The sequence below is a fragment of the Sphaerotilus uruguayifluvii genome, from assembly GCF_013294065.1.
Lineage (GTDB): Bacteria > Pseudomonadota > Gammaproteobacteria > Burkholderiales > Burkholderiaceae_C > Sphaerotilus > Sphaerotilus uruguayifluvii.
Genome location: NZ_JABSNM010000018.1, coordinates 1 through 56,352, shown reverse-complemented (window position 1 = coordinate 56,352; position 56,352 = coordinate 1). Strand labels below are relative to the sequence as shown.

The window sequence follows — 56,352 nt, the reverse complement described above, 5'->3', positions numbered from 1 at the left end:
GCCATCGAGCCGGGCTGCCCCAGGCCGGTGCCGGCGAGATAGGCGCGCACCGCGTCGGCCAGCGTCGCGTGCTCGGCGCAGGGCAGGGTGCGGATCTGGTCGATCGCGGCGCCATCATGCGCGATCCAGCCGAAGCGGGCGTTGGTGCCGCCGATGTCGGCCACGAGGCGGGGATAGGGCGAACGGGAGCTCATCTGCGGGGCGTTCAATCGGGAATGAAGAGGAGGGGCGGACAGGTGCAGGCCGGAAACGGCAGCGGCGCGCCATCCTAGCGCGCCGCAGGTTTCGTGCCCAGAACAAGCCGGCACCGGGGCCGGCCTGTCCGGGCGGGGCGGATCAGCGGCCCAGGCGCTTTTCGGTCTCGCCGTCGAAGAGGTGGACCGCGTCGGTCGACCAGCTCAGGTTCACCCGGTCGCCGACCTGCTCGTCGACATGGCCGGGCACGCGCACCACCACCGGGCCGGCGGCGGTCTTGACCGACACGTAGGTCTCCGGGCCGGTGGGCTCCAGCATGGTGATCTCGCCGGCCAGGCCGCTGGAGGCGAAGCTGATCTTCTCCGGGCGCAGGCCGTAGATCACCTTGCGGCCGGCCGGGGCCGCCGCCTGATGCTCGGCATGGGTCGCCAGCAGCGTGCCATTCACCGACACGCCGCCGGCGGCGACCGTGCCGCGCAGCATGTTCATCGCCGGCGAGCCGATGAACTCGGCCACGAAGACGGTGGCCGGGCGGGCGTAGATGTCGTCGGGCGTGCCGAACTGCTGCACCACGCCGCCCTGCATCACCGCGATGCGGTCGCCCAGCGTCATCGCCTCGACCTGATCGTGGGTGACGTAGACGGTGGTCGTCTTGGTGCGCTGGTGCAGCTGCTTGATCTCGGCGCGCATCTCCACGCGCAGCTTGGCGTCGAGGTTGGACAGCGGCTCGTCGAAGAGGAACAGCGCCGGGTCGCGCGCCAGGGCGCGGCCCATGGCCACGCGCTGGCGCTGGCCGCCCGAGAGCGCGCCGGGCTTGCGCTCGAGCAGGTGCTCGATCTGCAGCATCTTGGCCACGCGGGCCACGGCCTTGTCGCGCTCGGCCTTCGGCACCTTGCGCATCTCCAGGCCGAAGGCGATGTTCTCGGCCACGTTCATGTTCGGGTAGAGCGCGTAGCTCTGGAACACCATGGCGATGTCGCGGTCCTTGGGCAGCGCGTTCGTGACGTCGCGCTCGCCGATGTGGATGGTGCCGCTGGTGGGGCTGTCGAGGCCGGCGATCATCGACAGCAGCGTCGACTTGCCGCAGCCCGACGGGCCCACCAGGATCAGGAACTCGCCCTTCTCGATCTCGAGATCGATGCCCTTGAGGATGTGGATGTCGCCGCTGTAGGTCTTGCGGACGTTGCGGATGGAAAGTGCGCCCATGATGAGATCCTGAATCCTTCTTAACCCTTGACGGCGCCGGCGGTCAGCCCGCGCACGAAGTACTTGCCTGCGACGACGTAGACGAAGAGCGTCGGCAGCGCGGCGATCATCGCGGCGGCCATGTCCACGTTGTATTCCTTGACCGAGCTGGAGGTGTTGGCCAGGTTGTTCAGGCCCACCGTGATCGGCTTGGAATCGGCGCCGGAGAAGACCACGCCGAACAGGAAGTCGTTCCAGATGTTGGTGAACTGCCAGATCAGCGTCACGACCAGGATGGGCGTCGACAGCGGCAGCACGATGCGCACGAAGATGCGGAAGAAGCCGGCGCCGTCGAGCATCGCCGCCTTGATCAGCTCGTCGGGCAGACCGATGTAGTAGTTGCGGAAGAACAGCGTGGTCGAGGCCAGGCCCATCAGCACGTGCACCGTGATCAGGCCCCAGATCGAGTCCGACAGGCCGATCCAGCCCAGGATCTGCGACATCGGCAGCAGCACCACCTGCAGCGGCATGAACACGCCGAACAGCATGAAGGAGAACAGCAGCTCGCTGCCCTTGAAGCGCCACTTGGTCAGCACGTAGCCGTTGAGCGCGCCCAGCGTGGTCGAGACCGCCACGGCCGGGATGATCATGGCCATCGAGTTCCAGAAGTAGGGCTTCAGGCCGTTGCAGTCGGTGCCGGTGCAGGCGCTCGACCAGGCCTTGCCCCAGGCCGTGAAGTCCAGCGCGGCCGGCAGGGCCAGCAGGCTGCCGCCGCGGATCTCGCTCATGTCCTTCAGCGAGGTCACGAGCATCACGTAGAACGGCAGCAGGAAGAACAGCGCGAAGACGCCGAGCAGGCCGAAGATGATGAAGCGGTGGACGTTTTTCATGAGGGGACTCTCCGCCGGCGCCGGGTCAGCGACGCTGCGAGCGCAGCTCGCTGTACAGGTAGGGCACGACGATGGCGGCGACGGTGGCCAGCATCACGGTGGCCGAGGCCGCGCCCAGACCGATCTGGCCGCGGGTGAAGGCGTGGGTGTACATGAAGGTCGCCGGCACGTCGGTGGCGAAGCCGGGGCCGCCGGCGGTCAGCGCCATCACCAGGTCGAAGCTCTTGATCGCGATGTGCGCCAGCACCATCAGCGTCGAGAAGAAGACCGGGCGCATGCTCGGCACGATGATGCGCCAGTAGATCTGCGGCAGCGTCGCGCCGTCGATCTGCGCGGCCTTGATGATCGAGTCGTCGATGCCGCGCAGGCCGGCCAGGAAGAGGGCCATCACGAAGCCCGAGCTCTGCCAGACGCCGGCGATCACGACCGTGTAGATCGCCATGTCGGGGTCGACCAGCCAGCCGAAGCGGAAGTTCTCGAAGCCCCACTGGTTCATCAGGTGCTCCAGGCCCAGGCCGGGATTGAGGATCCACTTCCAGGCGGTGCCGGTGACGATGAAGCTCAGCGCCATCGGGTAGAGGTAGATCGTGCGCAGCAGGCCTTCGGCACGGATCTTCTGGTCGAGCAGGATCGCCAGCAGCAGGCCCAGCGCCATGCCGATGCCGATGAACAGCACCGAGAACAGCCCCAAATTCTTCAGCGCCACCATCCAGCGCTCCGACTCGAACAGCGTCACGTACTGCTGCAGGCCGACGAAGTCGTAGTTCGGCAGCAGACGCGAGGCCGAGACGGACAGGTAGCCGTTCCAGGCGATCAGGCCGTAGATGAACAGGAACGAGAGGACGAAGCTGGGGGCGAGCACGAGGCGCGGCAGCCAGCGGTCCAGCCGGGCGGCGGTGGAGGAGGACATGGTGGTGGCGAGCTGGGGGAATGGGGCCCGCCCGCGGCGGGGCAGGCCCTGAAAGGGCCATGGCCGCCGCGGCGGCCATGGCAGGTCGGCGAGCCGGGCGGCTCAGGCCGGGATCACTTCGCCATCGCGGCCGAGGCGATCTTGGCCTTGGCTTCGGCGACCGACATCTTGTCGCTGTTCCAGAACTGGCTGACCGCGTCCTGGATCGCGCCGGCCGCCGCCGACGGCACGGCCATGCCGTGCGCGACCGAGGGCACCAGCGAGGCCGACTTGGCGGTGTCGACGAAGTCCTTGCTCGAGAGCTTGGCGCAGTCGTCGAACTTGGCCAGGTCCATGTTCAGGCGCACGGGAATGGAGCCCTTGTTCAGGTTGAACACTTCCTGGAAGTCGGTCGACATGATCGCGGCGGCCAGATCCTTCTGCGCCTTGACGTTGGCCTCGTTCTTCAGCTTGAACATCGCGAAGGAGTCGACGTTGAAGGTGAAGGCCTTGGCGGTGCCGGGGGCGGCGGCGCAGGTGAAGTCCTTGCCCGGGACCTTGCCGGCGGCGATGAACTCGCCCTTGGCCCAGTCGCCCATCAGCTGCATGCCGGCCTCGCCCTTGATGACCATCGCGGTCGCCAGGTTCCAGTCGCGGCCGGCGGCATTCTTGTCGGTGTAGCCCTTGACCTTGCGGAAGGTCTCCAGGACCTTGTCCATGGTGGCGCTCTTCAGCGTGCCCTGGTCGAGCTGCACCAGGGCCTTCTTGTAGAAGTCGGTGCCGCCGACGCCGAGGGCCACGCTCTCGAAGGTGGTGAAGTCCTGCCAGGGCTGGCCGCCGTGCGCCACCGGGATGATGCCGGCCTTCTTCAGCGCCTCGGCCGAGACGAAGAACTCGTCCCAGGTGGTCGGCACCTTGGCGCCGGCCTTCTTGAAGACTTCCGGGTTGGCCCACAGCCAGTTCACGCGGTGCACGTTGACCGGCGCAGCGATGTAGCTGCCCTTGTACTTCATGACGTTGGCCACGACCGGGGGCAGCACGCTGTCCCACTTCTCGGCCTTGGCGACGTCGTCGATGTTGGCCAGCACGCCCTCGGCGGCCCATTCCTGCAGCGACGGGCCCTTGATCTGGGCCGCGGCCGGCGCATTGCCCGAGACCACGCGCGACTTCAGCACCGTCATGGCCGAATCGCCGCCGCCGCCGGCGACCGCGAAGTCCTTCCAGGTGTGGCCCTTGGCCTGCAGCGTCGCCTTCAGCGCCGACGCGGCCTTGGCCTCGCCGCCCGAGGTCCACCAGTGCAGCACCTCGACCTCGCCGGCCTGCGCCAGGCCCGCCACGGTCAGGCCGGCCACGGTGGCCAGCAGGGTGCGCGCGAAGCGCGTCGTCTTCTCCATCTTCTTCATGTCTGCTCCAGTCCAGGGGTGGGTGGGTGTCTCGCGCAGGGTACGGATGCGTCCCCGCTGACAGGCATGAAGATTAATGATGCTTTAAAGGATTAACATTAGGTGAAATCCCTGATATCTGCCGTTCAGGTCCCGGCGGGCGGGGCGCCTGCCGGATCGGTCAGCGGCAGCAGCACCGACATGCGGGTGCCGTGCGGGTTCAGCCGGGCCACCTGCACCCGGCCGTGGTGGCGCTCGACGATCTCGCGCACGATCGCCAGGCCCAGGCCGCAGCCGCGGCCCTCGTTGGTGCCGCGGAAGAAGCGCTCGAAGATCGCGCCGTGCAGCGCCTCCGGGATGCCCGGGCCGGTGTCGTCGACCTCGACGATCGCGCGCCGGCGTGCGCCGTCCTCGCGCACCCGCACGGTGATCTCGGCGCCGCGGCCGGCATAGCGGATCGCGTTGTCGATCAGGTTGGCGATGGCCTCGCGGATCAGCAGCGCGTTGCCGTCGAGCACCAGCGGCGGCGGCTCGTCGCCGTCCTCCGGCTCGTCCATGCCGAGGTCCCGCCCGTCGGCCAGCGCGCGCGGCACCAGCTCGGCGGTCAGCTCCTGCACCAGCCGGCGCAGGTCGAAGCGGCTGCGCCCGATGCGCGCCACCGATTCGGGCTCGGCGCGCGCCAGCGTCATCAGCTGGTTGATCAGGTGGGCGCTGCGGGTGGCGCTCTCGTGCACGCGCTGCAGCCGCGCCTGCAGCGCCGGGTCGCTCGTCTCCTTGAGCGCGAGTTCGGTCTGGCCCTTCAGGCCGGCCAGCGGCGTGCGCAGCTGGTGCGCGGCGTCGCCGATGAAGCGCTGCTGCGCCGCCACCGAGTCGCGCACCGCCGCCAGCAGCGTGTTGACCGCCGCGGCCAGGTCGCGCACTTCCTCCGGCGCGGATTCCAGCTCGATCGGCGCGAGGTCGTCGGGGCCGCGGCCGCTGACGGCCTCGCGCAGCCGCGCCAGCGGCGCCAGCCCGGTGCGCACGCCCGCCCACACCAGCGCCGACATCGCCAGCACCAGCAGCGACAGCGGCAGCGCGGTGTCGACCAGCAGGTCGCGCGCCAGCGCCTCGCGGCTGACGCGGCTCTTGGCGACCTGCACCATCATGCGCTGCCCCTGTCCGGGCTCGCCGTAGTTCAGCAGGATGGCGGCCACGCGCACCGTGACCTCGCCGTCGGGCGTCTCGATGCGGGCGTCGTAGAACGAGGGCCGCTCGGGCACCAGGGCCTCGATGTCGGCCGGCGGCGTCAGCTTGTGGTTGCCGAGGATGAACTCGCCCGGCGGGCTGCTGACCATGTAGTAGACCCGGTCGTCCGGGTCGGACTCGATGATGTCGCGCGCCGCGCGCGGGAAGTCGATCAGCAGGCCGCTGTCGACCGGCTTGACCTGGCGCGCCAGCGCGCGCGAGGACAGGTACAGGCCGTGGTCGATCGCGCGGTCGGCATAGCGCACCGCGACATGGTGGGTGACCAGCGCCGCGGCCAGCCACAGCACCAGCTGCGGCAGCAGCAGCCAGGCGAGCAGGTGACGGCGCAGCGAGCGGCTGCCGGGCGAGACGACCGGCAGCCGGTTGAGCAGGGACTGCGGCAAGACGGGCATGGCGACCGCGAGTGTCGCCGCACGGGGGATGGCGTGTCAGTCCTGGGTTTCGAGCAGATAGCCCAGGCCGCGCACGGTGCGGATGCCCACGCCCGAGCCCTCGAGCTTGCGGCGCAGGCGGTGGATGTAGACCTCCAGCGAGCTGGGGCCGCCGCTCTCGGAGACCTCGGTTGACCAGGCCTGGGCGATCTGCTCCTTGGTGATCACCTTGCGGCGCTGGCTCAGCAGCAGGTCGAGCAGCAGCCACTCGCGCGGCGACAGCTCGACCGGCTGGCCGGCGATGGTCGTGCGCCGCGCGTCGCGGTCGAACTGCAGCTGGCCGACGCTGACCGCGTCCGTGCCGGCCGGTGCGGACGGCTGGGCCGCCGAACCCTGGCTGCGGCGCAGCACCGCGCGGATGCGCGCCTCCAGCTCGGGAAAGTCGAAGGGCTTGGTCAGGTAGTCGTCGGCGCCGGCGTTCAGGCCGGCGACGCGGTTGTGCAGTCCGTCGAGCGCGGTCAGGATCAGCAGCGGCAGCCCCGGCTTGGCCGCGCGCACCCGCTGCACCACCGTCAGCCCGTCGACCAGCGGCAGGCCGATGTCGATGATGCCGACGTCGAAGGCCTGCTTCGTCAGCAGGTATTCGGCCACCGCGCCGTTGTCGGCGACCTCGACCTCGAAGCCGGCCGACTTCAGGTTGGTGCCGAGCGCGTCGGCGAGGATGGCGTCGTCTTCGGCCAGCAGGGCGCGCATGCAGGGCTCTCCGGGATCAGGCTTCGGGCGTGCTGCCCATCATCACCTGGCTGAAGCCGCCGTCGACGTAGCTGATCTCGGCCGTCATGCCCGCGGCCAGATCCGACAGCATGAAGGCGGCGACATTGCCCACGTCCTCGATGGTGACGGTGCGGCGCAGCGGCGCGTTGCCGGCGAACTGGTTGAGCAGCTTGCCGAAGTCCTTGATGCCGCTGGCGGCCAGCGTCTTGATCGGGCCGGCCGAGATGCCGTTGACCCGGATGCCCTTCGGGCCCAGGTTGGCGGCCAGGTAGCGCACGCTGGCTTCCAGCGAGGCCTTGGCCAGGCCCATCGTGTTGTAGTTCGGCACGAAGCGCACCGCGCCCAGGTAGCTCAGCGTCAGCAGCGAGCTGCCCGGACGCAGGTGCGGGAAGGCCGCCTTGGCCATCGCCGGGAAGCTGTAGGCCGAGATGTCGTGCGCGATGCGGAAGCTCTCGCGCGACAGGCCGTCGAGGAAGTCGCCGGCGATGGCCTCGCGCGGCGCGAAGCCGATCGAGTGCACGAAGCCGTCGAAGCCCTCCGGCCAGGCCTGCGCCAGGTCGGCGAAGACGCGCTCGATCTGCTCGTCGCTGCTGACGTCGCACTCGAACACCAGCTTCGAGCCGAACTCGGCGGCGAATTCGGTGATGCGGTCCTTGAAGCGCTCGCCGACGTAGCTGAACGCCAGTTCGGCGCCTTCGCGGTGGCAGGCCTTGGCAATGCCGTAGGCGATCGAGCGATTCGACAGCAGACCGGTGATCAGGAGGCGCTTGCCTGCGAGGAAACCCATGGAATCTCCGTTGTGGGGCGAGTTGGTTCGTGTGCGTGAAATCCGTCGCGCCGGGGCGCACGGCGCCGGGGTCGCGGCGCGCGCGCTCCCGGAAAGGGCGTGCATTGTCTCACGCCCGCATGGCCTGCCGGGCCTGCGTTCGGGGCGGGGCGGGTGGTTGCCCGCGAGGCGCGGCTCGGGTATCATCCAGTTTTCGCTAAAACGCTGAATGGGCGGATGAAATTCCAGCCCATTTTTTTTGCTTGAACCGCCGCAAGGCACCGGAAGGAGTGCGGCAGCCGGCTGGCGTGGCTCGAGGACAGGCCTCCCGATCTGGACGATCCGCTGAAGGATTCGACGGGCGGGGTGGTGCTCCTGGGGTTGCGCGGCTCCGAGGCTGCCGTTTGTACTGCATAGATGAACTGGCAGCAGGCTGTCGAACGAACCGTCACCGGGATGGGCTACGAGCTCGTGGAATGCGAGCGTGGCCCGCGTGGATTGCTGAGTGTCTACATCGACCGGACTCCGGGAGCCGTCTACCCGACCGGTCCGGGCGAGTTCGTTCTGGTCGAGGACTGCGAGCAGGTCACGCGACAGCTCCAGCGCGTGCTGGAGGTCGAGGGCTGCGACTATGCCCGCCTGGAAGTCTCCTCTCCGGGGCTGGACCGGCCGCTCAGGCGCATGGTCGACTACCAGCGCTTCGAGGGCGCCGAGATCGACGTCACGCTGCGTCAGGTCTTCCAGGGGCGCAAGAAATACCGCGGCATCCTGCGTCTGGCAGGGGAAGGTCCCGAGGCCTCGCTGGAACTGATCTTCCGCGAGGGCAAGGACGAGCAGGTGCTGGGCTTCACGCTCGACGAGGTCCGCGAGGCCCGGCTGGTGCCGGTCGTGGACTTCAAGGGGCGCGCCCGCAAGGATGTTCCCGCGGCGGCGGGCGAAGCGGCACAAGAATCCGGAGGTCACGAAGAATGAACCGCGAACTGTTGATGCTGGTCGATGCGATCTCGCGCGAGAAGAACGTCGATCGCGAGGTCGTGTTCGGCGCCGTCGAGTCGGCGCTGGCCTCGGCCACCAAGAAACTCTACGAGGGCGAGGTCGACATCCGTGTCGCCATCGACCGCGAGACCGGCGCCTACGAGACCTTCCGGCGCTGGAACGTCGTGCCCGACGAGGCCGGCCTGCAGCAGCCCGAGGCCGAGATCCTGCACTTCGAGGCCAAGGAGCAGATCGACGACATCGAGGTCGGCGACTTCCTCGAGGAGTCGGTCGAGTCGGTGCCGATCGGCCGCATCGGTGCGCAGGCCGCCAAGCAGGTCATCCTGCAGAAGATCCGCGACGCCGAGCGCGAGCAGCTGCTCAACGACTTCCTGTCGCGCGGCGACAAGATCTTCACCGGCACGGTCAAGCGCCTCGACAAGGGCGACCTGATCGTCGAGAGCGGCCGCGTCGAGGGCCGCCTGAAGCGCGGCGAGCTGATCCCGAAGGAAAACCTGCGCTCGGGCGACCGCGTGCGGGCGATGATGGTCGAGATCGACCCGACGCTGCGCGGTCCGCAGATCCTGCTGTCGCGCTCGGCGCCGTCGTTCATGATCGAGCTCTTCCGCCAGGAAGTGCCCGAGATCGAGCAGGGGCTGCTGGAGATCAAGAGCTGCGCCCGTGATCCGGGCAGCCGCGCCAAGATCGCCGTCGTCTCGTACGACAAGCGCGTCGACCCGATCGGCACCTGCGTGGGCGTGCGCGGCTCGCGCGTCAACGCCGTCACCAACGAGCTCGCCGGCGAGCGCGTCGACATCGTGCTGTGGTCGGAGGATCCGGCGCAGTTCGTCATCGGCGCGCTGGCGCCGGCCAACGTGCAGTCCATCGTCGTCGACGAGGAGAAGCACGCGATGGACGTCGTCGTCGACGAGGAGAACCTCGCGATCGCGATCGGTCGCGGCGGCCAGAACGTGCGCCTGGCCTCCGAGCTGACCGGCTGGCGCATCAACATCATGACCGCCGAGGAATCGGCGGCCAAGCAGGCCGAGGAGAGCGACGCGATCCGCAGCCTGTTCGTCGAGAAGCTCGACGTCGACGAGGAAGTCGCCGACATCCTGATCGCCGAAGGTTTCGCCAGCCTCGAGGAAGTGGCCTACGTGCCGCTGCAGGAGATGCTGGAGATCGAATCCTTCGACGAGGAGACGGTGCAGGAACTGCGTGCCCGCGCCAAGAACGCGCTGCTGACGATGGAGATCGCCAAGGAGGAGCGTGTCGAGGAGGTGTCGCAGGACCTGCGCGACATGGAAGGACTCAACGCCGAGCTGATCGCCAGCCTGGCCGAGGGCGGCATCCACACCCGCGACGATCTCGCCGATCTCGCGGTGGACGAGCTGACCGAGATGACCGGCGTCGACGAGGCCCAGGCCAAGGCGCTGATCATGAAGGCCCGCGAGCACTGGTTCAGCGCCTGAGCCCGGCCCCGAGATCCTTCCCCGACCTGACCGACACCGACGCACGACCGAACACGACGCCCGTCCCAAGGAAACAAACACATGGCTGTGACCACCGTTGCCCAGTTCGCCGCCGAACTCAAGAGTTCGGTGACGAAGCTGCTCGAGCAACTTCAACACGCCGGCGTGAGCAAGGGAAGCGACCGCGACCCCCTCACCGAGGCCGACAAGGAACGACTGCTGGACTACCTCCGCCGCACGCATGGCACCACCGGTGCCGACCGCAAGAAGATCACGCTGACGAAGAAGTCCAGCAGCGAGATCAAGCAGGCCGATGCGTCCGGCAAGGCCCGCACGATCCAGGTCGAGGTCCGCAAGAAGCGCACCTTCGTCAAGCGTGAGGATGTCGTGGCCGGGGGCGGTGTCGCGTCGGAAGCGGTCGAGCTGGGCGACGACGAGCAGCAGCGTCTGGCCGCGGAGGAAGCGGCCCGCCACGAGGCCGAGGAGGCCCGTCTGCAGCAGGAGGCGGCTGCAGCCGCCGCTGCGGCGGCTGCCGAGGAGGCGCGCCGCCGCGAGCAGGCCGAGGCCGAGGAGCGTGCCCGCCGCGAGGCGGCCGAGCGCGCTGCCGCCGAAGCCGCTGCCCGCGAGGCGGCCGAGCGCGAGGCCCGTGCCGCCGAGGAGGCCGCCCGCGCGGCTGCCGCGAAGGCCGAGAGCCAGCCGCCGGCCGCCGTCGAGCCGGAGGTCGCCCAGGTGTCCGCCGCCGAGCAGGCCGCCCGCGATGCCGCCGCACGCCGTGCCGAGGCCCAGGCCCGTGCCGCGGCCGAGGTCGCTGCGCTGAACGAGGCCAACGCGCGCCGTCGCGCCGCGTCCAGCGGACGGGGTGCTGTCGCGGCCCGTGGCGCGGCAGCGGCTGCTCCGGCGCCCGCGCCGGTGGCTGCACCGGCTCCGGCTCCCGCCCCGGTGGTGGCCGCTCCGGCGCCCGCACCCGCACCTGCTCCGGTGGTGGCTGCCGCGCCGACGCCGGTGCCGGTGCCTCCGCGTGGCGTCGAGCCGTCGCCGGTGCGCTCGCAGGTCGTGCCGCCGCGTGTCGCGCCGGCGCAGCCGCAGAGCAGCGGCGTGTTCCGCCGTGTCCCGACCGTTGCAGCGCCTGCCGCTGCGCCGGCTGCCGCGGGCGCGACGGCTGCCCAGGACGAGCGTCGTCGCAAGGCCGAGGCCGAGGCCCAGGCCATCCGCGACATGATGGCGCGCAAGAACACCCCGCGCGTCGCGAAGAAGGAAGAGCCCAAGCCGGCTGCTCCGGCCGCGGGCGCCGCGACCATCACCGGCAACCAGCTGCGCAAGGGGCCGGGCGCTGCCGGTGCTCCGGCCGCGGGCGCTCCCGCCCGTCCGGGCGACAAGCCGGCCGGCGGCAAGAAGGATGGCGACAAGAGCGTCGATTCCAAGAAGCTGTCGTCGACCTGGGCCGATGATGCGAAGAAGCGCGGTCCCGGTGCGGGACCGGGCAAGGGCCGTGATGGCGCCGGCGCGAGCGCCGGCCGGGGCAACAACTGGCGTTTGCCGGCGGGTGGCCGTGGCGGTCGCCGCGGTGATCGCGGTGACGGCGAGCAGCGCATGGCGCCGCAGGTCGAGGCCCAGGTCCACGAGGTCCATGTGCCCGAGACCATCTCGGTGGCCGATCTGGCCCACAAGATGTCGGTCAAGGCCTCCGAGGTGATCAAGCAGCTGATGAAGCTGGGCCAGATGGTCACCATCAACCAGCAGCTCGACCAGGAAACGGCCATGATCCTCGTCGAGGAGATGGGCCACAAGGCGTTCGCGGCCAAGCTGGACGATCCGGATGCGTTCCTCGAAGAGGAAAACGCCGCGGCCTCGGGCGAGGCGCTGCCGCGCCCGCCGGTGGTCACCGTCATGGGTCACGTCGACCACGGCAAGACCTCGCTGCTGGACTACATCCGCCGCAGCCGCGTCGCCGCGGGCGAAGCCGGCGGCATCACGCAGCACATCGGCGCCTACCACGTCGAGACGCCGCGCGGCGTCATCACCTTCCTCGACACCCCGGGTCACGAAGCGTTCACCGCGATGCGTGCCCGTGGCGCCAAGGCCACCGACCTCGTCATCCTGGTGGTTGCGGCCGACGACGGCGTGATGCCGCAGACGAAGGAAGCCATCAGCCACGCCAAGGCGGCTGGCGTGCCGATCGTCGTGGCGATCAACAAGATCGACAAGCCCGGCCACAACGTCGAGCGCGTCACCCAGGAACTGGTCGCCGAGCATGTGGTGCCTGAGGCCTACGGCGGCGACTCGCCGTTCTGTGAGGTGTCGGCCAAGACCGGCCAGGGCATCGACGAGCTGCTCGAGCAGGTGCTGCTGCAGGCCGAAGTGCTGGAGCTGAAGGCTCCGGTCGAGGCGCTGGCCAAGGGTCTGGTGATCGAGGCGCGTCTGGACAAGGGCCGCGGCCCGGTCGCGACGGTGCTGGTGCAGTCGGGCACGCTCAAGCGTGGCGACGCGGTGCTGGCCGGCCAGAGCTACGGCCGCGTCCGCGCCATGCTCGACGAGGACGGCAAGCCCATCACCGAGGCCGGTCCCTCCATCCCGGTGGAGATCCAGGGCCTGTCCGAAGTGCCGGCGGCCGGCGACGAGTTCATGGTCCTGGCCGACGAGCGCCGGGCCCGCGAGATCGCCACCTTCCGCCAGGGCAAGTACCGCGAAGTGACGCTGAACAAGCGCCAGGCCGCGAACCTCGAGAACATGTTCGAGAGCATGGGTCAGACGGCCGCGCAGATGCTGCCGCTGATCATCAAGGCCGACGTGCAGGGTTCCCAGGAAGCGCTGGCCGCCTCGCTGCTCAAGCTGTCGACCGACGAGGTCAAGGTGCAGATCGTGCACGCGGCGGTGGGCGGCATCAGCGAGTCGGACGTCAACCTGGCGCTGGCCTCGAAGGCGGTCATCATCGGCTTCAACACCCGTGCCGATGCCGGTGCCCGCAAGCTGGCCGAAGGCAACGGCGTCGACCTGCGCTACTACAACATCATCTACGACGCGGTCGACGAGATCCGCGCCGCGATGTCGGGCATGCTGGCGCCGGAGCAGCGCGAGGAAGCCATCGGTACCGCGGAAATCCGCACGGTGTTCGTCGCGTCGAAGATCGGCACGGTCGCCGGCTCGATGGTCACCTCGGGCCTGGTGCGTCGCAACTGCAAGTTCCGCCTGCTGCGCGACAACATCGTCATCTACACCGGCGAGGTCGAATCGGTCCGCCGCATGAAGGACGATGTCAAGGAAGTCAAGGAAGGCTTCGAGTGCGGCATCAAGCTCAAGAACGTCACCGACATCGCTGAAGGCGATCAGCTGGAGTTCTTCGAGATCAAGGAAGTGGCGCGCACGCTGTAATCCACGGCGTCCGCCCCGTTTCCGGGCCCCGGCGCCAGCGCCGGGGCCTCGTCGTTTTGCGCAAGGAGCGTGCAAGGAGCGCGCGAAAGCCTTCCCATGAGACACAAGCGTTCGATTCCCAACCGCGGCTTCCGTGTCGCCGACCAGATCCAGCGCGATCTGGCCGAGCTGATCCGCGGCCTGAAAGATCCGCGCGTCGGCATGGTCACGATCAGCGCGGTCGAGGTCACGCCCGACTATGCGCACGCCAAGGTGCATTTCTCGGTGCTGGTCGGCGACATCGAGGCCACCGGTCAGGCCCTGAACGAGGCGGCAGGCTTCCTGCGCAACGGCCTGTTCAAGCGGCTGCAGATCCACACCGTGCCGACGCTGCATTTCCACTTCGACCGCACCACCGAGCGTGCGGCCGAGATGAACGCGCTGATCCGCGAGGCCAACGCGCAGCGCGCCCTCGATGCCGACGATGAGCAGTGAGACGACCCTGATTCCTGTCGCGCCCGAGGCCGTGGCTGTCGACGCGGTGGCGGCCCCGGCCGTGCCGGCGCCGAAGGTGCGCGTGCCGCGTCGACCGGTGCATGGCGTGCTGCTGCTCGACAAGCCGCTGGGCCTGTCGAGCAACGACGCGCTGCAGAAGGTCAAGCGCCTGTTCCGCGCCGAGAAGGCCGGCCACACCGGCACGCTCGACCCGCTGGCCACCGGCCTGCTGCCGATCTGCTTCGGCGCGGCGACCAAGTTCTCCCAGGTCAGCCTGGAGGCCGACAAGGGCTACCGCGCCACGCTGCAGCTCGGCCAGACCCGCGTCGGCGGCGACCGCGAGGGCGAGATCACGTCCGAGCGGCCGGTGGCCTGCGACCGCGCGGCCATCGAGGCGGCCTGCGCGCGCTTCACCGGCCTGATCTCGCAGCTGCCGCCGATGCAGTCGGCGCTCAAGCACAATGGCCGGGCGCTGTACGAGTACGCGCGCGCCGGCGTGACGGTCGAGCGCCAGCCGCGGCAGGTCACGATTCATCGCATCGACATCATCGAGTGGCAGGCTGATCGGCCGGACTTGCTGGTGGTCGACGTGCTGTGCACCAAGGGCACCTACATCCGCACGCTGGCCGAGGACATCGGCGAGGCGCTGGGCTGCGGCGCGCACCTGGCCGGCCTGCGGCGCATCGTCAGCGGACCGGTCGACCTGCGCGGCTCGGTCACGCTGGCGGCGCTGGAGGCGATGGACGAGCCCGCCCGCGACGCCTGCCTGCGCCCGGTCGACGTGCTGCTGGCCGACTGGCCGGCGGTGCAGCTCGGCGAGGCCGACGCGGCGCGCTTTCTCAGCGGCATGCGCCGCCGGGTGGTGCATGCCGATGCCGAGCATGTGCGCGTCTACGGCCCTGACGGACGCTCGCTGCTGGGCGGTGCCCATGTGAAGGCCGGCGAGCTGATCGCCGACCGCCTGCTGAGTCCCCCCGAGGTGCGCGCGCTGCGGCGCGACTGACCGATCCGAGAACAGATTTTCCGAACTCTCCCTGCTGACCCCGCGCCGCTGCGGCTGCGCTGACGGACACACCCCATGAGCAAACAGATCCGCAACATCGCCATCATCGCCCACGTCGACCATGGCAAGACCACGATGGTCGACCAGCTGCTGCGCCAGAGCGGCACCTTCGCCGACCACGAGAAGGTCGTCGACACCGTGATGGACAACAACGCCATCGAACGCGAGCGTGGCATCACCATCCTGGCCAAGAACTGCGCGGTCAGCTGGAACGGCACGCACATCAACATCGTCGACACGCCCGGACACGCGGACTTCGGCGGCGAGGTGGAGCGCGCGCTGTCGATGGTCGACGGCGTGGTGCTGCTGATCGACGCCCAGGAAGGCCCGATGCCGCAGACCCGCTTCGTCACGAAGAAGGCACTGGCCCTGGGCCTGCGCCCGATCGTCGTGGTCAACAAGGTCGACAAGCCGGGCGCCAACTGCGACAAGGTCGTCAACGCCGCCTTCGACCTGTTCGACAAGCTCGGCGCCACCGACGAGCAGCTCGACTTCCCCGTGGTCTATGCCTCGGGCATCAACGGCTGGTCCTCGCTGACCGAAGGCGCCCCCGGCGAGCAGTGGGGCCCGGACATGTCGGCGCTGTTCGACACCGTCCTGAAGCACGTCCCGGCGCACCAGGGTGATGCCGAAGCGCCGCTGCAGCTGCAGATCTCGGCACTGGATTACTCCAGCTTCGTCGGCCGCATCGGCGTGGGCCGCATCAGCCAAGGCACCATCAAGCCGGGCATGAACGTGGTCGTGATGGAAGGTCCGGACGGCAAGAGCGTCAATGGCCGCATCAACCAGGTCCTGACCTTCCAGGGCCTGGACCGCGTGCAGGTCACCGACGCCGGCCCGGGCAACATCGTGCTGATCAACGGCATCGAGGAGATCGGCATCGGCGTGACCGTGACCGATCCGGCCAACCCGCAGCCGCTGCCGATGCTCAAGGTCGACGAGCCGACGCTGACGATGAACTTCTGCGTCAACACCAGCCCGCTGGCCGGTCGCGAAGGCAAGTACGTCACCAGCCGCCAGATCTGGGACCGCCTGCAGAAGGAGCTGCAGCACAACGTCGCGCTGCGCGTGAAGGAGACCGACGAGGACGGCATCTTCGAGGTCTGCGGCCGGGGCGAGCTGCACCTGACCATCCTGCTGGAGAACATGCGCCGCGAGGGCTACGAGCTGGCCGTCTCCAAGCCGCGCGTGATGTTCCAGGACATCGACGGCGTGAAGTGCGAGCCGATGGAGCTGGTCACCGCCGACGTCGAGGAAGCGCACCAGGGCGGCGTGATGCAGGCGCTGGGCCTGCGCAAGGGCGAGATGATCAACATGGAGCCGGACGGCCACGGCCGTGTCCGCCTCGAGTACCGCATCCCGGCCCGCGGCCTGATCGGCTTCTCCAACGAGTTCATGAACCTGACCCGCGGCTCGGGCCTGATCTCGTCGATCTTCGACGGCTATGAAGCCCACAAGGGCGACATCGGCGGCCGCAAGAACGGCGTGCTGATCTCGATGGACGACGGCGAGATCTTCACCTACGCGCTGGGCAAGCTCGACGACCGCGGCCGCATGTTCGTCAAGGCGAACGACCCGGTCTACGAGGGCATGATCGTCGGCATCCACAGCCGCGAGAACGATCTGGTGGTCAACGCCACCCGCACCAAGCAGCTGACCAACTTCCGCGTCAGCGGCAAGGAAGACGCGATCAAGATCACCCCGCCGATCGACCTGACGCTCGAATACGGCGTCGACTTCATCGACGACGACGAGCTGGTCGAGATCACGCCGAAGTCGGTGCGCCTGCGCAAGCGCCACCTGAAGGAGCACGAGCGCAAGCGCGCCTCGCGCGAAGGCGCGGGCTCCTGACGCGCATGCCGGGCATGAGCCATGCCCGCGCGGTCGCGCTGATGGTGCTGGTGACGCTGCTGTGGAGCAGCGCCGGCGTCGTCAGCCGCCATCTCGAGGCCGCGCGCGGCTTCGAGGTGACCTTCTGGCGCAGCGCCTTCAACGCCTTGGCGCTGCTGGTGGCGCTGCCGCTGCTGCGCGGCGCCGGCCTGTGGCGCTCGCTGCGCGAGGGCGGGCGCGCCCTGTGGCTCTCCGGCCTGTGCTGGTCGGTGATGTTCACCGCCTTCATGTTCGCGCTGACGCTGACCTCGGTGGCCAACGTGCTGGTCACGATGGCCATCGGTCCGCTGATCACCGCGCTGTTCGCCCGCATTTTCCTGCAGCACCAGCTGCCGGTGCGCACCTGGGGCGCGATCGCGGTGGCGGGCGCGGGCATCGCCTGGATGTTCGGTGCCGAGCTGCAGACCGGCGCGGCCGCCGGCATGGGCGTCGCGCTGGCGGTGCCGCTGGCCGCGGCCGTCAACTTCACCGTGCTGCAGCATGTCTCGCACGGCAGCGGCGATCCGGACGAGGCACTCGGCGGCGAGGCCGCGGCCACGCCCGACATGCTGCCGGCGGTGCTGATCGGCGGGCTGCTGTCGTCCCTGGTGACGCTGCCGCTGGCCTGGCCGCTGCAGGCCTCCTCGCATGACCTGATGCTGCTGGCCGGGCTGGGCGTGTTCCAGCTCGCGCTGCCCTGCCTGCTGGTGGTCGGCCTGACGGCCGTGCTGCCGGCGCCGGAGATCGCGCTGCTCGGGCTGCTCGAGGTGCTGTTCGGCGTGCTGTGGGCCTGGGTCGGCGCCGGCGAGGTGCCGGGACCGGCCACGCTCAGCGGCGGCCTGCTGGTGCTGGGCGCGCTGGTCGGCAACGAGCTGCTGGCGCTGGCCGGCGCGCGCCGCGCCGGACGCGGCGCCTGACCCCGGCCGGCCGTCCCCGAACGCCGGCCCTCGGCCGCTTCAGCGCGGCCGCCCCAGCGCCCCTGGCGGCGGGTCGAGCACGATCTCTCCGGCGCCCAGCAGCGCCATGCCACGGCTCCAGTGCCGGGCCATGCGCTCGACCATCGGGCCGGCCTCGAGCGGCCGGCCGGTCTCGGCCGCGCGTGATCCTTTCAGATGCAGCGCGCGTGCCAGCACCGCGAGCTGGCGCAGCGCATCGGCGGCCTGCAGCAGGTGCGCCGAGCCGCTGTCCTCGCCCGAGAGCCAGCGCAGGTGGATGGCGGCCAGCTCGGCGCTGGCGCCCAGCGGCCGCAGCCCGGCCTCGGCCCAGGCCTGGAAATGCACTTCGCCACCCTCGTGCAGCAGCCAGTCGAGCTCGCGCTGGCAGCGCCGTGCCCAGCGCCGCACCGGGTGGCGCGTCGGCACCCGCTCGAGCTGGCGCTCCAGGCCCTGGCGCGCCAGATGGCGCAGCGTGTCGGCCGGGCGGCGCACCAGGCCGCGCAGCTCGATGACGGCCGCCGGCGGCGGCAGCACCGCGGCCGGCCCGCACGGGTGCAGCAGCGCGTCGAAGTCCTCGTCCTGCAGGTGGAAGTAGCCGTCGCGGTGGAAATAGCCCAGCCGGCGGTTCGCCGCGTCGAGGTCGTTGACGATCACGGTGCTGCGGCGGTGCTGACGCCGGTATTCCTGCCCGTCGGTGTCGGGCAGCCCCCAGGCGTCGGGCTCGAGCACCACCAGCCGGCCGGCGCCGAGCTGTTCGTGCAGGTGGTCGAGCAGCGGGCGCCAGATCCGCAGCGGGCGCAGCTCCAGCCCGTAGAGCTGCGGCAGCTCGCCCGTCGGCAGCTCCGGCTGCGTCCACTGGTCGTCGAGAAAGTCCAGCGCCAGCGCCGGCCCCAGCAGCGCATGCGCATCGAGCCGCAGCGCCGCCAGCAGCGTCAGCCAGGGATCGAGCGCCGAGCCGCTCACGCGCCACAGCCGCTCGCTCGTGTCCAGTGGTGGTCGTATGCCGTGCTCGAGGCCGGCGATCAGGCAAAGCCGGCTGCCCTCGGCGATCGGTTGCATCTCGGAACCCTCCCGGATCGGGGTGTCTTCAGGTCTGGAAACAGGTCGCGACTAATGTAACATCAGGTAATAAATACGATGAAGTGTTGAATTGGTCACGACTTCCCATCTCATCTCCCTGCCGGTGCCGGCTCGTGGGCGGCTGCGCCTGTCGGACGAGGACCGGGTCGAGCGGCTCGACGACGGCTGGTGGTGGGCCGGATCCGGTGCGGGGCAGTGGGCATCGCCGCTGGAGGTGATGCGGCTGTCGCAGGGCCCGGACTGGCACCCGGCCGAGCGCCTGGCCAGCGTCGCCGAGATGCTGCGCCAGCGCGGTCTGGCCGCGCCGCCCGAGATCGACCGAGGCGACTGGTGGATGTGCCGGCCGCTGCGCCGGCCCGACGCCGGGCCCTGGATCGTCGAGTTCGACGGGCTGGCAGGGCCGGCCGAGCTCTGGCTGCACGAGGTCGCGCTCGGTCGCGAGCGCCAGCTGCTGGCCGGCACGGACGGCCGGGTGCGCCACCGCATCGCGCTGCCGGCCTGCGCCGAGGACGCGGTGCTGTGGCTGTGCCTGCGCGCCCGCACCGGAGCGGCGGCCGGGCAGGCGCCCTGGGTCGGCGCGTGGCGCGGCGCGCGGCTGATCCGGCCGGCGCTGCGCACCGGCGCGCCGGCGCTGCGCGTCGGCATGATGGATGAACGCCGCGGCGCGGTGGTGCTGCGGCTGCAGGTCCGCGAGCCGCTGCGTGCGCTGACGATGCGGCTGTCGCGCGGCGGCCGGTCGCACGAGGTCGCGCTGGCCGAGCGCGGCGAGGGCTTCTGGGCCGGGCAGCTCGAGGTCGAATCGCCGGACCGGTGGTGGCCGCATGCGCTGGGCGAGCCGGCGCTGCATCGGCTGACGCTGCACGCGCAGCGGCCCGACGGCCACGAGACGATGCTGCCGCTCGGTCCGGTGGGCTTTCGCACGCTGGCGCTGTCCGGCCGGACGCCCGACGGGGCGCTGGTGCTGACGGTCAACGGCCGCAGCCTGCCGCTGCGCTGCGCGGTCTGGTCGCCGCCGGATCCGTCGGGCGGCCGCGAGCAGGCCGGTCCGCTGCGCGACCAGGTCGCGCGGGCGCGCCGCTGCGGCGTCGACCTGCTGCATGTGCCGGCCTCGGCCGGGGTCGATGCCGCCGATGCGCTGCTCGATGCCTGCGACGCCGAGGGCATGCTGCTCGGCCACGACCTGTGCGCCGCCGATCCGGTCGGCCAGCAGCTGATGCGCTGGCAGGGCCGCGCCGCGCTGGCGCTGGTGCGCACGCCGGCCGACGCCGCGCTGGCGCAGCGCATTGCCCAGGCGCTGCCGGAAGCCGTCTGCCGGGCGAGCCGCGGCTGACTTGCGTCAGAATCCGGCCTTTGCGCGCTGCCGCCGTTCCCGCCGATGTCCGATCCGATTCCCGTCGATGCGTCCCCCTGGCGCCTGTCCGTCGCGCCGATGCTGGACTGGACCGACCGCCACTGCCGCCATTTCCACCGCCTGCTGACCCGCCGCACCCGGCTCTACACCGAGATGGTGACCACCGGCGCGCTGCTGCATGGCGATCAGCCGCGCCATCTCGACTTCGGCGAGATCGAGCATCCGGTGGCGCTGCAGCTCGGCGGCAGCGAGCCGGCCGACCTCGCCGCCTGCGCGCGGCTGGCGGCGACATGGGGCTATGACGAGGTCAACCTGAACTGCGGCTGCCCGAGCGAGCGGGTGCAGCGCGGCGCCTTCGGCGCCTGCCTGATGGCCGAGCCGGCCACGGTGGCCGACGGCGTGCGCGCGATGCGCGACGCGGTCGATCTGCCGATCACGGTCAAGCACCGCATCGGCATCGACCGCATCGAGTCCTACGACTTCGTGCGCGACTTCGTGGGGCAGATCGCCGAGGCCGGCTGCGAGGTCTTCATCGTGCATGCGCGCAATGCCTGGCTGAAGGGCCTGAGCCCGAAGGAGAACCGCGAGATCCCGCCGCTGCGCCACGAATGGGTCTGGCAGCTCAAGCGCGACTTCCCCGCGCTGACCATCGTCATCAACGGCGGCATCCGCGACGACGACGAGATCGCGCGGCATCTGGCCCATGTCGACGGGGTGATGGTCGGTCGGCAGGCCTATCACGAGCCCTGGCAGATGGCCGGCTGGGACGAGCGCTTCTTCGGCGAGCCGGGGCCGGCGACCTCGCGCGAGGCGGTCGAGGCCGCCTGGGTCGAGTATCTCGACGCGGTGCAGGCCGCCGGGCGGCCCTGGCCGACGGCGATGCGCCATGCGCTCGGGCTCTGGAATGGCCAGCGCGGCGCGCGCGTCTGGCGGCAGTTCTGGTCCGATCACCGCCATCGCGAGGAGCGTCCGACCGAACTGGCGCGCCGATTCCACGCCCAGGCCCGCGCGGCATCCGCCGCATCGAATTGAGCGATAAATCCGCAAGGTACCCGACGGGAATTCGCGACATTTCCCGCTGGCGCTTCAAATCGACGGCAGGAATCCCGGTCGAAATATTCGCCAGCGCCGGTGGATTGGGGCATACTGCGCGCCGAGCATGTGCTCGGACGGACCGGAATGCTTCTGCCATGACGACTCTCCAGGACCTGCGTGCCAAGCAGGAGGAACTGCGCAAGCAGCAGGAAGAAATTGCCCGCTCGATCGACGACATGAAGTCGGCGCAGCGTTCCGGCGTGATTGCCGAGATCAAGGATCTGATGGCCCAGCACGGCCTGACGGTCGCGGACCTGACGCCGGGCACCCGCAGCGCCCGCGTGCCGGCCGAAGGCAAGACCAAGGAAGTCTCGAAGGTCGCGATCAAGTATCGCGATGCCGAGACCGGCTCGACCTGGACCGGTCGGGGCCTGAAGCCGCGCTGGCTGGTCGCCGCGCTCGAGGCGGGGCGCTCGCTGGAGGAGTTCCTCGTCGAGGCGCAGCCGGCCGAGTGAGCCGGGGCCGGGCCCGATGAGGTTCCTGCACGCGGCGGACCTGCATCTCGACAGCCCGCTGCGCGGGCTCGACCGGCACGACGGTGCCCCGGTCGAGCCGCTCAGATCGGCCACGCGGCGCGCGCTGGTGGCGCTGGTCGATCTGGCGATCCGCCGCGAGGTGCAGCTGCTGCTGATCGCCGGAGATCTCTACGACGGTGACTGGGAGGATTTCCGCACCGGCCTGTTTTTCCACCAGCAGATGATGCGGCTGGCCCCTCAGGGTATCCGCGTATTCATCGTCCGTGGGAATCATGATGCGGAAAGCCGCATCACCCGGCAATTGCCGGCGATGCCCCATGTGCATGTCTTCGATTCCCGTCGCGCGGGCAGCGTCGATCTGCCCGAATGGGGTGTCGCCGTTCATGGCCGCAGCTTCTCGAAGCCGGCGGTGACCGAGGACCTGCTGCCGGGATATCCTGCACCGGTGAGCGGCCGATTCAATATCGGGCTGCTGCACACCGGCCTGACCGGCAATCCCGACCATGATCCCTATGCGCCGACCACGCCGGCGCGACTGATTGCAACCGGTTACGACTACTGGGCGCTCGGCCATATCCATCAGCACCAGATCGTGCAGGAATCCGGCCCGCGCATCGTCTTTCCCGGCAATCTTCAGGGGCGGCATGCGCGCGAGATCGGGCCGAAGGGCTGCGAACTGGTCGAGGTCGATCACGGCCGCATCGTGCACCGCGAGTTCGTCGAGCTCGACGTGCTGCGCTGGCATCGCGTCGAGCTCGACCTGTCCGGTGTCGACACGGTCGACCTGCTGGGCGAGCGCCTGGCGGCGGCCTTCGAGGCGCTGCTGCAGCCAGGGGGCGCGGCGGGCCCCGCGGGCGAGCACGCGCGCGAGCGCCTGCACTGCGCGCGCGTGGTCCTGTTCGGGCGCAGCGTGCTGCACGGCGCCGAGGCCGCGCAGCCGGGCCTGCTGGAGGCCGCGGTGCGCGCCCAGGCGCTGCAGCAGGCCGGGCGGCTGTGGATCGAGCAGGTCCGTGTCGAGCTGGCCTCGCCGCTGGACCGGGGCGCGCTGGCTGCGCGCGACGATGCGCTCGGCGAGGTGCTGCGCGAGGTCGACCGGCTGCTGGCCGACCCGCAGGCGCTGCGCGACTGGGCCGGCGATGCGCTCGGCGCCGGCGCGAATCTGCCCCACGAGCTGGCCGACCTGCGCCCTGATCGTCTCGACGAGGCGAGCTGGCGCGCGCTGCTGCTCGATGCCGAGGCGATGGTGCTGGCGCAGCTGGGCCGCGATCTGACGACATGAGGTGGCGGTGAGACTGCGCCGACTGCATCTGCAGGCCTTCGGGCCGTTCACCGACCGCTGGATCGACTTCGGCCCCGGCCTGACGCTGCTGGCCGGGCCGAACGAGGCCGGCAAGTCCTCGATGCTGCGGGCGCTGACGGCGCTGCGCTTCGGCATCGAGCATCGCAGCACCGACAACTTCGTGCACGAGCATGCACGCATGGCGCTCGGCGCGGTGGTGCTCGACCGCGAGGGGCGCGAGCTGCAGCTGCTGCGGCGCAAGGGCCGCGAGCCGACGCTGTCCGTCGTGGCACCCGACGGCGGCAGCCTGCCGGCCTCGGCCGACCTGGAGCTGCAGCTCACCGGCGGCCTGAAGCGCGCCGACCACGACCTGATGTTCGCGCTCGATCACCAGCGCCTGCGTGCCGGCGGCGAGCAGCTGCTGGCCGGCCAGGGCGAGATCGGCGCGGCGCTGTTCGAGGCCAGCGCCGGCGTGCACAGCCTGCGCACGGTGCTGGACCGCCTCGACCAGCAGGCGCGCTCGCGCCTGGTGCCGCGCGGCAGCACCGGCAGCGTCAACATCGCGCTGCGCCGCCACCGCGAGCAACATGAGGCGCTGCGTGCCGCGCAGCTGCGCCCGGCCGAATGGGCCGCGCTGCGCCAGCGTGCCGACGAGACGCAGGCCGCGCTGGAGCGCGCCCGCGAGAACCGCGCCGCGGCTGATCTGGCGCTGCGCGACCTGCGCGAGCGCATCGCGGTGGCGCCGCTGCTGCGCACGCTCGACGACACCCGCGCCGAGCTGGCCGCGCTGTCGCTGCTGCCGCCGCCCGACGAGGATCTGCCGCGCCAGCGCATCGCGCTGCAGACCCGCGAGCATGAGCTGCAGACCGCCCGCGCCGCGCAGCAGGCGCTGCGCGCCCGGCTCGACGAGCAGCTGCAGGCGCTGCCGCCGGGCACGCCGCGCTGGCTCGAGCAGGCCGCCGGCATCGACCGCCTGGTCGCCGCCGCCGACGGACTGGAGGCGGCGCGGCTGCAGTGCCGCGAGCTCGAGCAGCAAGGGCAGGCGCTGGATCGGCAGCTCGAGGCGGCCGCGCAGGCGCTCGAGCCGGGCGCGGGCGCGCAGGCGCTGCTGGCGCGGCGTCCCGACGCGGCCTGGCAGGCGCGCATGGAGGCCGCTGCGGCGCAGCTGCAGGAGCAGACGCGCGCCCTGGCCCAGCATCTTGACGATCTGGCGGCCGAGCCGGGGGCCGAGGCGCCGCCGGCCGATCTGAGCGAGTCGCCGGCCGCGCTGGCCGTGCAGGTGCAGGCGCTGCAGCAGCGCTGCGACCGGCTGGCGCCGGAGGTGGCGCTTCTGGCTGGCCGCGAGGCGCTGGAGCGCCAGCGTGCCGAGCGCCACGAGACGCTGCGGCGCACCGCGCTGCAGCTCGGCGGCGAGGCGATGGCGAGCCGGGCGCTGACCGCGCGTCCGCGCCTGGAGGCCGACATCGACCAGGCGCTGCGCGAGCGCGAGGCCGCGGCCACCCGCCTGGCCGCGCTGGCACAGCGCATCGACCAGATCGACGAGGCGCGGCGCGGTCGTGCGGCCGAGCGCGCCCAGCTGCTGGCCGCCGGCGCAGTGCCGACCGATGACGACATCGCCGAGGCGCGCCGGGTGCGCGACGCGCTGTGGCGGAGGCTGGCCGACGGCCCGGCGGCGCCTTCGACCGAGGACCGGGCGCTGTTCGCGCAGCTGCTCGACCATGCCGACCGCCTGGCGGACGGCCGCAGCCGCGACGGCGAGCGTGCGGCCCGGCTGCAGGCGCTGCAGCGCTCGCTGGCCGAGCTGGACGAGGACCGGGCGATGCTGGACATGCAGCGGCAGGCGCTGCAGCGCGACCTCGAGCACCAGGGGCGGATCTGGGACGAGGCGCTGGCCGAGGCCGGCCTGCCGCGGCTGGCGCCGCAGGCGCTGCGCGAGTGGCAGCAGCACCAGGCGCGCCACCTCGAGGCGGCGCAGGCGCTGCAGTCGGTCGACGAGGCGCTGCAGGCGCTCGACCGCCGGGTGCAGGCCGCCGTGGCCGAGCTGCACGAGGTGCTGGGCCCGATGCCGGCCGGCGTCGTGCCGGACGACGCAGCCGCGCTGCTGGGCCGGGCGCGTGCGCGGCTGCAGGCCCTGCGCGAGCGGCAGACCGTGCTGGAGGCGCAGCGCAGTGCGCATCAGGCGGCGCAGCAGCGCCTGGAGCGGCTGGCGCGCCAGACCGCCCAGCGCCGCGCCGCCGAGCGCCAGGCGCATGCGGCGCTGCAGGCCCTGCTCGACGAGGACGGCCGCGGCGTCGTGCTGCCCGAGGACGCGCTGCAGGCGCTGGCGCTGGCGAATGCGCGCCGCCAGGCGGGCGAGCGGCTGCGCACGCTGGCCGAGCAGCGTGAACTGCAGCGCCAGCGCCTGGCGCAGGCGCGGCTGGTCGAGACCGATCTGCAGGAGCGTGCTGCCGTGCTGGCCGCGGCGCTGGCCGAGCCGGCGCCGTCCGGCGAGGCGCTGCGCGGCTGGATCGACCGGCTCGCGGCCCGGCTGGGCGAGGCGCGTGCGGTCGAGGGCGAGCGCGCCCGGCTGCAGCAGCAGCGCCAGCAGGCCGACGAGCGCCTGGCCGCCGACAGCGCGGCGCTGGCCGCGGTGCAGGCGCAGCTGGGGCAACTGTGCGAGCGCGCCGGCGTGGCCTCGCCCGAGCTGCTGCCGCAGCGCGAGGCCCAGTGGCAGCAGCAGCGCGAGGCCGCGCTGCGTCTGGCGCGCACCGGCGCGATGCTGGCCGAGGCCTCGCGCGACGACGAGGCCGGCCTGCGCGCCCGTCTGGCCGGCGCATCGCCGGCGCACGAGTCCGGGGCCGACGATCCTGCCCAGGCGGTGCTCCGGCTCGAGCGCCGGCTGGCCGAAGCCGACGAGGCGCTCGAGCAGGCGCGTGCGGCCGACGAGCTGGCGCGGCGTGCGCTCGATGCGATCGACGGCGACGACCGCGCGGTGCAGGCCCGTGAAGGGCTGGAGCAGGCCGCCGCCACGGTGCGTGCCGAGCTGCCGCACTGGATGCGTGCGCGGCTGGCGCATGCGCTGCTGGCGCAGTCGATGCAGCGCTTTCGCGAGCGCAGCCAGGGGCCGATGCTGGGTGCCGCCTCCACGCTGTTCTCGGCGATGACCGGCGGCGAGTTCGAGCGGCTCGAGACCGATGCCGGCGACGACGATGCGCGTGCGGTGCTGCAGGCACGCCGGCGCGGCGGCCGCGCCATCGGCGTCGAGGCGATGAGCGAAGGCACGCGCGACCAGCTCCACCTGGCGCTGCGGCTGGCGGCGCTGGCGCAGCAGCGTGCGCGCGGCCTGCTGCTGCCGATGGTGCTCGACGACGTGCTGATGACCTCGGACGACGGCCGGGCGCTGCGGGTGCTTCAGGCGCTGGCCGAGGCCTGCGAGGGCGATGGCGGGCAGATCATCGTCTTCACCCACCACCTGCATCTGCTGGAACCCGCGCGCCGGACGCTCGGAGCGACGCGGCTGCACGCCGTCGCGCTGTGAGCGCCTCGGCCGAAGGCCGGGGCACCTCGACGCACCAGCCGGGCCGGTGGCCGTCCTGCTCGCCCTTGTGCACATAGCCCAGCGCGTTGCAGACGATGCGGCAGCCCGCGCGCGTCACGTCGACCGGGCAGTGCAGGTGGCCGTGGATCCACAGGTCGGCCAGCGGCAGCAGCTCGTCGAGCGTGTTGCAGAAGCCCGCGGTGCCCGGAACCATGCCGTAGCGCGGGTCGGCGCTGTCGAGCGTCGGCGCGAAATGGCTGACCACCACCGTCGGGCCGTCATGCGGCTCGCACAGCGCCGCGCGCAGCCAGCGCTGGCAGTCCAGCGCCATCTCGCGCAGCTCGGCGGCCATCACCAGCCGGCCCTCGCGCAGCGTGGTGTTGCGGCTCAGGTACCAGTCGGCGGCGCGCAGCGCCTTGTCCAGATGGCCGAGCGCGGCGAAGTCGCTCCACAGCGTCGTGCCGATGAAGCGCACGCCGTCGATCACCCGGATGCGCCGGTCCAGCCACTCGATGCCCAGCCGCGCGCACAGCGCCTGCAGCCGCGGGCCGGTGGCGTCGTGGTCCAGGCCGTCGTACTCGTGGTTGCCCGGCACGAACAGCACCCGCGACCAGCCCGGGCGCGGCGCGAAGCGGCCCAGGCCGAAATCGTCGCCCTGCAGGCGCGAGCCGCGCTGGTAGGAGCCGATGTCGCCGGCCAGCACCAGCAGGTCGGCGTCCGGTGCCGGCGCGGCCGTCCAGTCCGGCTGGGTCTCGAGATGAAGGTCGGAGAGGATCTGCAGGCGCATGGGCAGGGCGGGGGCAGGGCGATCCGCCCGAGTATGACAGCCGTCCCGACCCTCAGCCGAGCGATGCGATGCGCTGTGCCACGCCCGGCCAGTGTTCCTTGAGCGTGCGGCTGCCCATGAACAGGCCGATGTGGCCGCCCGGCACCAGCAGCTTCACCAGATCGGCCGGTGGCGTGCCGAGGTACTTGCCAGCGTCGAAGACCTGCTCCCAGGTGGTGATGTCGTCCTGCTCGCCGGCCATCAGCGTGACCGGGCAGCGGATGTCGCCCAGCGACAGCGTGCGGCCCAGGCCGACGAAGGTGCCGCGCGCCAGGCGGTTCTCCTTGAAGAGCTGCTGAACCGCCTGCAGGTACCAGCGGCCGGGCAGGTCGATCGGGTTCTCGTACCAGGCCTCGAAATCCTCGCGCTTGCGCACGAAGGCCGGATCGTCGATGTGCTCGTACAGGTCGAGGTACTTGCCGAAGTACTGCTCGCCCGGGTGCATGTTCTTCCAGGCCGACAGCATCAGCCGTCCGCGCATGAAGCCCCCGCCGATCTGCACCAGCCGCTCGAAGTCGGCCATCGGCAGCCGGTGCGACATCTCGCGCAGCGGGCCGTGGCCGGCCTCGGTGTCGATCGGTGAACCGGCCAGCACCAGGCTGGCGACCTTGTGCGGATAGCGCGCCGCATACATCGCCGACATCCAGCCGCCCTGGCACAGCCCGACCAGATGCGCCCGCCCGCCGACCTCGTCGACCGCGACATTGATCTCGGCGAGGTAGTTGTCGATGTCGTAGTCGCGCATCTCCGGGGTCGCGCTCTTCCAGTCGGTGACGAGAAGGCGGTGCACCCCGGCGGCGAGCATCGTCTGCACCAGGCTCTGTCCGTCCGAGAAGTCGGCGATCGAGGAGGAATGGCCGGCGAAAGGCGCGTCGATGATCGTCGGCGTCTGCCTGGCCGGCGCGTCGGCCGGCGTGAAGTCGCGCAGCCGCATCGTGTGCAGGTCCAGCAGCACCCGGTTCGGCGTCGCGAACTTCGGCGTCAGCCCGGTGTCGAGCCGGACCGCCTCGGCGAAGGTCGCCAGGCCGCGGCGGTAGGTGTCGAGCTCCTGGTGCGTCATCGCCGAGATCATCTCGAGCGGCCAGAACCACGGCACGCTGTTCTGGGTCCGTGCCTGCGGGCGGGCACCGGGAGCATCGGTATCGGTCATGGCTGCATCTTCATGTTGCGATGCAGCAATTGTTGATCTCCGTGCCGGACCGGTGTTGATCGCGCTCAATGTCCCGCAGTGGAGAAGCGGTACTCGATCCAGTCGTGGCGCGGCACGCCCGGGCGCAGCCAGGCGTCGGGCTGGCCGGTGTCGTCGCGCCCCAGGCTGTCGGGCAGCCAGCCGGGCTCGAGCGCCAGGCCGGCGCAGGGCGGCACCAGCGCGCGGCCGTCGTAGAACTGCAGCGCCGGCATCGAGGTGGCGACCGTCATCGCCAGCCGGCCGTCGGCCGAGACCAGCCGCGCAGCCTCCTGCGCGTGGCCGGAGGCCAGCCGCCAGCCGTGGTCGTAGCCGCCGGCCGCAGCCAGGGCCGGATGGGCCGCGAACGCACGGGCGTCGGCGGGGCGCCACTGGCGAAAGTCCATCGGATCGTCGGCGCGGATCTCGCCGTCCAGCGCCACCGGCGGGCCGGTCGGGATCAGCGCGGCGTCCACCGGCATCCAGGCGTCGGCGTGCAGGCGCAGGCGCTGCGCCCGCGCGTCGCCGGGGGCGCCGACGCCATCGAGGTTGAAATAGGCGTGATTCGTCATCGCCAGCGGCGTGGGCGCGTCGGCGCAGGCCTCGAAGTCGATGCGCAGCCGCCGTCCCGGGTGCAGGCGGTAGTGCACCCGCACTTCGATCGCGCCGGGAAAGCCCTGGTCGCCGTCGGGCGAATGCAGCGCGAAGACGACCTGGTCCGCGGCCTGCTGCTCGATGCGCCAGAGCCTGTGGCTCCAGCCGTCCGGCCCGCCGTGGAGCTGGTGGGCGGAGCCGGCCGGGTGCGGCACCAGCGGCCAGACGTGGCCATCGCGGCGCAGCACCGCGCCGGCGATGCGGTTGGCCCAGCGCCCGACGGTGGCGCCGGCGTAGCAGGCCAGGCGCTGCGGGTCCTCGGGGTCCGAGCCGCCGGCGAGCACCTCGCGCGGGCCGGTCTTGCCCTCGACCGGCACCCGGCACGACAGCCAGGACGCGCCCCGCGGGCTCAGCGTGATCTCCAGGCCGTCGGGGCCGTGCAGGGACATGAGGGGTGATTTCATTGCAGGACTCCGCTGCCGTCGGCGGCATGGCTGATCCAGATCGTCGGCGGCTCGCCCTCGGGCGAGCGGTAGCCGGCCTCGATCGCGGCGCGCACCGCCGCCACCTGCGCGTCCGGCAGCACCGCGACGATGCAGCCGCCGAAGCCGCCGCCGGTCATGCGTGCGCCGCCCCGCGGCCCGATCGCCGCCTGCGCGATCTCGACCAGGCGGTCGATGGCCGGATGGGTGATCTCGAAGTCGTCGCGCATCGAGTCGTGCGAGGCGGCCATCAGCGTGCCCAGGCGCTTCAGGTCGCCGGCCTGCAGCGCCTGGGCCGCGGCCAGCGTGCGCGCGTTCTCGGTGACGATGTGGCGGGCGCGGCGGAAGACGAGCGGATCGAGCCCGGCGGCGTCCTGCATCAGCCGCGTCTCGTCGACGTCGCGCAGCGCCGGCACGCGGTAGTGCGCGGCCGCGGCCTCGCACTGCTGGCGCCGGGTGTTGTACTCGCTGTCGACCAGGCCGCGGCGCACCCGCGAGTGCACGATCATCACCGCCACGCCCGCGGGCATCGGCACCGCGCGGCGCTGCGTCAGATGGCGGCAGTCGATCAGCAGCGCGTGGCCGGCCTGGCCGCAGGCGGAGATCATCTGGTCCATGATGCCGCAGTTGACGCCGACGAAGCGGTTCTCGGCGCGCTGCGCCAGCACCGCCAGATCGACCGCCGACAGCAGCGCATCGTCCAGGCCGCCGAGCTGGCGCCAGACCTGGCCGACCGCCACCTCCAGCGCCGCCGAGGACGACAGGCCGGCGCCCTGCGGCACGTTGCCGGCGATCGCCAGATCGGCGCCCTGCAGCCGCAGGCCGCGCGCGGCCAGGTGCTCGCGCAGCATGCGCACCGTGCCGCGCACATAGTCGCTCCACTGCTGCGTGGGGTGGTGCGCGATGTCGCCGTCGAGGTCGATCTCGTCGGTCTCGCCGTGCAGGTCGGCGGCGACGACCCGCAGCCGCCGGTCCGGGCGCCGCCGCACCGCGATGACGGTGCGGTAGTCGATCGCGCAGGGCAGAACGAAGCCGTCGTTGTAGTCGGTGTGCTCGCCGATCAGGTTGACGCGGCCCGGGGCCTGGACGTGGAAGTCGGGCGTCTGATCGAAGGCCTGGCGCATCGCGTCGTCGCAGCGGCGCGCCAGGAGGTCGCGGGTGGCGCTCATGGGGGTGGGCATCGGTAGTGGACGTCGCTGACCGCGCGCAGCTGCGCGGCGGCCTGCTCGGGGGTGAGGTCGCGCTGCGCCTCGGCCAGCATCTCGAAGCCGACCATGAACTTGCGCACCGTGGCCGAGCGCAGCAGCGGGGGATAGAAATGCGCGTGCAGCTGCCAGTGCAGGCCGGCCGTGCCGTCGAAGGGCGCGCCGTGCCAGCCCATCGAGTAGGGAAAGCTGCACCGGAACAGGTTGTCGTAGCGGCTGGTGAGCCGGCGCAGCGCCTCGGCCAGGTCGTCGCGCTGCGCGGGCGTGAGCTGGGGCAGGCGCTGCACCGCGAAGCGCGGCAGCAGCAGCGTCTCGAACGGCCAGGTCGCCCACCACGGCACCACCGCCAGCCAGTGCGCGGTCTGCACCACCACGCGCTCGCCGGTGGCGGCCTCGCGCTCGGCATACGCCAGCAGCAGCGACCGGCCGTGTGCGGCGAGGTGCTCGCGCTGGTGGCGGTCCTCGGTGGCGGCCTCGTTGGGCAGGTGGTCGCAGGCCCAGATCTGGCCGTGCGGATGCGGCTGCGAGCAGCCCATGATCGCGCCCTTGTTCTCGAAGACCTGCACCCACGGATGGCGCGCGCCGAGCTCCTCGCTCTGCGCCGCCCAGGTGTCGATCACGCCGCGGATCGCCGGCAGCGGCAGCTCCGGCAGCGTGCGCGAGTGGTCGGGCGAGAAGCAGATGACACGGCTGGTGCCGCGTGCGGCCTCGGCCTGGAACAGCGGGTCGAGGCGGGTCTGCGGCGCTGCGGCCGGCACCTCGGGCATCAGCGCCGCGTGGTCGTTGGTGAAGACGAAGGTGCCGGTGTAGGGCGGATTGACGTCGCCGCTGACCCGGGTGTTGCCCGCGCACAGATAGCAGTGCGGATCATGCGCGGGCTGCACCGTGTCGTCGGCCGCCTCCTGGCGGCCCTGCCACGGGCGCTTCGCCCGGTGCGGCGAGACCAGCACCCACTGGCCGGTCAGCGGATTGCGGCGGCGGTGGCTGTGCTCGGCCGGATCGAAGCGGGGCGGGGAGAGATCCATCGGCTCAGACACGCTCGATCCTCGCGATGAAGGCGGTCTCGGCCGGGGCGCGCAGCATCGGCAGGCCGACCTCGGCCAGCCAGGCGCCGGCCAGGGTCACGCCCTCGGCGCTGTCCTGCGCATCGAAGAAGGGCGCGGTGTGGTGGCGGCCCTCGCGCCGCGGCGCGCCGGCCGGGCGCAGCTCGCGCACCCGGTAGCGGGCGGCCGCGTTCAGCATCGGCAGGCGCAGCGCCGGCGGCTGGCGGTGGTCGCTCGGGCGGGTGCGCAGCACGATCAGCACGCCGTCGGCGGTGTCCGCGTCGGCATGGAACTGCCAGTGCAGGCCGTCGCCGGCCTCGCCGCGCCAGACCCGGCCGTGGTGCAGCCGGTCGCGCAGCTGCTGGTGCAGCGCGATCCAGCCGCGCAGCTCGTCGGCGTCCTCGGGCGAGAGCTGCCGCGGGTCCAGCTCGACCCCGAAGTGGCCGGCGAGCGCCACCGCCGCGCGGAAGGCCATCGCCTGCGTGCGCCCGGTGGTGTGCGCCGGCGCCGTGCCGACATGCGCGCCCATGATCTCCGGCGGGAAGAACTGCAGGAAGCCGCGCTGCATCTCGACCCGCGAGAGCGCGTCGATGCAGTCGCTGGTCCACACGCGGTGCGCATGGCGCAGCACGCCGAAGTCGATGCGTCCGCCGCCGCCCGAGCAGCTCTCGATCTCCACCTCGGGGAAGGCCGCGCGCAGCCGCGCCATCAGCGCATAGGCCGCCAGCACCTGCGCGCGGTAGCCGGCGCGTCCGTCACCCAGGCCGGCCGGCGCCAGGTCGCGGTTCAGGTCCCATTTCAGGTAGCGGATCGGGTGCGCGGCCAGGAGCGCGGCGATCTTCTCGAACAGGTAGTCGCTCGCCTCGGGACGCGCGATGTCGAGCACCAGCTGGTTGCGCGCGGTCAGCAGCGGCCGCCCGGCGATCTGCAGCGCCCAGTCGGGATGGGCGCGGAACAGTTCGCTGTCCGGGCTGACCATCTCCGGCTCCACCCATAGGCCGAACTCCATGCCCAGCGCGTTGACGTGCGCGATCAGCCCGCCCAGGCCGTCGGGAAACTTGGTCGCATCGGGCCACCAGTCGCCGAGCGCGGCGCGGTCATGGTGGCGGCCGTGGAACCAGCCGTCGTCGAGCACGAAGCGCTCGATGCCCAGCGCGGCGGCCGCGGTGGCCATCTCCTTCACCGGGCCCGGATGCACGTCGAAGTAGACGCCCTCCCAGGTGTTGAGGTGCACCGGGCGCGGGCGCATCGCGCCGCCCGGCCAGTCCAGGCGTCGGCGCAGCTCGGCATGGAAGTTGGCCGCCAGGCCGTCGAGGCCCTGGTCGGAGCAGCTGGCCACCAGCTCCGGCGTCGTGAGCGACTCGCCCGGCGCCAGCCGGCCCTCGCCCGGCGCCAGCCATTCGCCGAACTGCCACTGGTACTGGCCGTCGTGCAGCCACTCGATCGTCTGCTGGTGGTTGCCCGACCAGGCCAGGTGCGCGCCGAAGACCCGTCCGGTCTGCGCGGTGGCGCCCGGCGTGGTGACCACCGCGCCGGGAAAGCAGTCGTGGCTGGTGCGGCCGCGCCGGCTCTCCTTGCGCCACAGGCTGCGGGTCAGCGGGTCGGTCTGCGGCAGGAACTCGTGCACATGCTGGCCGGCGAAGGAGCGCACCGCGTCGCAGCGGCCGGGCAGCGGCAGCGTGCCGGCAGCCAGCCACTGCAGGTCGAGCGCGGTATCGCCATCGTTGTGCAGCGTCGAGCGCAGCACCAGCACGTCGCTGTCGGCGTCCAGCGCGATCGACAGGTCCAGGCGCAGCCGCGCCACCGCGTCGGTCAGGTGCAGCGTCAGCGCGCGCCCCGGCGCGGTCCACTCGACCGTGCAGCCGGTCCAGCCCTGCGCGAAGTCGCGGCCCTCGCGGTGCGCCAGCAGCGCGCTCTGGCCGAACCAGCCGGTGCCGAAGACCGGCGCCACCGTGAGCGGCAGGTCCTGGTCGAGCGCGAAGGTCGGCAGCGCGCGGGTGTCGCGCAGCGCAGCGCCCGGGTCGATCCCGTCGGGCAGGCGCGCGCCCCAGTGGCGCCACAGCGGCGCCTCGCCGGGCGCCAGTTCCAGCACGAGGCTGCTGCGCCGGCCGTGCAGGGTGATGAATTCAGGAGACGGCGTCGTCACGGCTCGGCCCTCAGCCCTTGGTCGCGCCGAGCGTCAGGCCGGCGATGAACTGCTTCTGCATCAGGAAGAAGATCGCCACCGGCGGCAGCGCGGCGATGATCGATCCGGCCGACACCAGATGCCACTGCGCCACCCACTGGCCGTTGAGCGACTTCAGCCCGCCGGTGACCGGCATCGCGTGATCGCCCTGGATCAGCACGGTGGCCCAGAAATAGTCGTTCCAGATGAAGGTGAAGATCAGCACCGACAGCGCCGCCAGCGCCGGGCGCACCAGCGGCAGCACGACCTTCCAGAAGATCTGCCACTCGCTGGCGCCCTCGATGCGAGCCGCCTCGATCAGCTCGTGGGGCAGGTCGCGGATGAAGTTGCGCATGAAGAAGGTGCAGAAGCCGGTCTGGAAGGCGATGTGGAACAGCACCAGCGCGCCGATCGAGTCGTACAGGCCCAGGCGCAGGCTCAGGTCGCGCACCGGCACCATCAGGATCTGGAACGGAATGAAGTTGCCGCCGACGAAGAGGAAGAACACCGCCAGGTTGGCCTTGAAGCGGTAGACGCCCAGCGCGAAGCCCGCCAGGCAGCTCAGCGCGATGGCGCCCGCCACCGTCGGGATCGCCACCAGCAGGCTGTTGAGGATGTAGCGCGCGATCGGGGTGTCGCGGAACACCGCGGTGTAGTTCTCCAGCAGCTGCCATTCGGTCGGCAGGCCCCAGTAGTTGCCGGCGGCCATGTCGCCGGCGCCGCGGATGGAGGTCGTCGCCACCGCCAGGATGGGCAGCAGCCACACGACCAGCGCCAGCGGCAGGCCGGCCTTGTAGAGCCCGCGCGTCAGCGGCGAGCAGCGTTCGATCGGGGTCGGGAACATCAGGCCAGGTCCTTCTCTTGCTGGTAGATGCGCCACAGCACGAAGGTGATGTAGACGAGCATGATCGAGAACAGCACGGTGGCGATCGCGGTGCCGTAGCCCATGCGGTAGCCGTATTCGCTCAGCGCCTGCTCGTACATGTAGAAGGCGAGCACCCGCGAGGAGCCGTAGGGGCCGCCGGAGGTCATGATCGAGACCATGTCGAAGCTGCGCAGCGAGCCGATGATGGTCACCACCACCGCGATGAAGGTGGCCGGGCGCAGCTGCGGCAGCACCACATGCCAGAGCATCGACCAGCCCTTGGCGCCCTCCAGGCGCGCGGCCTCGATCAGGTCAGGGCGCACGCTGTTCAACCCGGTGAGGTAGAGGATCATGCAGTAGGCGATCTGCGGGTAGAGCGCCGCGGCGATGATCCCGTAGTTCACCAGCCGCTCGTCGGACAGCACCGCCACGTCCGGCAGGCCGACCCACGCCAGCAGCTGCGGCAGCAGCCCGGTGGTCGGGTTGTAGAACCAGGTGAAGACCAGGCCGATGACGACCTGCGAGATCACGAAGGGAAAGAAGAACATCGACTTGACCAGCCGGATGCCGCTCACCGTCTGGTTCAGGAACAGCGCCAGGCCCAGCCCGACCGGCACCGACAGCAGGAAGAACACCAGCCACAGCAGGTTGTTCTTCAGCGCGACGCGGAAGTCCGGGTCGCCCGCCAGCTCGATGTAGTTGGCCAGGCCGACGAACTTCGCCTCGCCCAGCCCGTCCCAGTCGTACAGGCTGATCGCGATCGACTCGAAGATCGGCGCGATCACGTAGAGGCCGAACATCAGCAGCGCCGGCATCAGGAAGAGCCAGGGGGCGAGCTGGCGCTGGTGGCGGCGCCACCAGGACAGGCGAGGGGGCGGGGCGGTCATCGGACGGGACGCAAGGGCGGACATCGGAGGCGGGCGGGCGGCGGGGCTGACTTACTTGTAGACGCGCTGGCGCACCTGCTCGAGGCGCTCCAGCACCTCCTTGCGCGACTCCGGCTTGACCATGTAGCGCTGGAAGCCCTCCATGCCGGCCTTGGCCATCTCGGCGGGCGCGTCGCGGTCGTAGAACTGGCCCAGCGCGTGCGCGTTCGACAGCATCGTGAAGCCGTCCTTCAGGTAGGTGTCGCTCGGGCGGGTGGCGTCCTTGTTGACCGGCAGCTGGCCGAGGATGGCGTTGACCTCGGTCTGCACCTTGGCGCTGGCGGCGTAGGCGAGGAAGCGGCGCGCGTCCTCCTTGTTCTTCGCCTTGGCGGGAATGTGGATGGTGTCGGTCGGCGCGTCCTCGGCCATCGGCACGTTGCCGATCTTCGGGAACTGCATGAAGCCGAGCTGCGCCTCGCTCAGGCCGCCTTTCTTGAACGGATCGACCGCGAAGTTGCCCATCAGATACATCGCCGCCTCGCCCTTGACGAAGGCCGGCACCGCGTCCTGCCAGTCATAGCTGGCGTGGTTGGCCAGGAAGTAGCCCGGCTTGGTCAGCTCGTCCCAGCGGTCGAAGACGGCCTGCACCCGCGCATCGGTGTAGGGCACCTTGCCGGCGGTGAGGTCCATGTGGAACTCGTAGCCGTTGACGCGCATGTTCAGGTAGTCGAACCAGCCCCCCGTCGGCCACAGCGCCTTGGTGCCGATCGCGAAGGGCGTGACGCCCGCGGCCTTGAGCCTGGCGCTGGCGGCCAGCAGCTCCTTCCAGTCCTTCGGCACCGCGATGTTGTTCTTCGCGAAGATGTCCTTGCGGTAGTAGATGCCCCACTGGTAGTAGGTGTAGGGCACGCCCCACTGCTTGCCGCCGATCGTCATCGACGAGACGGCGGACTTCAGCTTGTCGTTCAGGCCTTCCTTGGCCCAGACGTCGGAGACATCCTCGAACAGGCCGGCGTTGACGAACGGCGCCATCCGGTTGCCGGCGTACCAGGTCACGATGTCGGGCGGGTTGGCCGACAGGAAGTTGCGGATCGAGGTCTTGAAGCCTTCATGGTCGAAGGTGTTGATCTTGACCGTCACGTCCGGGTTGGCGGCCATGAAGCCCTTGGCCATCGCCTCCCAGGCGGCCTTCGGCGCCGGGTCGGAGGCATCGGTGTTGATGACGAGCGTGCCGGCCTGCGCAGCGCAGGCGGCCGCGGCCCAGGCCAGAACGGCCAGCTTCATCGTCGTCTTCTGGATCGTCTTCATCGCTTGTCTCCTGTCGTGTCGTCGTGTCGTCGTGTCGTCGTGTCGTCGTGTCGAACGGGTGTCGGACGTCGTTGTCGGTCGGTGAGGTGAGAGAACAGTGAGAGAAAAGGGCGCGGGCCGTGCGGCGGGACAAGCCGTCTCGTCTCAGGTGCGCCAGATCGCCAGCCCCCGGGGGGGCAGGGGCCGCTGCCCCAGCAGGGGTGCCGCGGTCGGGAGCGCCGGCGCATCGAGGCACCGGTCCGAGAAGTTGAAGGCCAGCAGCAGGTCGCCCGCGCGGCTCAGGCGCAGGCCTTCGGGCAGCGCCTGTGCGGCGAGTCCGGCGTCGGCGGCCGCGCCGGTGAACACCGTCTGCCAGCCGTCCGTGTCCAGCCAGCCGGCGACGCAGCGCACCGGGCCGCGGCGGGTCAGGGCGGGGCGGCCGTCGGCGAAGGCGGCCAGCACCTCGGTGCCTTCGGCGAGCGCCAGGTCCTCGCGCCAGCGGGTGATCGGCACGGTCTGCCCGCCGATGACGACCGGCTCGGCGCAGCCGGGCGGCAGCGAGGCCACCCGCCGCACCTGCACGCCGGCCAGCACGCTCAGCGACCCCGGCGGCAGGCCGTGGCCTGTGGGCGAGTCGCCTGCAGGGAAGGACAGATGCTCCGACTTCGAGCCCGCGCGCGGGCCCAGCACGATCTGCGCGCCGCGCGCCGCGGCCGCCTCCAGCGAGGCCTGCAGCGCCGTGCCGATCTGCGGCTGCGCCGCCAGCACGATCAGCCGGTAGCCGGAGAGATCGGCATCGGCCGGCACCAGGTCCACGTCCAGCCCCAGGCGGCGCAGGCCCTCGTAGGCGCGGAACTGCAGCTCCAGCGGGTTGAAGTCGGCGCCCTGCGGCTGGATCTGCAGCGTCCAGATCGCGGCGTAGTCGAACACCATCGCCACCGGCGCCTGAACCGCCAGCCGCACCGGACCAGCCTCGTCGAGCGTGAGCGCGGCCAGCTCGGCGCCGACCTGCGCGGCCTCGATCGCGCCCTGGTCCTCGCTGGCGTCGGGGCGCAGCAGGCCGGTGTGCATCTGCTCCTGCGCGAAGGGCGCCTGGCGCCAGCGGAAGTAGCTCACCACCTCGGCGCCGTGCGCGAAGGCCTGCCAGCTCCACAGCCGCACCATGCCGTCCTCGGGCGCCGGGTTCCAGTGCGCCCAGTTGACCGGGCCGGGCTGCTGCTCCATCACCCACCAGCGGCCCTGGCCCTGCGCGTCGCGGCACAGGCCGCGGTAGAGGTCGTGGTGGAAGCCGGGAATGTCGGGGTGGCCGGTGCGGGCCCAGCGCGTCTTCTCCTCGGCCGAGAGGAAGAACATCTGCGTGAAGCCCAGCGGATAGCTGTCCCAGGTGGCGATGTCGAGGTCGGCGGCCACCTCGTGGTGGTCGAACTCGGTGAAGAAGCCCATGAAGTTGTGCGACACCGGCCGCCCGGGCGAGTGCTCGCGCAGGATCTCGACCTGCTCGCGGTTGAAGGCGCGCACCTCGCTGGAGGCGAAGCGGCGCCAGTCGAGCCGGTGCGCCGGATGCGCCTCGGTGACGGTCAGCGCCGGCAGGTCGATCTCGTCGAACGAGCGGTAGACCTGGCTCCAGAAGACCGTGCCCCAGGCCGCGTTGAGCGCGTCGATCGTGAGGTAGCGCTCGGCCAGCCAGCGCCGGAAGCCCTGCCGTGCGGCGTCGGACAGGCTCAGCACCGTGTCGTGGCAGCCGTATTCGTTGTCGGTCTGCCAGGCCACGACCGCCGGGTGGCGGCCGTAGCGCTCGGCCACCGCGCGGCTGATGCGGCGCGACTCGGCGCGGTAGCCCGCGTGCGAGAAGCAGTAGTGGCGCCGCGAGCCGAAGCCGCGCGGGCGGCCCTGCAGGTCGACGGCGACCATGTCGGGCATGCGGTCGTGCAGCCACTTCGGCGGCGTCGCGGTGGGCGTGCACATCACCACGCCCAGGCCAGCGGCGTGCAGCGTCTCGACCGCCTCGTCCAGCCAGGCCCAGTCGAAGCGGCCCGGCTCGGGCTCGATGCGGCTCCAGGCGAATTCGGCGATGCGCACCACGCGGATGCCCATCGCGTGCATGCGCCGCGCGTCCTCGGCCCACATCGAGCGCGGCCAGTGTTCGGGGTAGTAGCAGACGCCGAGCTTCATGATCAGGCAGCCTCCGGCAGACGCACGTCGGCGGCCTCGACCGTGCGCGGCAGCGCCAGGCCCTGCTCGTCGAAGAGGTGGATCGCCTCGGCCGGCAGGCTGACCGCCAGCCGGGTGCCGGCGCGGGCGTGCGCCTGGCCCGGCGCCCGGGCGACGAAGGTCTCGGCGCCGCCTCCGGCCTCCAGGTAGAAGTAGGTCGCCTCGCCCAGGCGTTCCTGCCACTGCATCGGCCGCACGATCGGCTGCTCGTCGCCGCCGAGCCGGGCATGTTCCGGGCGGATGCCCAGCGTGACCGGCGCCCCGGGCTGCAGCCGGCGTGCGTCGACCGCGGCCCGGAGCAGCTCGCCGGCGCCGCCGTCCAGGCGCACGGTCGCCTGCGCGGGGCCGGCCTCAACCAGCCGGCCGCGCAGGAAGTTCATCTTCGGCGAGCCGATGAAGCCGGCGACGAAGAGATTGCGCGGGCGGTGGTAGAGCTCCAGCGGGCTGCCGCACTGCGCCACCGAGCCTTCGCGCGCCACCGCCTCGCCGCTGTTGAGCAGCAGGATGCGGTCGGCCAGCGTCATCGCCTCGACCTGGTCATGGGTGACGTAGACGGTGCAGGCCTGGCCGAAGTCGCGGTGCAGCTTGGCGATCTCGAAGCGGGTCTGCACCCGCAGCGCCGCGTCCAGGTTGGAGAGCGGCTCGTCGAACAGGAACACGCCGGGCTCGCGCACGATCGCGCGGCCGATGGCCACCCGCTGGCGCTGGCCGCCCGAGAGCGCCTTGGGCTTGCGCTCGAGCAGGTGCTCGAGCTGCAGCACCTTGGCCGCGGCCGTCACCTTCTCGCGGATCACCGCCTTGTCCACCTTGGCCAGCCCCAGGCCGAAGGCCATGTTCTCGTACACGCTCATGTGCGGGAACAGCGCGTAGGACTGGAACACCATCGCCACGCCGCGCTGCGCCGGCGCCACCTCGTTCATGCGCTGGCCGCCGATGCGCAGCTCGCCGCCGGTGATGTCCTCCAGCCCCGCGATCATGCGCAGCAGCGTCGACTTGCCGCAGCCCGACGGCCCGACGAAGACGCAGAACTCGCCCTGCGCGATGTGCAGGTTCACGTCCCGGATGACGGGGGCGTGGTCGCCGTAGGCCTTGAAGACGGATGAAAGTTCGATGCTCGCCATGAGGCGGCATTCTGCTGCCAATATTATTAGCAATAATCAGTGGAAACCCGGGAGTCCGGTGCGCCTCAGCGCGGCCGCACCGTCTGACGCGCCACCAGCGGGCAGTCGATCTTGATCAGGTGGCGGCGCGCGGCGCGCTGCGTCTGCGGCAGGTCGGCCGCCGCCAGCAGCGCCTCGACCGCGGCGCGGCCCATCTCGTAGTTGGGCAGCACCATCGTCGTCAGCGGCGGATGGGTGTGGCGCGAGATCTCCTGGTCGTCGTAGCCCATCAGCGAGACGTCCTCGGGCACCTTCAGGCCGAGCTGGGCCAGCGCCTCCATCGCGCCCAGCGCCATCAGGTCGTTGGCGCAGAAGAGGGCGGTGGGCGGGCGCGCCTCGCGCATCAGCGACAGCGTCGCCTCGAAGCCGGTGCCCGACATCCAGTCGCCGTCGCGCACCAGCGCCGGGTCGAAGGGCAGGTCGGCGGTGGCCAGCGCGCGGCGGTAGCCCTTGAGGCGGTCCTTGGCGGCCTCCATCCACGGCTCGCCGTTGATGAAGCCGATGCGGGTGTGGCCCATCGCGATCAGGTGCTCGGTGGCCGCATGGCCGCCGCCCACCTCGCCGGGCACGATGGTGGGCAGGCGGTGGCGCTCGTCGTGGCAGTTCAGCAGCACCACCGGCAGCCCGCCGGCGTCGGTCAGCGCCGCCGGCAGCGTCACCTCGCGGGTGAAGATGGTCGAGTAGACGATGCCCAGCAGCATCGGGTTGGCGCGCAGCGCCGCGATCGCCGCGGCCTCCTGGTCGGCGTTGCTGCGGGTGACGATGACGCTGACCAGGCAGTCGTGCTCCCAGGCGGCGTCGCGCGCGCCGTCGACGCTGACCACCGGATGCGGGCTGGTCGAGATCTCGTCGACCAGGTAGCCGATCAGGCTGCGCCGCGGCGCCGGGTCCGGACTGGCCGGGGCCGGCAGCAGGGCCGGCGCCTCGCGCCGCGGCAGCCGGTAGCCCAGCTCCATCGCCACGCCGAGCACGCGGCTGCGCGTCTCGGCCGACAGCCGCGCGCCCGTCATGTTGTTGAGCACCATCGACACGGTGGACTGGGACACGCCGGCGGCCTTGGCCACATCGGTCATGGTGGGGCGGCGCACGGGCATCGGGGCAGGCTTGCGGGAGGTCACGGCAGTTCGGTGGAAAGATCGACGGGCAGGCCGCGATGGTAGCGAGGCGGCCGCTCGCCCCGCCACCGGGATCATGCCGGGTGATGATTTGCTAATAATTGGTGATAACCCGGCCTCGGCTATGCTGGCGGGCATGATGGCCTTCGATTCCACCCCCCGGACCGTCCTCTGGTACCTGAGCCTGGCCGGCAGCGAGATCGCCGCGGCCCGCATCGAGGGCGAGGCCGGGCCCGAGCCCGGCGCGCTGGTGCTGCGGCTGTCGGCCGCGGCGGTGCGGCGTGCGGCCGACGGCGTGGCCGGCTATCTGTGGCCGGTCGAGATGCGGCTGGCGCAGGCGCGCTGCGAGGGCGGCGGACCGGACGTGTTCTTCGGCGGCGTCCGCGCCGCCCGGGTGCTGCAGGCCGGTCGGGTGCTCGATGCGCTGCCGCTGCCCGGCCGCCTGGACGGCGCGCTCGTGCTGGAGCTGCAGCTGATCCACGGCACCGCGCTGCGCATCGAGGCCGACGCGCTGACGCTGGGCCTGGCGCCCGACGCCGAGGCGGTCTTCCGCGAATCCTGCGACTGCTGACGCTGCGGGCACTGCTGACCGACCGGTCAGATTGACGCCGGTCATGCGCGGGGCCGGGGCCGGGCGGCAGAATGCGTGCATTCGCGCACGCCGAATGCGTGCTGCACCGACAAGGATCCCGATGAGCGCCGCTGCCCCGACCGCCTCTTCTGCCTGGCTGCGCCGGGGCCTGGTCGCGCTGCTGGTCGTCGGCCTGGGGGCGGGCACGGTGGCTTGGCTGCGCCGGCCGCGGCCGGTGGCGGTCAGCGCGGTCGAGGTGACGCGCGGCACGGTCGAGGCCACGATCGCCAACACCCGCGCCGGCACGGTCGAGGCCTGCCAGCGCACCCGGCTGTCGACCATCCTGGGCGGGCGCATCGAGCGGCTCGAGGTGCGCGAGGGCGACCGGGTGCGCAAGGGCCAGCTGCTGATGAAGCTGTGGAACGACGACCAGCGCGCGCAGGCCACGCTGGCCGCCGCGCAGCTCGACACCAGCCGCCGGCGCATCGTCGAGGCCTGCTCCGCCGCCGAGTCCGCCGAGCGCGAGGCCGACCGCCAGCGCGGCCTGCGCGAGCAGGGCTTCATCTCCGAATCCGCCGAGGACCGCGCGCGCACCGAGGCCCGCACCCGCCGCGCCGCCTGCCAGACCGCGCAGGCCGATGCCCGCGCCGCCGAGGCGCGCCTGGAGGCGACGAAGGTCGAGCAGGGCCGCATGGTGCTGCTCGCGCCCTTCGACGGCACGGTGGCGAAGATCGTCGGCGAGGTGGGCGAATACTCGACGCCGTCGCCGCCGGGCGTGCCCACGCCGCCGGCCATCGACCTGATCGACGACCGCTGCCTCTACGTCAAGGCGCCGATGGACGAGGTCGACGCGCCGCGGCTGCAGCCGGGCCAGCCGGTGCGCATCACCATCGATGCGCTGCCGGGCCGCACCTTCCCCGGCCGGGTGCGCCGCATCGCGCCGATCGTCTCGGCGCTGGAGAAGCAGGCGCGCACCGTCGACGTCGATGTCGACTTCGACGACCTGGCCGCGGCCGGGCCGCTGCGGGTGGGCTACAGCGCCGACGTCGAGGTGGTGCTCGACGTGCATCGCGACGTGCTGCGGGTGCCGGCCGCGGCGATCGGCGAGGGCGGCCGGGTGCTGGTGATCGGCGCCGAGGGCGTGCTGGCCGAGCGGCGGGTGCGCACCGGGCTGTCCAACTGGGAGCATGCCGAGGTGCTCGACGGGCTGAAGGCCGGCGAGCAGGTGGTCAGCTCGCTCGAGCGCGAGGGCGTCAGGCCGGGCGTGGTCGCGCGGGTCGAGCCGGCCGCCTCGGGCGCGAAGCCATGAGCGCGCCGGCGCTGATCGGGCTGGAGCAGGTCGAGCGGGTCTTCCGTCTCGGCGACAGCGACGTGCACGCGCTGCAGGGGCTGGACCTGCGCATCGACGCCGGCGAATACGTCGCGGTCATGGGCCCGAGCGGCTCGGGCAAGTCGACGCTGCTGAACATTCTCGGCCTGCTCGACCAGCCCAGCCGCGGACGGCTGCTGCTCGAGGGGCGCGACGTCACCACGCTGAGCCCGGACGAGCAGGCGGCGGTGCGCAGCCGGCGCATCGGCTTCGTCTTCCAGAGCTTCCACCTGGTGCCGCGGCTGAGCGCGGCCGAGAACATCGCGCTGCCGATGGTGCTGGCCGGCATCGCGCCGAAGGAGCGCCAGGCGCGGGTCGCGCAGGCGCTGAAGGACTACGGCCTGGCCCACCGCGCCGACCACCGCCCCAGCGAGCTCTCGGGCGGGCAGCGCCAGCGCGTGGCCATCGCGCGCGCGACGATCATGCAGCCGCCGCTGCTGCTGGCCGACGAGCCCACCGGCAACCTCGACCGCGCCACCGGCGACGAGGTGGTGCGCCTGCTCGAGGAGCTCAACGCGCGCGGCGTCACGCTGATCGTCGTCACCCACGACGCCGGCCTGGGCGCGCGGGCGCGCCGGCGCCTGATGATGGAAGACGGCCAGCTGCGGCGCGACGAGCGCACGCCGCCCTGAGCGGGCCCGGACCGATGCGCGGGTGGGACATCCTGGACTTCGCGCGGCGCGCCGCCACCGGCAGCCCGCTGCGCACGCTGCTGATGACGCTGGCGATGGCCATCGGCGTGGCGGCGGTGGTGGTGCTGACCGCGCTGGGCGACGGCGCGCGGCGCTACGTGGTCGACCAGTTCTCGTCGATCGGCACCAATCTGGTCATCGTGCTGCCCGGGCGCTCGCAGACCGGCGGCTTCAGCCCGGCCAATGCGGTCAGCACCACGCCGCGCGACCTGACGATCGACGACGCGCAGGCGCTCACCCGGCTGGCGGCGGTCGCGCAGGTCGCGCCGCTGGCGGTGGGGCTGTCGGAGGTGGCGGTGGCCGGGCGGCTGCGCGAGGCGATGGTGCTGGGCACCACCCGCGGCTACCTCGCGGTGCGCCGGCTGGCGCTGGCGCAGGGGCAGTTCCTGCCCGATGACGACTGGGGCCGCGCCCATGCGGTCACGGTGCTGGGCGCGGCGCTGGCGCGCGAGCTCTTCGGCCAGGGCCCGGCGCTGGGCCAGACGGTGCGCATCGGCGGGCGGCGGCTGCGCGTCATCGGCGTGATGGCGCCGGCCGGCCAGGGCCTGGGCATGAACCTCGACGAGATCGCGATCGTGCCGGTGGCGCTGGCGCAGGCGATGTTCGACTCGAACACGCTGTTCCGCGTGCTGATCGAGGCGCGCAGCCGCGACGCCATCGCCGCGGCCCGGCGCCAGGCCACCGCGCTGCTCAAGGCCCGCCACGAGGGCGAGGAGGACGTGACCGTCATCACCCAGGACGCGGTGCTGGCCACCTTCGACCGGGTGCTGCTGGCGCTGACCGCGGTGGTGGCGGCGATCGCGGCGATCAGCCTGGCGGTGGCCGGCATCCTGGTGATGAACGTGATGCTGGTGGCGGTGGCGCAGCGCACCGGCGAGATCGGCCTGCTCAAGGCGCTGGGCGCACCGGCGGCGACCATCCGTGCGGTCTTCCTGACCGAGGCGGCGCTGCTGTCGCTGGCCGGCGCGCTGCTGGGCTATGCGGCCGGGCATGCGGGCGCCTGGGTGATCCGGCTGCTCTATCCGCAGTTCCCGGCCTGGCCGCCGCTGTGGGCGGTGGTGGCGGCGCTGGGGACGGCCATCGGCACCGGGCTGCTGTTCGGGGTGATGCCGGCACGGCGCGCGGCCCGGCTCGAGCCGGTCGCGGCGCTGTCGCGGCGCTGAGCGGACACGGACACACGAGGACCGCACCGATGCGCTGGACCGACACCGTCTCGATGGCCTGGCGCGCGATCGTCTCGCAGCGCGGGCGCAGCGTGCTGACGCTGCTGGGCATCGCGGTGGGCATCGCCGCGGTGATCCTGCTGACCTCGATCGGCGAGGGCCTGCACCGCTTCCTGCTGGCCGAGTTCAGCCAGATCGGCACGAACGTGGTCACGCTCTCGCCGGGGCGCACGACCACCGGCGGCACCAACCCGGGCTTCCCGTCCTCGGTGCGGCCGCTGACGCTGGAGGACGCGCAGGCGCTGCGCCGCCACCTGCCGCAGCTCACCGGCGTCACGCCGGGCGTGACCGGCAACGCCGAGATGCAGGCCGGCGGGCGACTGCGCCGCGCGCTGGTCTACGGCACCAGCGCGGCGCTGGTGCCGGCCTTTCACCTGACGGTGGCGACGGGCCGCTTCCTGCCCGAGGAGGAGGCCGGACAGGCGCGCGACTTCGTCGTGCTGGGCTCGACGCTGCGCCGCGAGCTCTTCGGCAGCAGCTCGCCGCTGGGCCAGCGGGTGCGCATCGGCAGCCAGCAGTTCCGCGTCATCGGCGTGCTGGCGCCGCGCGGGCAGTTCCTCGGCATCGACCTGGACGATGTCGCCTACATTCCGTCGGCGCGCGCGCTGGAGCTGTTCAACCGCCCGGGCCTGATGGAGATCCACCTGACCTACGACGAGCGCATGTCGCCCGCGGCGGTGGTCGCGCAGGCCCGCGCGCTGATGAGCGCCCGCCACGGCCGCGAGGACTTCACCCTCGTCACCCAGGCCGACATGCTGGGCACGCTCTCCAACATCCTGAACATCGTCACGATGGCGGTGGGCGCGCTGGGCGGCATCTCGCTGCTGGTGGGCGGCGTGGGCATCGTCACCATCATGACGATCGCGGTGACCGAGCGCACCGCGGAGATCGGCCTGCTGATCTCGCTGGGCGCGCGCCGGCGCACGGTGATGGCGCTGTTCCTGGGCGAGGCGGTGGTGCTCTCGGCGCTGGGCGGCCTGCTGGGCCTGGCGATCGGCATCGGCATCGCCCAGGGCGCGCACCTGCTGCTGCCCGCGCTGCCGGTCAGCACGCCGCTGCCCTTCGTGCTGCTGGCGCTGGGCCTGTCGGCGGCGGTGGGCCTGCTCGCCGGCGTGATGCCGGCGCGCGCGGCGGCGCGGCTCGACCCGGTGGAGGCGCTCAGGGCGGAGTAGCGGCGGGGTGTCCGGCATGGATGCCCGCCTGCGCGGGCATGACGGCGCGTTTCGGCGCGTTTCCTCGCGCATGTCCCCGTCATCCTCGCGAAGGCGAGGATCCACGCGCAGCAGGACGTTTCAGTCGACCTCGACCTGCTCCGCCGTCGCGGGTGCGGGTGCCGGGGCGATGGTGCGCGCTGCCTCCGGGCGCTTCAGCCCGTGCGTCATGACCAGCTTGTCCAGCACCTCGGTCACGTCCAGCGCCTTGCCCTGGCGCAGGAACTGCAGCGCGGGTGCAATGGGCCCGTCGCTGGTGTGATGGCCCGCGCCGGGAATCACCAGATCGGCCGGAATGTCCGGGTGCGAGTTGAGTTCGCCCAGCAGGTCGGCGCCCCCGATGACGTCGTGGATCTCGGTGCAGCGGTCGGGCATGCGGATGCGCGCGCCCAGCGTGACGATCGGGGTGCGGAAGGGCACCGTGTCGGGCAGCTTGCGCAGGGCTTCCCACAGCATCAGGTTGCCCTTCGAGTGCCCGACGATCAGCTCGATGGAGCGGATTTCCGGATGCGCCAGCAGCGTGGCGACCGCTTCCACATCCTGCTGCAGCGCGGGCGTGAACGACAGCACCGAGGTGGCCAGTGCCGTGCTGAAGTCGCCGAGCCTCTGCGCGGCGTGCAGCATGCGGTTGCGCCAGCCGAACCAGAACCAGCCGCCCATGCCCTCGGACATCACGTCCGACAGGCCATCGCTGCACACGACCGCCGCAACCGGCGCGCCGATCCAGTTGGCCATATCGCGCGCCAGCGCCGAGCTGCCCACGCCTGCCAGGAGGCGTACGACGGGCCGAACATTGATCGGATCATGTCCATGGTGGATCCCCCTTGTGTGGTGTGCCTCCGTTCTAGCCCTTTGCCCTGTCCCCGCATTGACGTGGCGCAACGCCGCGGCCGGCGTCGACAAGGGCGTTCCCGGTGGCGCGGGGGCGGGCGCGCGGTCATCATCGGACTGTCCCGGACCACAACGACATTCGCATCCCGCACAGGAGACATCGCCGATGACCCCCGAGGAACTGCGCCAGCGCCAGGCGCCGATCAAGGAGCGCTACCGCGCCGAGCCGGCCGCCGCGCGCCAGACCTTCCGCGCCGAGGCGCTGCTCTATCCGGATCGGCCCTCGTGCCGCATCGAGACCCGCTTCGCCGCCTTCGACGCCGGCCTGCATCCGGCCGCGGGCGGCGGCGGCGGCGAGGCCTGCTCGGGCGACCTGATGCTGGAGTCGATCGCGGCCTGCGCGGGCGTGACGCTCAATGTCGTGGCCACCGCCACCGGCGTCGTCATGCGCACCGCGCGCGTGGTCGTCGAGGCCGAGAGCGACTTCCGCGGCACGCTGGGGCTGGCGCGCGACGTGCCGGTCGGGCTGACGGCGCTGCGGCTGCGCTTCGAGGTCGACTCCGATGCCTCCGACGAGCAGCTCGCCACGCTGCTGAAGCTGGCCGAGCGCTACTGCGTCATCGTGCAGACGCTGAAGGCGCCGCCACCGGTGGAGGTGGCGCTGCGGCGGCTGGACCCGGCCTGAGGCGCCTGTGGCCTATCAGTCGTCCCGGCGCGGGCTGGAGACCTTGGTGCGCATCAGCTGGCCCTTCTCGCGCTCCCAGTCGCGCTTCTTCTCGGTGTCGCGCTTGTCGTGCTCGGCCTTGCCCTTGGCCAGCGCGATCTCGGCCTTCACGTAGCTGCCCTTGTAGTGCAGGTCCAGCGGCACCAGCGTGAAGCCCTTCTGCTCGACCTTGCCGATCAGGCGCCGGATCTGGTCCTTCTTCATCAGCAGCTTCTTGGTGCGGTCGGCCTCCGGGCGCACATGCGTCGAGGCCGAGCGCAGCGCGTTGATGCGGCAGCCGATCATGAACAGCTCGCCGTCCTTCAGCACGACGTAGCCGTCGGTGAGCTGCACCTGGCCGGCGCGGATGGCCTTGATCTCCCAGCCCTGCAGCACCACGCCCACCTCGAAGCGTTCCTCGATGTGGTAGTTGAAGCGCGCTTTCCGGTTCTCGACGATGCTCATGGGGTGGGACGGGTTCGTTCTGGGACTCAATACAATCCGGGCATTGTATGAAGCACGTCAAGAAGTCCGTCCTCCTCTGGTACTCGCCGCGAGAGATGTTCGATCTCGTCGTCGATGTCGCCAGCTATCCCAAGTTCCTGCCGTGGTGCCAGAAGGCGGAGATTCTCGGCGAGGAGGCCGGCGCGATGACCGCGCGTCTCCACCTCGCCTACGCCGGCGTGCGCCACGCCTTCACCACCCGCAACAGCCATGTTCCGGGCGAGTCGGTCACGATGAGCCTGGTCGACGGGCCGTTCTCGCGGCTCGACGGCTCGTGGCGGTTCATCCCGATCGGCACGCCGGCGGCCTCGCGGCCGGAGGCCGGGCCGCAGGCCTGCCGCGTCGAGTTCGAGCTGAGCTATGCCTTCGCGAGCCGGCCGCTGGAAATGGTGGTGAGCCCGGTGTTCGACCGCATCGCCAACACCTTCGTCGACGCCTTCGTCGCGCGGGCGGAGCAGGTCCATGGCCGACGCTGATGCGGGCGCCGCCCCGGCGCCGATGCAGGTCGAGGTCGCCTTCAGTCCGGCGCCGCGCCAGGTCGACCGGGTGACGCTGCAGCTTGCGCCCGGCGCGACGGCGGCCCAGGCGCTCGCCGCCAGCGGGCTGGCCGCGCGCCACGCGGCGCTGGGGGCTGTGGGCGAGGGCGGCCTGGCCTTCGGCATCGGCGGCCGCGCGGTCGCGCCCGACACGCCGATGCAGCCGGGCGACCGGCTCGACATCTGCCGGGCGCTGAAGGTCGATCCGAAGGAAGCCCGCCGGCTGCGCTACCGCGCGCAGGGCGAGCGCGGCCGCCAGCGCGTCAGCGGCAGTCGCTCGCGATGACCTCGCGGGCGCGGCGCAGCTCGGCGCCGCGCTGACCGTCGTCGAGGAACTGGCGCTCGCCGTTCTCGCCGGTGCGCGCGATGCGCTGGCCGGATTCGAGCGTGCGGGCGTACTCGCGCGCCCGGGTGCAGTTCTCGCCGCGCTGGCGCGCCTGGCGCTCTTCGTCGGCGCGGCGGGCGGCGGCCTCCTGCTCGGCCGCGGCCTGGCGGCGCCGGCCCTCGCCGGCCGCCGTGGCGGCGCTGGCGGCCGAGGCCGGCGGCGGGGCCGCCACCGCGGAGGCGGGAGCGGCCGGTGCCGGCATCGCGGCGGCCGTCGGTGCGGCCGGCCGCTGCAGCACGTCGCGGTCCGGCACGGCGGTCGGAGGCGGCCGGTCGCTGTACTGGATGCGGCCCTGCGCGTCGCGCCATTTCCACTGGGCCGAGGCCGGCAGCGCCAGCATCGCGCACAGCAGCGTCATCGTCGTCGCGGGCAGCAGTCGTCGGGGCGTGAAGTGCGAAAACATGATTCGAGTGTAGTGCCGGGACCCCGCTCGGAGCGTGTCCGCTTCATGAGGGCTGGGAAGAGGCTGTAACGGGTCCGTATAATCTCCTTTTGCGTCTGGAGCCCCTTCCCATGCGCCTTCTCGGCAAAGCCCTGACCTTCGACGATGTGTTGCTGGTCCCCGCGTACTCCCAGGTGTTGCCCCGCGACACCTCCCTGGCGACGAAGCTGTCGCGCAACATCACGCTGAACCTGCCCCTGGTGTCCGCCGCGATGGACACCGTGACCGAGGCCCGCCTCGCCATCGCCATCGCCCAGGAAGGCGGCATGGGCATCGTTCACAAGAACCTGAGCCCGAAGCAGCAGGCGGCCGAGGTGGCCCGCGTCAAGCGCTACGAGTCCGGTCTGCTGAAGGATCCGATCACCATCGCGCCGAACGCCCGCGTGCGCGACGTGATCGACCTGTCGCGCGCCCACGGCATTTCCGGCTTCCCCGTCGTCGACGAGGGCAAGGTGGTCGGCATCGTGACCGGCCGCGACCTGCGCTTCGAGACCCGTCTCGACGCCCCGGTGCGCGACATCATGACCCCGCGCGAGCGCCTGATCACGGTGCGCGAGGGCGCCTCGCTGGCCGAGGCCAAGGCGCTGATGCACCAGCACAAGCTCGAGCGCGTGCTGGTCGTCAACGACGCCTTCGAGCTGCGCGGCCTGTTCACCGTCAAGGACATCACCAAGCAGACCAGCTTCCCGAACGCCGCGCGCGACGCGCAGGGCAAGCTGCGCGTCGGCGCGGCCGTCGGCGTCGGTGACGGCACCGAGGAGCGCATCGAGCTGCTGGTGGCCGCCGGCGTCGACGCGCTGGTGGTCGACACCGCGCACGGCCACAGCCACGGCGTCATCGAGCGCGTGCGCTGGGTCAAGAAGAACTTCCCGCAGGTCGACGTCATCGGCGGCAACATCGCCACCGGTGCCGCCGCGCTGGCGCTGGCCGAGGCCGGCGCCGACGCGGTCAAGGTCGGCATCGGCCCGGGCTCGATCTGCACCACCCGCATCGTCGCCGGCGTGGGCGTGCCGCAGATCACCGCGATCGACAACGTCGCCACCGCGCTGGCCGGCACCGGCGTGCCGCTGATCGCCGACGGCGGCATCCGCTACTCGGGCGACATCTCCAAGGCCCTGGCCGCGGGCGCGTCGACCGTGATGATGGGCGGCATGTTCGCCGGCACCGAGGAAGCTCCGGGCGAGGTCATCCTCTACCAGGGCCGCTCGTACAAGAGCTACCGCGGCATGGGCTCGATCGGCGCGATGAAGGCGGGTTCCGCCGACCGCTACTTCCAGGAAAACGACGAGACCACCAACCCGAACGCCGACAAGCTCGTGCCGGAAGGCATCGAGGGTCGCGTGCCCTACAAGGGCTCGGTGCTGGCGATCATCTACCAGATGGCCGGCGGCATCCGTGCCTCGCTGGGCTACTGCGGCTGCGCCTCGGTCGCCGAGATGCACGACCGGGCCGAGTTCGTCGAGATCACGTCCGCCGGCATCCGCGAGAGCCACGTCCACGACGTGCAGATCACCAAGGAAGCGCCGAACTACCGGCTGGAGTGACTGCCTCGTGAGCGCTGCTGACGCGAAGGCGCCGCGCCCACGGGCCGCGGCCATGCCCTTCATCATGCTGACGGTGCTGATCGACATGGTGGCGATCGGCCTGATCATCCCGGTGCTGGCACCGCTGGTGGGCACCTTCACCGGCGACCAGGGCGACCATGCCTTCTGGTATGGCGTCGTGACCTTCGCGTTCGGCTTCGCGAACTTCTGGGGCTCGCCGATCCTCGGGGCGCTGTCCGACCACCACGGCCGGCGCCCGGTGCTGCTGCTGGGCTTCTGCGGCCTGGCGCTGAGCTTCATCGTCACCGGCCTGGCCACCGCGCTGTGGATGCTGGTGGCGATCCGCCTGGTCAGCGGCGCGCTGCAGGCCAATGCGGCAGTCGCGCAGGCCTATGTCGCCGACATCAGCGCGCCCGAGGAGCGCGCCAAGCGCTTCGGCATGCTCGGCGCCATGTTCGGCATGGGCTTCGTGCTCGGGCCGGTCATGGGCGGCCTGCTCGGCGCCATCAGCCTGCACCTGCCCTTCTTCGTCGCGGGCGGGCTGGCGGTGCTCAATGCGCTGTACGGCATCTTCGTGCTGCCGGAGTCGCTGCCGCCGTCGCGGCGCACGCCGGTCGACTGGAAGAAGGCCAACCCGCTGACCTCGCTGCGTCAGCTGCGCGACCTGCACGGCATCGGCCGGCTGGTGGGCGTCATCGCGCTGGCCGGGCTGGCGCAGTTCATCCTGCACACCACCTGGGTGCTCTACACCACCTTCAAGTTCGGCTGGGGGCCGAAGGAGAACGGCTGGTCGCTGTTCACCATCGGCGTGATGTCGGTGCTGGTGCAGGGCGGGCTGATCCGGGTGGCGCTGAAGCGCTCGACGCCGCAGCGCATCGCCGTGCTGGGCCTGCTGTCGTCGACCGTCTGCTATGCGCTGTGGGGTGCGGCGACCGAGGCCTGGATGATGTACGCCATCATCGGGCTGAACGTCTTCGGCTTCATGACGCAGGCCGCGATCCAGACGCTGGTGTCCAATGCCGCCGACGAGTCCTCGCAGGGGCGCGCGCTCGGCGCGGTCGCTTCGCTCAACAGCATGATGCAGGTCTTCGCGCCGGTCATCGGCTCGAGCCTGCTGGGCCTGGTCTCGCATCTGCCCCACGGCGACTGGCGCATCGGCGCGCCGCTCTATCTCTGCTCCGCGCTGACGCTGGCGGCCTTCGTGCTGGCCGTGCGTCACTTCCGCCTCCATCCGGCCAACGCCACCCATCCGGCGCCGCACGCGGTCTGAGCCCGGACGACGGGGTCCGGCCGCGCGGCGCCATCGCACCGCATCGCTTCGCACATGCAACACGACAAGATCCTCATCCTCGACTTCGGCTCGCAGGTCACGCAGCTGATCGCCCGCCGCGTGCGCGAGGCCCATGTCTACTGCGAGATCCATCCGAACGACGTGTCGGACGAGTTCATCCGCAGCTTCGCCCCGAAGGGCATCATCCTGTCGGGCAGCCACGCCTCGACCTACGAGGACCACCAGCTGCGCGCGCCGCAGGCGGTCTGGGACGCGGGCGTGCCGGTGCTGGGCATCTGCTACGGCATGCAGACCATGGCGGTGCAGCTCGGCGGCGAGGTGAGCTGGTCCGACACCCGCGAGTTCGGCTATGCCGAGGTGCGCGCGCACGGCCACACCGCGCTGCTGAAGGACATCCAGGACTTCGCCACGCCCGAGGGCCACGGCATGCTCAAGGTCTGGATGAGCCACGGCGACAAGGTCACTGCGCTTCCGCCGGGCTTCAAGCTGATGGCCTCGACGCCCAGCTGCCCGATCGCCGGCATGGCGAACGAGGACAAGGGCTACTACGCGGTCCAGTTCCACCCCGAGGTCACGCACACGCTGCAGGGCCAGGCGATGCTCAACCGCTTCGTGCGCGAGATCGCCGGCTGCCGCGGCGACTGGATCATGGGCGACTACATCGCCGAGGCGGTGCAGAAGATCCGCGAGCAGGTCGGTGACGAGGAAGTCATCCTGGGCCTGTCGGGCGGCGTCGACTCGTCGGTGGCGGCCGCGCTGATCCACCGCGCCATCGGCGACCAGCTGACCTGCGTCTTCGTCGATCACGGCCTGCTGCGCCTGAACGAGGGCGACATGGTCATGGAGATGTTCGAGGGCAAGCTGCACGCCAAGGTCATCCGCGTCGATGCCTCGGAGCTGTTCCTGGGCCAGCTCGCCGGCGTGACCGACCCCGAGCGCAAGCGCAAGATCATCGGCGGCCTGTTCGTCGACGTCTTCAAGGCCGAGGCCGGGAAGCTCAAGGCCAGCGGCCAGGGCCACAAGGGCGCGACCTTCCTGGCGCAGGGCACGATCTATCCGGACGTGGTGGAATCGGGCGGCACCAAGACCAAGAAGGCCACCACGATCAAGAGCCACCACAACGTCGGCGGCCTGCCCGAGCAGCTGGGCCTCAAATTGCTGGAGCCCCTGCGCGAGCTGTTCAAGGATGAGGTCCGCGAGCTGGGCGTGGCGCTGGGCCTGCCGCCCGAGATGGTCTACCGCCATCCCTTCCCGGGCCCGGGCCTGGGCGTGCGCATCCTGGGCGAGGTCAAGCCCGAGTACGCGCGTCTGCTGCAGCGCGCCGACGCGATCTTCATCGAGGAACTGCGCGCCGCGATCGACCCGGCCACAGGAAAAAGCTGGTATGACCTGACCAGCCAGGCCTTCACGGTCTTCCTGCCGGTCAAGAGCGTCGGCGTGATGGGCGACGGCCGCACCTACGACTATGTCGTGGCGCTGCGCGCGGTGCAGACCAGCGACTTCATGACCGCCGACTGGGCCGAGCTGCCGTACAGCCTGCTGAAGAAGGTGTCGGGCCGCATCATCAACGAGGTCCGCGGCATCAACCGCGTCACCTACGACGTCTCGAGCAAGCCGCCCGCGACGATCGAGTGGGAGTGATTCGCGCAGCGAATCGCTGCATGCGGCGCTGACCGGGCTTGACCCGGCGCGGCCCGGGGCAGCAGGGCGCGGTGCGATGATCGGCGGGACGGCTGCCGTGCCGTCCCCTCGCGTCTTCGCCTCGCCTTGTTCCAGGAGTCCCGCGCATGCGCCTGCCGCTGCTCCCGTCCGTTCCGTCGTCGGCCCGCCGGTGGCTGCTCCCGGCGCTGCTGGTGCCAATGCTGATGCTGCCCGGGCCGGGCGCGGCAGCCGAGCCGCCTCCTGCGGCCGCGCTCTGTGCGCCTGACCAGCCCCCCGGCCAGTGGCTGGCGCCGACCGCCGCCGCGCCGCGCCTGCTGCCCGCCGCCGAGCTGCTGGGCTGGATGGCCGAGGCGCAGGCGGTGCTGCTCGGCGAGCGCCACGACAGCGCCGAGGACCACCGCTGGCAGCTCCAGGTCCTGGCGCAGCTGCATGCGCGCCGGCCGGCGCTGGCGCTCGGGCTGGAGATGTTCCCGCGCCGGCTGCAGCCGGTGCTCGACGACTGGGTGGCCGGCCGGCTGTCGGAGGCCGAGTTCCTGCGCCGCTCGGAGTGGGACCAGGTCTGGGGCTTCGACGCCCGCCTGTACCTGCCGCTCTTCCATTTCGCCCGGATGAACCGGCTGCCGATGCTGGCGCTCAATGTCGAGCGCGGCGTGGTGGCCCAGGTCGGCCGGCGCGGCTTCGACGCGCTGGCCGAGACCGCGCGCGAAGGCGTCGGCCGCCCGGCCGCGCCGCCGCCGGCCTACCGGCAGATGCTGGCGCAGGTCCTCCAGTCCCACGCCGGCCCGGGCGATGCGGCCGAGGCCTCGTCCGCGCCGGCGCCGGACCCGCAGGCGCTCGAGCGCTTCATCGGCGCGCAGGCCTTCTGGGACCGCGCGATGGCCGAGGTCATCGCCGCGCAGCTGGCGCGCGAGCCCGCGCGGCTGGTGGTCGGCATCCTGGGCGGTGGCCATGTGCGCGACGGCCACGGCGTGGCGCACCAGCTGCGCGACCTGGGCGTGCAGCGCATCGGCGCGCTGCTGACCTGGGAGCGCGGCGAGAGCTGCCAGGCCCTGGGCGAGACGCTGGCCGACGGCCTCTATCTGATCGACCCGCCCCGCGACGACGCCCCGCCGCGCCTGGGCATCGCGATGGCGCCCGATGCGCAGGGCGTGCGCCTGAGCGCCGTCACCCCCGGCAGCCTGGCCGCCGCCGCCGGCCTGCGCGAGGGCGACCTGATCACCGAAGCCGCCGGCCGCCCGCTGCGCAGCCCCGATGCCCTGCGCGCCCTCGTGCAGCGCCAGCCGCCCGGCACCTGGCTGCCTTTGACGGTGCAGCGCGAGGGGGTGGTGAGGGATGTGGTGGTGCGCTTTGCGGCAGCGCTGCAGTGAGGTTGGCAGCAGCACAGCACCGCAATGCTGTTCTGCGCTCAAGGTGCTGCGCTGTGTGGCCTATCTGCTGTCAGGGCATCCAGCGGACTTCGGGTTGTGCCAGCCGCCATCTTGAGGACATGGGTGTAGATCACGCCGGAGCGTGGATCCACGGCCAGCGTCGGGGCTGGGAATACCCGTAGAGCAATCGTGCCAGCAGTCCGGTTTCTCCCTGCATGCACTGCAGCAGCGAGGCCACTTCCTCGATGGTCATGACGGCAGGAATACGGCGCTGGGCTGCAGGCCGTGCTAAGAGCGTGTTCACGATCTCCTGAGGAGCAAGGCCAGAAAGGCGAGATGGACGAACTGCAGGCTGGTGTTGAGCCAGCGCTCGCAGTTCTTCCACA

The 56,352-nt window shown here is 71.6% G+C and carries 48 protein-coding genes and 1 pseudogene (1 of these 49 only partly in view); 24 read left to right on the top strand and 25 right to left on the bottom strand.

Annotation, left to right across the window (positions count from 1 at the left end; genetic code table 11):
- The 8 genes from HNQ01_RS17360 to fabI form a co-directional block, all read right to left on the bottom strand.
- Window positions 1-194 carry the 5' end (the start) of a glucokinase gene (locus HNQ01_RS17360; protein ID WP_173806683.1) on the bottom strand. It extends 778 nt beyond the left edge of the window, so the window shows 194 of its 972 coding nt (coding positions 1-194); the start codon lies at window positions 192-194; the stop codon falls past the left edge of the window.
- A gap of 142 nt (window positions 195-336) precedes the next feature.
- Entirely contained in the window at window positions 337-1,401 is a 1,065-nt protein-coding gene (locus tag HNQ01_RS17355; protein ID WP_173806682.1) for an ABC transporter ATP-binding protein, read from the bottom strand.
- Window positions 1,402-1,421: 20 nt separating this feature from the next.
- The gene (locus HNQ01_RS17350; protein ID WP_173806681.1) at window positions 1,422-2,270 is read right to left on the bottom strand and encodes a carbohydrate ABC transporter permease; all 849 of its coding nucleotides are present in this window, start codon (window positions 2,268-2,270) and stop codon (window positions 1,422-1,424) included.
- 25 nt (window positions 2,271-2,295) lie between these two features.
- Complete coding sequence (locus HNQ01_RS17345; RefSeq protein ID WP_173806680.1) at window positions 2,296-3,180, bottom strand: carbohydrate ABC transporter permease; 885 nt, start codon at window positions 3,178-3,180, stop codon at window positions 2,296-2,298.
- A 113-nt stretch (window positions 3,181-3,293) separates the two neighbouring features.
- Window positions 3,294-4,553 (bottom strand): ABC transporter substrate-binding protein, encoded by a 1,260-nt coding sequence (locus HNQ01_RS17340; RefSeq protein ID WP_173806731.1) that lies wholly within the window; start codon window positions 4,551-4,553, stop codon window positions 3,294-3,296.
- A 134-nt stretch (window positions 4,554-4,687) separates the two neighbouring features.
- The gene (locus HNQ01_RS17335; protein WP_173806679.1) at window positions 4,688-6,178 is read right to left on the bottom strand and encodes a sensor histidine kinase; all 1,491 of its coding nucleotides are present in this window, start codon (window positions 6,176-6,178) and stop codon (window positions 4,688-4,690) included.
- 36 nt (window positions 6,179-6,214) lie between these two features.
- The gene (locus HNQ01_RS17330; protein ID WP_173806678.1) at window positions 6,215-6,910 is read right to left on the bottom strand and encodes a response regulator transcription factor; all 696 of its coding nucleotides are present in this window, start codon (window positions 6,908-6,910) and stop codon (window positions 6,215-6,217) included.
- A 16-nt stretch (window positions 6,911-6,926) separates the two neighbouring features.
- Entirely contained in the window at window positions 6,927-7,718 is a 792-nt protein-coding gene (gene fabI, locus HNQ01_RS17325; protein ID WP_173806677.1) for an enoyl-ACP reductase FabI, read from the bottom strand.
- 396 nt (window positions 7,719-8,114) lie between these two features.
- On the opposite strand from fabI, the gene rimP reads away from it, so the two are divergent.
- The 7 genes from rimP (at window position 8,115) to HNQ01_RS17290 (ending at window position 17,836) form a co-directional block, all read left to right on the top strand.
- A complete protein-coding gene (gene rimP, locus HNQ01_RS17320; protein ID WP_173806676.1) occupies window positions 8,115-8,669 on the top strand; it encodes a ribosome maturation factor RimP in 555 nt (184 codons plus the stop codon).
- Window positions 8,666-10,144 carry a transcription termination factor NusA gene (nusA, locus tag HNQ01_RS17315; RefSeq protein WP_173806675.1) on the top strand — a complete coding sequence of 493 codons (1,479 nt, stop codon included), beginning with the start codon at window positions 8,666-8,668 and terminating at the stop codon, window positions 10,142-10,144. Before rimP ends, nusA begins: the two co-directional genes overlap by 4 nt.
- Before the next feature lie 81 nt (window positions 10,145-10,225).
- The gene (gene infB, locus HNQ01_RS17310; protein ID WP_173806674.1) at window positions 10,226-13,513 is read left to right on the top strand and encodes a translation initiation factor IF-2; all 3,288 of its coding nucleotides are present in this window, start codon (window positions 10,226-10,228) and stop codon (window positions 13,511-13,513) included.
- Window positions 13,514-13,609: 96 nt separating this feature from the next.
- Complete coding sequence (rbfA, locus tag HNQ01_RS17305; RefSeq protein WP_173806673.1) at window positions 13,610-13,987, top strand: 30S ribosome-binding factor RbfA; 378 nt, start codon at window positions 13,610-13,612, stop codon at window positions 13,985-13,987.
- On the top strand, window positions 13,977-14,990 hold the full coding sequence (gene truB / locus HNQ01_RS17300; RefSeq protein ID WP_173806672.1) for a tRNA pseudouridine(55) synthase TruB: 1,014 nt from the start codon (window positions 13,977-13,979) through the stop codon (window positions 14,988-14,990). The genes rbfA and truB overlap by 11 nt, the downstream gene beginning before the upstream one ends.
- Window positions 14,991-15,065: 75 nt before the next feature.
- A complete protein-coding gene (gene typA, locus HNQ01_RS17295; protein ID WP_173806671.1) occupies window positions 15,066-16,901 on the top strand; it encodes a translational GTPase TypA in 1,836 nt (611 codons plus the stop codon).
- 14 nt (window positions 16,902-16,915) lie between these two features.
- Window positions 16,916-17,836, top strand: a complete 921-nt coding sequence (locus HNQ01_RS17290) for a DMT family transporter (protein ID WP_173806670.1) — start codon at window positions 16,916-16,918, stop codon at window positions 17,834-17,836.
- Window positions 17,837-17,875: 39 nt separating this feature from the next.
- On the opposite strand, the gene HNQ01_RS17285 is transcribed toward HNQ01_RS17290, so the two are convergent.
- Window positions 17,876-18,913, bottom strand: a complete 1,038-nt coding sequence (locus tag HNQ01_RS17285) for a DUF1839 family protein (protein ID WP_173806669.1) — start codon at window positions 18,911-18,913, stop codon at window positions 17,876-17,878.
- Between the two features lie 91 nt (window positions 18,914-19,004).
- Here HNQ01_RS17285 and HNQ01_RS17280 point away from each other — a divergent pair, with 91 nt between their 5' ends.
- From HNQ01_RS17280 to HNQ01_RS17260, 5 genes are all read left to right on the top strand, one after another.
- Window positions 19,005-20,264, top strand: a complete 1,260-nt coding sequence (locus HNQ01_RS17280) for a glycoside hydrolase family 2 protein (protein ID WP_173806668.1) — start codon at window positions 19,005-19,007, stop codon at window positions 20,262-20,264.
- 45 nt (window positions 20,265-20,309) lie between these two features.
- Window positions 20,310-21,317 carry a tRNA dihydrouridine(20/20a) synthase DusA gene (gene dusA / locus HNQ01_RS17275; RefSeq protein ID WP_173806667.1) on the top strand — a complete coding sequence of 336 codons (1,008 nt, stop codon included), beginning with the start codon at window positions 20,310-20,312 and terminating at the stop codon, window positions 21,315-21,317.
- A 158-nt stretch (window positions 21,318-21,475) separates the two neighbouring features.
- On the top strand, window positions 21,476-21,835 hold the full coding sequence (locus HNQ01_RS17270; protein ID WP_173806666.1) for an H-NS histone family protein: 360 nt from the start codon (window positions 21,476-21,478) through the stop codon (window positions 21,833-21,835).
- A 16-nt stretch (window positions 21,836-21,851) separates the two neighbouring features.
- Complete coding sequence (locus HNQ01_RS17265) at window positions 21,852-23,135, top strand: DNA repair exonuclease (protein ID WP_173806665.1); 1,284 nt, start codon at window positions 21,852-21,854, stop codon at window positions 23,133-23,135.
- A 7-nt stretch (window positions 23,136-23,142) separates the two neighbouring features.
- Window positions 23,143-26,652, top strand: coding sequence for an ATP-binding protein (locus HNQ01_RS17260; protein ID WP_173806664.1), 3,510 nt, complete (start codon window positions 23,143-23,145; stop codon window positions 26,650-26,652).
- On the opposite strand, the gene HNQ01_RS17255 is transcribed toward HNQ01_RS17260, so the two are convergent.
- The 12 genes from HNQ01_RS17255 to HNQ01_RS17200 all read right to left on the bottom strand — a co-directional run bounded on the left by HNQ01_RS17255 (window position 26,576) and on the right by HNQ01_RS17200 (window position 41,593).
- Entirely contained in the window at window positions 26,576-27,439 is an 864-nt protein-coding gene (locus HNQ01_RS17255; RefSeq protein WP_173806663.1) for a metallophosphoesterase, read from the bottom strand. The two genes, HNQ01_RS17260 and HNQ01_RS17255, sit on opposite strands and share 77 nt — an antisense overlap.
- Window positions 27,440-27,491: 52 nt before the next feature.
- Window positions 27,492-28,628 (bottom strand): alpha/beta fold hydrolase, encoded by a 1,137-nt coding sequence (locus HNQ01_RS17250; protein ID WP_173806662.1) that lies wholly within the window; start codon window positions 28,626-28,628, stop codon window positions 27,492-27,494.
- A gap of 65 nt (window positions 28,629-28,693) precedes the next feature.
- Window positions 28,694-29,701 carry a galactose-1-epimerase gene (locus HNQ01_RS17245; RefSeq protein ID WP_217427593.1) on the bottom strand — a complete coding sequence of 336 codons (1,008 nt, stop codon included), beginning with the start codon at window positions 29,699-29,701 and terminating at the stop codon, window positions 28,694-28,696.
- Complete coding sequence (gene galK, locus HNQ01_RS17240) at window positions 29,698-30,888, bottom strand: galactokinase (RefSeq protein ID WP_286180925.1); 1,191 nt, start codon at window positions 30,886-30,888, stop codon at window positions 29,698-29,700. Before galK ends, HNQ01_RS17245 begins: the two co-directional genes overlap by 4 nt.
- Window positions 30,885-31,949, bottom strand: a complete 1,065-nt coding sequence (locus HNQ01_RS17235; protein WP_173806660.1) for a UDP-glucose--hexose-1-phosphate uridylyltransferase — start codon at window positions 31,947-31,949, stop codon at window positions 30,885-30,887. The genes galK and HNQ01_RS17235 overlap by 4 nt, the downstream gene beginning before the upstream one ends.
- 4 nt (window positions 31,950-31,953) lie before the next feature.
- Window positions 31,954-34,113, bottom strand: coding sequence for an alpha-galactosidase (locus tag HNQ01_RS17230; RefSeq protein ID WP_173806659.1), 2,160 nt, complete (start codon window positions 34,111-34,113; stop codon window positions 31,954-31,956).
- A gap of 10 nt (window positions 34,114-34,123) precedes the next feature.
- A complete protein-coding gene (locus tag HNQ01_RS17225; RefSeq protein ID WP_173806658.1) occupies window positions 34,124-34,975 on the bottom strand; it encodes a carbohydrate ABC transporter permease in 852 nt (283 codons plus the stop codon).
- Complete coding sequence (locus HNQ01_RS17220) at window positions 34,975-35,883, bottom strand: carbohydrate ABC transporter permease (protein WP_217427592.1); 909 nt, start codon at window positions 35,881-35,883, stop codon at window positions 34,975-34,977. Before HNQ01_RS17220 ends, HNQ01_RS17225 begins: the two co-directional genes overlap by 1 nt.
- A 51-nt stretch (window positions 35,884-35,934) precedes the next feature.
- Window positions 35,935-37,170 (bottom strand): ABC transporter substrate-binding protein, encoded by a 1,236-nt coding sequence (locus HNQ01_RS17215; RefSeq protein ID WP_173806656.1) that lies wholly within the window; start codon window positions 37,168-37,170, stop codon window positions 35,935-35,937.
- A 144-nt stretch (window positions 37,171-37,314) separates the two neighbouring features.
- Complete coding sequence (locus HNQ01_RS17210; RefSeq protein ID WP_173806655.1) at window positions 37,315-39,321, bottom strand: beta-galactosidase; 2,007 nt, start codon at window positions 39,319-39,321, stop codon at window positions 37,315-37,317.
- Between the two features lie 2 nt (window positions 39,322-39,323).
- Window positions 39,324-40,481, bottom strand: coding sequence for an ABC transporter ATP-binding protein (locus HNQ01_RS17205; RefSeq protein ID WP_173806654.1), 1,158 nt, complete (start codon window positions 40,479-40,481; stop codon window positions 39,324-39,326).
- A gap of 65 nt (window positions 40,482-40,546) precedes the next feature.
- On the bottom strand, window positions 40,547-41,593 hold the full coding sequence (locus HNQ01_RS17200; RefSeq protein ID WP_173806727.1) for a LacI family DNA-binding transcriptional regulator: 1,047 nt from the start codon (window positions 41,591-41,593) through the stop codon (window positions 40,547-40,549).
- A gap of 181 nt (window positions 41,594-41,774) precedes the next feature.
- Here HNQ01_RS17200 and HNQ01_RS17195 point away from each other — a divergent pair, with 181 nt between their 5' ends.
- From HNQ01_RS17195 to HNQ01_RS17175, 5 genes are all read left to right on the top strand, one after another.
- A complete protein-coding gene (locus HNQ01_RS17195) occupies window positions 41,775-42,206 on the top strand; it encodes a hypothetical protein (RefSeq protein ID WP_173806653.1) in 432 nt (143 codons plus the stop codon).
- Between the two features lie 121 nt (window positions 42,207-42,327).
- Complete coding sequence (locus HNQ01_RS17190) at window positions 42,328-43,515, top strand: efflux RND transporter periplasmic adaptor subunit (protein WP_173806652.1); 1,188 nt, start codon at window positions 42,328-42,330, stop codon at window positions 43,513-43,515.
- Window positions 43,512-44,207 carry an ABC transporter ATP-binding protein gene (locus tag HNQ01_RS17185; RefSeq protein ID WP_173806651.1) on the top strand — a complete coding sequence of 232 codons (696 nt, stop codon included), beginning with the start codon at window positions 43,512-43,514 and terminating at the stop codon, window positions 44,205-44,207. The genes HNQ01_RS17190 and HNQ01_RS17185 overlap by 4 nt, the downstream gene beginning before the upstream one ends.
- Window positions 44,208-44,221: 14 nt before the next feature.
- A complete protein-coding gene (locus tag HNQ01_RS17180) occupies window positions 44,222-45,430 on the top strand; it encodes an ABC transporter permease (RefSeq protein ID WP_173806650.1) in 1,209 nt (402 codons plus the stop codon).
- A gap of 29 nt (window positions 45,431-45,459) precedes the next feature.
- Complete coding sequence (locus tag HNQ01_RS17175; RefSeq protein WP_173806649.1) at window positions 45,460-46,662, top strand: ABC transporter permease; 1,203 nt, start codon at window positions 45,460-45,462, stop codon at window positions 46,660-46,662.
- Window positions 46,663-46,782: 120 nt separating this feature from the next.
- Here HNQ01_RS17175 and HNQ01_RS17170 read toward each other — a convergent pair whose 3' ends face one another.
- Complete coding sequence (locus tag HNQ01_RS17170; RefSeq protein ID WP_173806648.1) at window positions 46,783-47,436, bottom strand: hypothetical protein; 654 nt, start codon at window positions 47,434-47,436, stop codon at window positions 46,783-46,785.
- A gap of 262 nt (window positions 47,437-47,698) precedes the next feature.
- On the opposite strand from HNQ01_RS17170, the gene HNQ01_RS17165 reads away from it, so the two are divergent.
- Complete coding sequence (locus HNQ01_RS17165; RefSeq protein WP_173806647.1) at window positions 47,699-48,217, top strand: OsmC family protein; 519 nt, start codon at window positions 47,699-47,701, stop codon at window positions 48,215-48,217.
- A 15-nt stretch (window positions 48,218-48,232) separates the two neighbouring features.
- Here HNQ01_RS17165 and smpB read toward each other — a convergent pair whose 3' ends face one another.
- Entirely contained in the window at window positions 48,233-48,700 is a 468-nt protein-coding gene (gene smpB / locus HNQ01_RS17160; RefSeq protein ID WP_173806646.1) for an SsrA-binding protein SmpB, read from the bottom strand.
- A 47-nt stretch (window positions 48,701-48,747) separates the two neighbouring features.
- Here smpB and HNQ01_RS17155 point away from each other — a divergent pair, with 47 nt between their 5' ends.
- A complete protein-coding gene (locus tag HNQ01_RS17155) occupies window positions 48,748-49,215 on the top strand; it encodes a type II toxin-antitoxin system RatA family toxin (protein WP_173806645.1) in 468 nt (155 codons plus the stop codon).
- The gene (locus HNQ01_RS17150; protein ID WP_286180924.1) at window positions 49,202-49,561 is read left to right on the top strand and encodes an RnfH family protein; all 360 of its coding nucleotides are present in this window, start codon (window positions 49,202-49,204) and stop codon (window positions 49,559-49,561) included. The genes HNQ01_RS17155 and HNQ01_RS17150 overlap by 14 nt, the downstream gene beginning before the upstream one ends.
- Here HNQ01_RS17150 and HNQ01_RS17145 read toward each other — a convergent pair.
- A complete protein-coding gene (locus tag HNQ01_RS17145) occupies window positions 49,539-50,063 on the bottom strand; it encodes a DUF4124 domain-containing protein (RefSeq protein ID WP_286180923.1) in 525 nt (174 codons plus the stop codon). The two genes, HNQ01_RS17150 and HNQ01_RS17145, sit on opposite strands and share 23 nt — an antisense overlap.
- Window positions 50,064-50,173: 110 nt before the next feature.
- Here HNQ01_RS17145 and guaB point away from each other — a divergent pair, with 110 nt between their 5' ends.
- The 4 genes from guaB to HNQ01_RS17125 all read left to right on the top strand — a co-directional run bounded on the left by guaB (window position 50,174) and on the right by HNQ01_RS17125 (window position 55,966).
- A complete protein-coding gene (gene guaB / locus HNQ01_RS17140) occupies window positions 50,174-51,646 on the top strand; it encodes an IMP dehydrogenase (protein ID WP_173806644.1) in 1,473 nt (490 codons plus the stop codon).
- 52 nt (window positions 51,647-51,698) lie between these two features.
- A complete protein-coding gene (locus HNQ01_RS17135; protein WP_173806643.1) occupies window positions 51,699-52,916 on the top strand; it encodes an MFS transporter in 1,218 nt (405 codons plus the stop codon).
- A 54-nt stretch (window positions 52,917-52,970) separates the two neighbouring features.
- Window positions 52,971-54,578, top strand: a complete 1,608-nt coding sequence (gene guaA, locus HNQ01_RS17130; RefSeq protein WP_173806642.1) for a glutamine-hydrolyzing GMP synthase — start codon at window positions 52,971-52,973, stop codon at window positions 54,576-54,578.
- 146 nt (window positions 54,579-54,724) lie between these two features.
- Complete coding sequence (locus tag HNQ01_RS17125; RefSeq protein ID WP_217427591.1) at window positions 54,725-55,966, top strand: ChaN family lipoprotein; 1,242 nt, start codon at window positions 54,725-54,727, stop codon at window positions 55,964-55,966.
- Between the two features lie 300 nt (window positions 55,967-56,266).
- On the opposite strand, the pseudogene HNQ01_RS17120 reads toward HNQ01_RS17125, so the two are convergent.
- Window positions 56,267-56,352 (bottom strand): annotated as a pseudogene (locus HNQ01_RS17120) (IS5/IS1182 family transposase); the annotation flags it as partial.

Coding starts and splice junctions, on each gene's coding strand:
- HNQ01_RS17340 (WP_173806731.1), bottom strand. CDS start 4,553: ATGGAGAAGACGACGCGCTTCGCGCGCACCCTGCTGGCCACCGTGGCC.
- HNQ01_RS17290 (WP_173806670.1), top strand. CDS start 16,916: ATGAGCCATGCCCGCGCGGTCGCGCTGATGGTGCTGGTGACGCTGCTG.
- rimP (WP_173806676.1), top strand. CDS start 8,115: ATGAACTGGCAGCAGGCTGTCGAACGAACCGTCACCGGGATGGGCTAC.
- HNQ01_RS17225 (WP_173806658.1), bottom strand. CDS start 34,975: ATGTTCCCGACCCCGATCGAACGCTGCTCGCCGCTGACGCGCGGGCTC.
- HNQ01_RS17150 (WP_286180924.1), top strand. CDS start 49,202: ATGGCCGACGCTGATGCGGGCGCCGCCCCGGCGCCGATGCAGGTCGAG.
- HNQ01_RS17250 (WP_173806662.1), bottom strand. CDS start 28,628: ATGACCGATACCGATGCTCCCGGTGCCCGCCCGCAGGCACGGACCCAG.
- HNQ01_RS17135 (WP_173806643.1), top strand. CDS start 51,699: ATGCCCTTCATCATGCTGACGGTGCTGATCGACATGGTGGCGATCGGC.
- rbfA (WP_173806673.1), top strand. CDS start 13,610: ATGAGACACAAGCGTTCGATTCCCAACCGCGGCTTCCGTGTCGCCGAC.
- HNQ01_RS17215 (WP_173806656.1), bottom strand. CDS start 37,170: ATGAAGACGATCCAGAAGACGACGATGAAGCTGGCCGTTCTGGCCTGG.
- HNQ01_RS17155 (WP_173806645.1), top strand. CDS start 48,748: ATGAAGCACGTCAAGAAGTCCGTCCTCCTCTGGTACTCGCCGCGAGAG.
- HNQ01_RS17265 (WP_173806665.1), top strand. CDS start 21,852: ATGAGGTTCCTGCACGCGGCGGACCTGCATCTCGACAGCCCGCTGCGC.
- guaB (WP_173806644.1), top strand. CDS start 50,174: ATGCGCCTTCTCGGCAAAGCCCTGACCTTCGACGATGTGTTGCTGGTC.
- HNQ01_RS17335 (WP_173806679.1), bottom strand. CDS start 6,178: ATGCCCGTCTTGCCGCAGTCCCTGCTCAACCGGCTGCCGGTCGTCTCG.
- typA (WP_173806671.1), top strand. CDS start 15,066: ATGAGCAAACAGATCCGCAACATCGCCATCATCGCCCACGTCGACCAT.
- guaA (WP_173806642.1), top strand. CDS start 52,971: ATGCAACACGACAAGATCCTCATCCTCGACTTCGGCTCGCAGGTCACG.
- infB (WP_173806674.1), top strand. CDS start 10,226: ATGGCTGTGACCACCGTTGCCCAGTTCGCCGCCGAACTCAAGAGTTCG.
- HNQ01_RS17345 (WP_173806680.1), bottom strand. CDS start 3,180: ATGTCCTCCTCCACCGCCGCCCGGCTGGACCGCTGGCTGCCGCGCCTC.
- HNQ01_RS17190 (WP_173806652.1), top strand. CDS start 42,328: ATGAGCGCCGCTGCCCCGACCGCCTCTTCTGCCTGGCTGCGCCGGGGC.
- HNQ01_RS17220 (WP_217427592.1), bottom strand. CDS start 35,883: ATGACCGCCCCGCCCCCTCGCCTGTCCTGGTGGCGCCGCCACCAGCGC.
- HNQ01_RS17285 (WP_173806669.1), bottom strand. CDS start 18,913: ATGCAACCGATCGCCGAGGGCAGCCGGCTTTGCCTGATCGCCGGCCTC.
- HNQ01_RS17355 (WP_173806682.1), bottom strand. CDS start 1,401: ATGGGCGCACTTTCCATCCGCAACGTCCGCAAGACCTACAGCGGCGAC.
- HNQ01_RS17200 (WP_173806727.1), bottom strand. CDS start 41,593: ATGACCGATGTGGCCAAGGCCGCCGGCGTGTCCCAGTCCACCGTGTCG.
- HNQ01_RS17165 (WP_173806647.1), top strand. CDS start 47,699: ATGACCCCCGAGGAACTGCGCCAGCGCCAGGCGCCGATCAAGGAGCGC.
- HNQ01_RS17180 (WP_173806650.1), top strand. CDS start 44,222: ATGCGCGGGTGGGACATCCTGGACTTCGCGCGGCGCGCCGCCACCGGC.
- HNQ01_RS17350 (WP_173806681.1), bottom strand. CDS start 2,270: ATGAAAAACGTCCACCGCTTCATCATCTTCGGCCTGCTCGGCGTCTTC.
- HNQ01_RS17210 (WP_173806655.1), bottom strand. CDS start 39,321: ATGAAGCTCGGCGTCTGCTACTACCCCGAACACTGGCCGCGCTCGATG.
- smpB (WP_173806646.1), bottom strand. CDS start 48,700: ATGAGCATCGTCGAGAACCGGAAAGCGCGCTTCAACTACCACATCGAG.
- HNQ01_RS17170 (WP_173806648.1), bottom strand. CDS start 47,436: ATGGCCAACTGGATCGGCGCGCCGGTTGCGGCGGTCGTGTGCAGCGAT.
- HNQ01_RS17330 (WP_173806678.1), bottom strand. CDS start 6,910: ATGCGCGCCCTGCTGGCCGAAGACGACGCCATCCTCGCCGACGCGCTC.
- HNQ01_RS17255 (WP_173806663.1), bottom strand. CDS start 27,439: ATGCGCCTGCAGATCCTCTCCGACCTTCATCTCGAGACCCAGCCGGAC.
- HNQ01_RS17195 (WP_173806653.1), top strand. CDS start 41,775: ATGGCCTTCGATTCCACCCCCCGGACCGTCCTCTGGTACCTGAGCCTG.
- HNQ01_RS17270 (WP_173806666.1), top strand. CDS start 21,476: ATGACGACTCTCCAGGACCTGCGTGCCAAGCAGGAGGAACTGCGCAAG.
- HNQ01_RS17245 (WP_217427593.1), bottom strand. CDS start 29,701: ATGAAATCACCCCTCATGTCCCTGCACGGCCCCGACGGCCTGGAGATC.
- dusA (WP_173806667.1), top strand. CDS start 20,310: ATGTCCGATCCGATTCCCGTCGATGCGTCCCCCTGGCGCCTGTCCGTC.
- HNQ01_RS17145 (WP_286180923.1), bottom strand. CDS start 50,063: ATGTTTTCGCACTTCACGCCCCGACGACTGCTGCCCGCGACGACGATG.
- HNQ01_RS17235 (WP_173806660.1), bottom strand. CDS start 31,949: ATGGATCTCTCCCCGCCCCGCTTCGATCCGGCCGAGCACAGCCACCGC.
- galK (WP_286180925.1), bottom strand. CDS start 30,888: ATGAGCGCCACCCGCGACCTCCTGGCGCGCCGCTGCGACGACGCGATG.
- HNQ01_RS17175 (WP_173806649.1), top strand. CDS start 45,460: ATGCGCTGGACCGACACCGTCTCGATGGCCTGGCGCGCGATCGTCTCG.
- HNQ01_RS17185 (WP_173806651.1), top strand. CDS start 43,512: ATGAGCGCGCCGGCGCTGATCGGGCTGGAGCAGGTCGAGCGGGTCTTC.
- HNQ01_RS17205 (WP_173806654.1), bottom strand. CDS start 40,481: ATGGCGAGCATCGAACTTTCATCCGTCTTCAAGGCCTACGGCGACCAC.
- fabI (WP_173806677.1), bottom strand. CDS start 7,718: ATGGGTTTCCTCGCAGGCAAGCGCCTCCTGATCACCGGTCTGCTGTCG.
- HNQ01_RS17125 (WP_217427591.1), top strand. CDS start 54,725: ATGCGCCTGCCGCTGCTCCCGTCCGTTCCGTCGTCGGCCCGCCGGTGG.
- truB (WP_173806672.1), top strand. CDS start 13,977: ATGAGCAGTGAGACGACCCTGATTCCTGTCGCGCCCGAGGCCGTGGCT.
- nusA (WP_173806675.1), top strand. CDS start 8,666: ATGAACCGCGAACTGTTGATGCTGGTCGATGCGATCTCGCGCGAGAAG.